This is a genomic window from Enterobacter sp. 50793107, assembly GCF_001463365.1.
Classification (GTDB): domain Bacteria; phylum Pseudomonadota; class Gammaproteobacteria; order Enterobacterales; family Enterobacteriaceae; genus Enterobacter; species Enterobacter cloacae.
The window spans coordinates 1-57,400 of sequence record NZ_LNII01000070.1 but is presented as its reverse complement, the minus strand read 5'-3'; the positions used below and the strand labels follow the sequence as shown (position 1 = coordinate 57,400).

Here is a 57,400-nt window from a genome sequence, read left to right as displayed (position 1 = left end):
GGTGTCTCCGTACCAAACGGGTTTGCCACGACCGCCGATGCGTTTAACCTGTTTTTAGACCAGAGCGGTGTAAACCAGCGCATTTACGACCTGCTGGATAAAACGGATATTGATGACGTTACCGAGCTTGCTAAAGCCGGGGCGCAGATCCGCCAGTGGATTATCGACACACCTTTCCAGCCGGAACTGGAAAAAGCCATTCACGATGCGTACAACCAGCTCTCCGCTGATGATGCGCAGGCCTCTTTCGCCGTGCGCTCCTCTGCAACCGCAGAAGACATGCCGGATGCCTCGTTCGCCGGACAACAGGAAACTTTCCTGAACGTTCAGGGATATGATGCGGTACTGGTGGCGGTGAAACACGTGTTCGCCTCCCTGTTTAACGATCGCGCTATCTCCTATCGCGTGCATCAGGGCTATGACCATCGTGGCGTCGCGCTCTCTGCGGGCGTACAGCGTATGGTGCGTTCCGACGTGGGCTCTTCCGGCGTGATGTTCTCCATTGATACCGAATCCGGCTTCGACCAGGTGGTATTCATCACCTCCGCGTGGGGTCTGGGTGAGATGGTGGTGCAGGGGGCCGTGAACCCTGACGAATTCTACGTCCACAAACCGACGCTTGCCGCCAACCGTCCGGCGGTGGTTCGTCGCACCATGGGCTCGAAAAAAATCCGCATGATCTATGCCCCGACCCAGGAGCATGGCAAGCAGGTGAAGATTGAAGATGTACCGCAGGAGCTGCGCGACCGCTTCTCCCTGACCGACGCCGAAGTGCAGGAGCTGGCGAAGCAGGCGGTGCAGATTGAAAAACACTACGGCCGTCCGATGGACATCGAATGGGCCAAAGACGGTCACACCGGCAAGCTGTTCATCGTCCAGGCGCGCCCGGAAACGGTTCGCTCCCGCGGCCAGGTGATGGAGCGTTATACCCTCCACGCGCAGGGCAAAATCGTGGCGGAAGGCCGCGCGATTGGTCACCGCATTGGTGCCGGTCCGGTGAAAGTGATCCACGATATCAGCGAGATGAACCGCATTGAACCGGGCGACGTGCTGGTAACCGACATGACCGACCCGGACTGGGAACCGATCATGAAGAAAGCCGCGGCTATCGTCACCAACCGTGGCGGGCGTACCTGTCACGCGGCGATCATCGCCCGCGAGCTGGGGATCCCGGCGGTTGTCGGGTGCGGTGACGCAACCGAACGCATGAAGGACGGACAGAACGTGACCGTCTCCTGTGCCGAAGGGGATACCGGCTACGTGTATGCCGACATCCTCGACTTCAGCGTGAAAAGCTCCAGCGTCGATACCATGCCGGACCTGCCGCTGAAGATCATGATGAACGTCGGTAACCCGGACCGCGCGTTTGACTTCGCCTGCCTGCCGAACGAAGGCGTGGGCCTGGCGCGTCTGGAATTCATCATCAACCGTATGATTGGCGTTCACCCGCGCGCGCTGCTGGAATTTGACGACCAGGACGCAAAGCTGCAGAACGAAATCCGCGAGATGATGAAAGGCTACGACTCGCCGAAAGAGTTTTATGTTGGCCGTCTGACCGAAGGGATCGCGACGCTCGGTGCGGCGTTTTATCCGAAGCGCGTGATCGTGCGTCTGTCGGACTTTAAGTCTAACGAATACGCCAACCTGGTGGGCGGCGAGCGTTACGAGCCGGAAGAAGAGAACCCGATGCTGGGCTTCCGTGGGGCCGGACGTTATGTCTCCGACAGCTTCCGCGACTGCTTCGCGCTGGAGTGTGAAGCGGTAAAACGCGTGCGCAACGACATGGGGCTGACTAACGTTGAGATCATGATCCCGTTCGTACGTACCGTGGACCAGGCGAAAGCGGTGGTGGACGAGCTGGCGCGTCAGGGGCTGAAGCGCGGCGAAAATGGGCTGAAGATCATCATGATGTGTGAGATCCCGTCCAACGCCCTGCTGGCAGAGCAGTTCCTGGAGCACTTCGACGGCTTCTCTATCGGTTCGAACGACATGACGCAGCTGACGCTGGGTCTGGACCGTGACTCCGGCGTGGTCTCTGAGCTGTTCGACGAACGCAACGAGGCGGTGAAAGCCCTGCTGTCGATGTCCATCCGTGCGGCGAAGAAACAGGGTAAATACGTCGGGATTTGTGGCCAGGGCCCTTCTGACCATGAAGACTTCGCGGCCTGGCTGATGGAAGAGGGGATCGACAGTCTTTCCCTCAACCCGGACACCGTGGTGCAAACCTGGCTGAGCCTGGCTGAACTGAACAAGTAACGTCTTCCGTATCTGAAAAGGCGAGGGAAATAATCCTCGCCTTTTTTATTTCCGCTTATATTTGCTCCCCATCACAAATAAAGTAAAAAACCAAATATCATAATTTGTCTGTTAATTTAGACAATTGTTAGCACGCAAAGGGTTGCTAATACTTGAGCCTTACCGCGCAAATCAACACGATTTTGCGCAACTGGTTGAAATACGTTTTAACCTGATAAAAAGGCAAATAACAAATGACAATCTCCTCTGTACTGCGTACCAAAGATAAAATAGGTTATGGCTTAGGTGATATGGCCAGTGCGCTGGTCTGGCAAACAGCGACGTTATTTCTTGCTTATTTCTATACAGACGTTTTCGGTTTACCTGCGGCCATTATGGGCACCATGTTTTTAGTGGTGCGCGTGGTCGATGCCTTTATTGATCCCTGTATCGGCGCGCTGGTGGATCGCACCCAAACGCGTCACGGTCGTTTCCGTCCATGGCTGCTGTGGTTTGCCATTCCGTTTGGCGTGAGCTGCCTCATTACGTTCTACGTTCCCGACGTCGGGCCCACGGCGAAAATCGTCTATGCCTGTGTGACCTACGGGATTTTAAGCCTCATCTATTCCGCCATTAACGTCCCTTACTGCGCCATGCCGGGCGCGCTGACGCTGGATCCGCGCGAGCGCCATTCGCTGCAGTCGTGGCGCTTTGGCCTGTCGTTTATCGGCGGGTTGATTGTGACGGTTATCGCTTTGCCGTTGGTTTCGCATCTTGGACAGGGCAACGTACAGAAAGGCTATTTCTATGCCATGAGCCTGATGGGATTACTGGGGATTATTTTATTCTTCTGCTGCTTCCTGATGACCCGCGAGCGCTATTCTCCGCGGAATGATACTTCTGGCTCCATGCTCACCGATTTAAAACTGCTGGCCGGGAACAGCCAGTGGCGAATTGTGTTCCTGTTTAATATTTTGCTGTTAACGGCGGTCGTGACGCGCGGCTCTGCCACGATGTATTACGTGAATTATGTGCTGTTGCGTCCGGAACTGGTGTTTGCCTTTATCGTCTCCGGGATGGTGGCCTCCTTAAGTGGCGCATTATTATCCGAACGGCTGCTGGGGAAATTTGACCGCGTACGTGCTTATCAGTGGACCATTATTTCCTTCGTGATTTTTGGGGCGCTTATCTTCTTCCTTCCGCCTTCACAGGTCTGGCTGATTTTCGGCCTCAATATTGTCTTTAGCTTCATCCAGAACCTGACCACGCCGCTGCAGTGGACCATGTTCTCCGATGTGGTCGACTATGAAGAGCACCGCAGCGGTCGCCGGCTCGATGGCCTGGTCTTCTCCACCGCGCTGTTCGCCATCAAATTTGGTCTGGCGTTGGGTGGGGCAGTGGTGGGTTGGGTGCTCGGGATGGTGGATTACGCGCCAGGCCAGGCAACCCAGACGCCGCACGTACTCACGACCATTAACGCACTGTTTACCCTCATTCCGTGCGTGCTGTTCCTCTGCATGGTCGCGCTGCTTGCCATCTACAAACTCAACAGTCGGCTGGTGGATTCCATCGCCCGCGAACTGGCCAGCAAGCGCGACGTGCGGCCAGAAGCAGGGCAACTCAGCCCGGCTGCCCCTTCCGCCCTACAGGAGTAAAACATGACTGCAATCTATAAGGACGCGGGACGTCCCGTGCACGAGCGCGTCGCCGACTTGCTGGCACGCATGACCCCGGAAGAGAAGTTCGCCCAGATGCACGCGTACTGGTTGATCCTCGATGAAAACGGCAACCACCGTGAACGCAGCGACTTGAGTGACGAATTCGCGGGGGTGAGTGAACAGGCCTCGCTCAGCGAACGGCTTAAGCTGGGCGTCGGGCAGATTACCCGTCCGCTGGGTACCCATATCGTTGATGCGCAAACCGGCGTGCGCGCCGCCAACCGTCTGCAGCGCATGATGATGGAAGAGACGCGGCTCGGCATTCCGGCGCTGTTCCATGAGGAGTGTCTGGTGGGGTTGTTGTGCAAAGCGGCCACGCTGTTCCCGTCATCGCTCAACTACGGTTCAACCTGGGATCCGGCGCTGGTGCAGCGGGCAGCCGAGCAGATAGGCAAAGAGGCGCGGTCCGTGGGCTGCCAGCAGGGGCTGGCCCCGGTGCTGGATGTCTCCCGCGATGTGCGCTGGGGGCGCACGGAAGAGACCTTTGGCGAAGATCCCTGGCTGGTGGGTGTGATGGCCACGGCCTACGTTAAAGGGCTGCAGGGCGATAAACGCGATCTGCTGGCCACGCTTAAGCACTATGTGGGCCACTCGTTCAGCGAGGGAGCGCGCAACCATGCCCCGGTTCATCTGGGCTTTAGCGAACTGAATGATACCTTCCTGCTGCCGTTTGAAATGGCGGTGAAGCTGGCCAATGCCGGGTCGGTGATGCCTGCCTACCACGATATCGACAATCAGCCGGGGCACAGTGACCACTTCCTGCTGACCACCGTCCTGCGCGAACAGTGGGGCTTTGACGGGATCGTTGTGGCGGACTATGGCGGCGTCAGCCTGCTACATCAGCATCACGGGGTCTCGCATGATGCGACCGAATCCGCCGCGCTGGCCTTTAATGCCGGGCTTGATGTTGAGCTGCCGAAAGATGACTGCGCCCGCCATCTGGCCGAGGCCGTCGAGCGTGGTCTGATCTCCATGGCGAAAGTGGACGAGATTGTAGGACGCGTGCTGACCGAAAAATTCCGTCTCGGCCTGTTTGAAAACCCGTATGCCGATGAAAGCGGCATTGATTTGCAAAATGAGACTACCCGGCAGGTTGCACGTGAGGTGGCGACCCGTTCGCTGACGCTGCTGGAGAATAACGGCATTTTGCCTCTCGGCGGCAAACCCCGCGTGGCGGTGGTGGGCCCCACGGCGGACGATCCGCTGGCGTTGCTCAGCGGCTACAGCTTCCCGGTGCATTTGATTATCAGCGATATGGTTGACGAAACGTCACAGGTGACGACTCCGCGCGCGGCGCTGGAGCACTATCTGGGCGCGTCGAACGTGCGTTATGCCAAAGGGTGTCACATCATCGAAAAACGAATGGCGGGCGCGCCGGTCTTCCCGGGTGACAGCGGGGGCAAACCGATGCAGCAGTCGCCGGTGTCGCAAAGTACCGCGCTGATCCCCGAAGCCGTGAACGCCGCGCAGGAGAGCGACGTGGTGGTGGCCTGCGTCGGCGACCTCGCCGGTTTGTTCCAGAGCGGCACGGTAGGGGAAGGATCCGATACCGATTCCCTGAACCTGCCTGGCGTTCAGCAACAGCTGCTGGAAGCCCTGGTCGCCACGGGCAAACCGGTGATTGTCGTGATGACCGGTGGGCGGCCGTACAATCTTCAGGGGCTGGAAGATAAGGTCGCGGCGCTGATGATGGCCTGGGCACCTGGGCAGGAAGGGGGCTGGGCAATTGCCGATGTGTTAACCGGCCGCGCGGAGCCGCAGGGACGTCTGGTGGTGAGCGTGCCGAAAAGTGCGGGCGCCATGCCATACTACTACAACCACAAGCTGAAAAGCGGCGGCACGCCATTCGCGTTCCACTTTGGCTCCCGCTATCCCTTTGGTTTCGGCCTTGGCTGGACGCAATTTAACTGGGGCGCAGCACGCCTCGCGCAAAACAGCTTACCGGTGGACGGCGAGGTTGTGTTGAGTATTGACGTCACCAACCGCGGTGAACGCAGCGGCAGCGAGGTGGTGCAGGTGTACGTCCGGGATAAGGTTGCCACGCAGGTGCGGCCGCTTCAGGAGCTGAAAGCGTTCCAGCGCGTGGCGCTCGCGCCGGGCGAAACGGCCACGCTCACCTTTACGCTGCCCGTGGAGATGTTCAACTTTACCCGTCGGGACGGCAAACGCATTGTCGAGCCGGGCGAGTTTGAGCTACAGGTGGGAGCATCGTCGGCGGATATTCGCGACGTGGTGACGGTCAATGTGACGGGAGAGACGCGGGTGCTGCCTGCTGAATGGCGCATGCTAAGCACCTGTCAGGTTCAGCACGCGTAGCCAGGATAAAAAAAAGCCCATCGTGGGAGATGGGCAAAGACTACACACAGCAATTCGTTGTTTCACTCAGGGGATTTCCATGCTTATAAATCAAGGTGTTGATTTATAACCGTGAGCTAATAGTAGGCATGCCAACCTTGAGCGTCGATCAGATTCGTCTCAATAGTTAAAGAGAAGTAAAGATTTCTTGAGGTGAATAGCGGACTTAGAGCAAAAAAGGCGGGTCGGACCAGTGCGCAACGAATAAATAGTTTAGCAACGTTTAAGTATTGCCGGGGAGAATGTAGGCCGGGTAAGCGTCACGCCACCCGGCAACCCCTTTTACTGCGTATTCTTCTCTTCCAGCTCTTCGAGCTCGCTCAAAATCACATCCGGGTCGGTGCCCGGCGGCGGCACTTCGTGTACCCAGGCGGAGAAGAGACGCCAGGTGACGGCAAGCAGCACCGGTCCAATAAACAGACCGATCATCCCAAAGGCGATTAACCCGCCAATGACGCCGGAGAGGATCAGGATCAGCGGCAGGTCCGCGCCCATGCGGATGAGGATGGGACGAATCACGTTATCCATGGTGCCGACCACGCAGCTCCAGACCAGCAGAACGGTTCCCCACGTGGTATCCCCCGTCCAGTAAAGCCAGATGATGCTGGGGACCAGCACCAGCAACGGCCCCAGCTGCGCAAGACAGGTCATCAGCATCACCACCGTAAAGACGGTAGCGTACGGCACGCCAGAAATGGCCAGGCCGATACCGCCCAGCACCGCCTGCACCAGCGCCGTGACGACCACCCCAAGCGCAACCGCCCGCACGGCCTGCGCCGCCAGCAGAACCGCGGCATCGCCGCGTTTACCGGCCAGTCGGGTAGCGAAATGGCGTACGCCCAACGCTACCTGCTCACCGCGCCAGTAGAGCAGGGCGCTGAAGACCAGCATCAGCGCACAGTGCATCATAAAGCGACCAATATGTGCCGCCTGACCCACAAACCAGGTGGTGGTGGTGCCAATATACGGACGCACTTTCGCCATCAACGCGCTGCCGCCCATCTCCAGCAGGCTGTGCCAGCCGCTGTAAAGTTTGGCGCCTACCACCGGAATGCTGTTCAGCCAGGCGAGATCCGGCAGCGTTAAATCACCGCTGGTGACGGCGCGAATAACCGGGCCACTGGAATCGACAAGGCTGTTCACCAGCAGCGCAATCGGAATAATAAACAGCAGGAACAGCAGCAGCGTCATGACCAGTACCGCCAGACCGCGGCGGCCAAACAGCAGTTTCTGCAAACGTAACAGCACCGGCCAGGTCGCCACGACCACCGTCGCAGCCCAGGCGAAGCCAAGTATGAAAGGTTGAACAATCCACAGACACGCAATAATCATGAGGGCCAGAAACAGCACCGACAGCAAAATTTGCGCAACATCCCTGGGCTGGCGAAGATTGACCATAAATGAAACTTTCCTTAATAAACACCAGCGAGGCTGGCGGGAACGGATAACCGCGTCACTCTAATCATTAATGATATCAGCGATTTTTGACAGGCGGATTTTGCCCGTAATTCAGCGAAGCACATAAGAAAAAAATGTGATAAAACTTTCCAGACACAACGCAAACGATTTCACACTACTCTAATTAGGGTCGACAGTCATGATCCCACAGATTTCTCAAGCACCTGGCGTCGTTCAGCTGGTGCTTAATTTTTTGCAGGCACTGGAGCAACAGGGTTTTACAGGTGATACCGCCACGAACTATGCCGACAGGCTGACGATGGCGACCGATAACAGTATTTACCAGCTTCTTCCCGATGCAGTCGTCTTTCCACGTTCAACGGCCGATGTGGCGCTGATTGCCCGGCTGGCGACGCAAGAGCGTTTTAGCGCTCTGGTGTTCACCCCGCGCGGCGGCGGCACCGGAACAAATGGCCAGGCCCTGAACCAGGGCATCATCATTGATATGTCGCGCTATATGAACCGCATCATCGAGATCAATCCTGAAGAGGGATGGGTTCGCGTTGAAGCGGGCGTGATTAAGGATCAGCTCAACCAGTATCTGAAGCCCTACGGCTACTTTTTTGCGCCCGAGCTTTCTACCAGCAACCGGGCAACCATCGGCGGTATGATCAACACCGATGCCTCCGGGCAGGGTTCGCTGGTCTACGGAAAAACCTCCGATCATGTTCTGGGCGTACGGGCGGTGCTGCTGGGCGGCGATATCCTGGATACCCAGCCTGTGCCGGTTGAGCTGGCTGAAACGCTGGGTAAAGAGAACACCGCAAGCGGGCGCATCTATCGCACCGTGCTGGAACGCTGTCGCGATAACCGCCAGCTGATCCTCGACAAATTCCCCAAACTGAACCGTTTCCTCACCGGTTACGACCTGCGTCACGTCTTTAACGACGAACTGACCCAGTTTGATTTGACCCGTGTGCTGACCGGCTCCGAAGGAACGCTGGCGTTTATTACCGAGGCGCGGCTGGATATCACCCGGCTGCCCAAAGTGCGCCGCCTGGTGAACGTCAAATATGACTCCTTTGATTCCGCGCTGCGTAATGCCCCGTTTATGGTGGAGGCGCAGGCGCTGTCGGTGGAAACCGTTGACTCGAAGGTGCTTAATCTGGCGCGGGAAGATATCGTCTGGCACTCGGTGCGGGAGCTGATTACCGATGTGCCGGACAAAGAGATGCTTGGGCTTAACATCGTTGAATTTGCCGGAGACGATGCAGAACTTATCGATAGCCAGGTGACCACGCTCTGTCAGCGGCTTGATGAACTGATCGCCCACGGCGAAGGTGGGGTCATTGGCTGGCAGCTCTGTAACGACCTGGCCGGCATTGAGCGTATCTACGCGATGCGTAAAAAAGCGGTGGGGCTGCTCGGCAATGCCAAAGGCGCCGCGAAGCCGATTCCGTTTGCGGAAGATACCTGCGTCCCTCCTGAGCATCTGGCGGATTATATCGTTGAATTTCGTGCACTGCTGGACAGCCACGGCCTGAGCTATGGCATGTTCGGCCACGTTGATGCCGGGGTGCTGCATGTGCGTCCGGCCCTGGACATGTGCGATCCGCAGCAGGAGATCCTGATGAAACAGATCTCCGATGAGGTGGTGGCCTTAACCGCGAAATATGGCGGCCTGCTGTGGGGGGAACACGGAAAAGGGTTCCGCGCCGAGTACAGCCCGGCGTTCTTCGGTGAACAACTCTTCGGCGAGCTGCGCAAGGTCAAAGCGGCGTTCGATCCCAATAACCGTCTCAACCCGGGGAAAATTTGTCCGCCGGAGGGGGTGGACGCGCCCATGCTGCAGGTGGATGCCGTCAAGCGCGGCACGTACGACAGACAAATCCCGATTGCCGTGCGCGCGTCCTGGCGCGGGGCGCTGGAGTGTAACGGCAACGGCCTGTGCTTTAACTTCGACGTGAAAAGCCCGATGTGCCCGTCGATGAAAATCACCAGCAACCGCATTCATTCGCCAAAAGGGCGTGCGACGCTGGTACGCGAATGGCTGCGTTTGCTGGCCGATCGCGGTATCGACCCGCTCAAGCTGGAGCAGGAGTTGCCGGAAAAACGGGCCAGCCTGCGTTCCCTGATAGAGCGCACCCGCAACAGCTGGCATGCGAATAAGGGCGAGTATGATTTCTCCCATGAGGTGAAAGAGGCCATGTCCGGCTGCCTGGCCTGTAAAGCCTGTTCGACCCAGTGCCCGATTAAGATCGACGTACCGGAGTTCCGCTCGCGCTTCCTGCAGCTCTACCACACGCGCTATCTGCGCCCGATGCGCGACCATCTGGTGGCAACGGTGGAGAGCTATGCCCCGCTGATGGCCCGGGCGCCAAAGACGTTCAACTTCTTTATCAATCAGCCGCTGGTGCGCAAGCTTTCCGAAAAACATATCGGAATGGTGGATCTGCCGCTGCTCTCGGTGCCGTCGCTGCAGCGTCAGCTGGTGGGGCACCGCTCGGCAAACATGACCCTGGAGCAGCTTGAGGCGTTAAGCCCTGAGCAAAAAGCGAAGGTGGTGCTGGTGGTGCAGGATCCGTTTACCAGCTATTACGACGCGCAGGTGGTGGCCGATTTTGTCCGTCTGGCGGAAAAACTGGGGTATCAGCCGGTGGTTCTGCCGTTCTCACCTAACGGTAAGGCGCAACACATTAAAGGCTTCCTCAACCGCTTCGCGAAAACGGCGCAAAAAACGTCTGATTTCCTTAACCGGGTCGCCGGGCTGGGCATGCCGATGGTGGGTGTCGATCCGGCGCTGGTGCTCTGCTATCGCGATGAATATAAGCAGACGCTGGGCGATAAACGCGGGGCGTTCCACGTTATGCTGGTGCACGAGTGGCTGCCGGCGGCCCTCGAGCAGACCAGCGCCATGGAGGTCAGCGGTGAGCCGTGGTACCTGTTTGGCCACTGTACCGAAGTCACCGCGCTGCCGGGCGCACCTGCGCAATGGGCCTCTATTTTTGCCCGCTTTGGCGCGAAGCTTGAGAGCGTCAGCGTCGGTTGCTGCGGCATGGCAGGCACTTACGGGCATGAAGTGAAGAATCACGCCAACTCGCTCGGTATTTACGAGCTGTCATGGCATCAGGCGATGCAGCGCTTGCCGCGAAACCGCTGCCTGGCAACGGGCTACTCCTGCCGCAGCCAGGTGAAACGTGTTGAAGGTAACGGGGTACGCCATCCGTTACAGGCTTTACTGGAGATTATCGGATGATCTGGAAACGTGCCGTCACGCTACAGGCGTTAAACGCCATGGGCGAGGGGAATATGGTCGGGTTGCTGGATATCCAGTTTATCCGCATTGGGGAAGACGATCTGGAGGCCACCATGCCTGTCGATCATCGTACGCACCAGCCGTTTGGTTTACTGCACGGCGGTGCGTCCGTGGTGCTGGCCGAAACCCTGGGCTCGGTGGCGGGGTATCTCTGCACCGAAGGGGAGCAGAAGGTCGTCGGGCTTGAGGTGAACGCCAACCATATTCGCTCGGTGCGCAGCGGGCGCGTGCGCGGTATTTGCCGCGCGCTGCACGCCGGTAGCCGTCATCAGGTGTGGCAGATTGATATTCTCGATGAGCAGGATCGGCTGTGCTGCTCATCCAGGCTGACCACGGCGGTGGTGTAAATTTCCTGATGTTTTTGCATTTGGTCAAAATCTCGCCAGGGTGTTGTGATATACTGGTCAGGATTTGTACACAAGTGAGGACATCATGGATACTGAAATAACCCCAACGCAACTGGCACTTGAATATTTACGTCGCGATAACAGCAACCTGTCTCCGGCGCAGTACCTGAAAAAGCTGAAACAGCTTGAACTGGAGTTTACAGATTTGCTGGCGCTCTCTTCGAATGAACTGAAAGAAGAGATCTATTTTGCCTGGCGCTTGGGCGTTCACGTCCATTGAGAGAGTGAAAAGGCCGCGAGCGCGGCCTTTTTTGTGTCTGCAATTCAGTACCGGGCGGGAAGTTTATTGATTTTAATCAGCCTGCCATCTTCCATTTCAATAAAGCCCCCTGTTTTGAGATCGGCCAGGATACGCATCACGCCGCTGCGGGAAAGCTGGGTTTTATCGCGAATGTAGCGTTCTGCGGTTATCTCCCGGCGATAAGATTCATCTTCATTCATTAATAACATCAGCTGCTGGCGGATCATCTCATAGGCCGTCGGGGCACCCTTTGGCATGACGGTGTTATAGAGCCGGTTGTACATAAACATCAGGTGGTTTGATATCAACCCCCACAGCGCCTTCTCTTGAATAATGACGTGGAGCTGCTCTGCGGTCAGCGTTCCAATCTTGCAGGGGGTCACCGTTTTCAGGTAGTCGTCAAAAAAGATGTCATTAATATTAGCCACTCCAAATAACGCCGGGCTTTTCGCGGTCGACAGCATCAGATTGTCGCTGCGTCGGTAAATGGCAACGGTCCCTTCCAGAATCAAATAACTCATTCCCCGGCCATCAACCACCAGATCCAGCTGCTCCCCGCGATCGAGATGACGGACAGTAGAGTAAGGTTGTAAGTGCGTAATCAGCGCTTGCGCATAGGGAGAACCACGATGGGGTTTTTCTGTGGAGGACATAACCTGAACCTGAAAGAATCGTCTTTCTGATTATAGCGTTACTCCTTATTACCGACATCACCTGAATCAGTATTTCCGCGGCAGATGGTGGACATCAAGCAGCACGCCGCGCTCCATCGTAATGTACTTCCCGGTGCGCAGCTCGGCCAGGATCCGCATTATCCCGCTACGCGAAAGCCAGGTGCGACTTTGTATATAGGCGGCCGCCGTGGTGTTCAGCCGTATTGCTTCGGGCTCCTGCATCAATTCAACCAGCTGAAAACGGATGATGTCATAGGCCGACATCTGCGAGATCCGCGAGCAGTGCTCATAGACCCGGGAGGCGGTATAGATCAGCAGATGCGAAAACGGCTCCCACAAATTGTGTTGCGCAATCACGCCGTTAAAACGCTCCAGCGAAACCCCGGCGAGTTCGGAGGTCTCCAGCGCCCTGACATACAGGTGCTCTGAGGAGAACTGGCTACTCACGCCAAGAATAAACGGCGCGGATTCAGAATTTAAGACGATGCCATCTCCCCGACGGTGCAACGCCACGCTGCCCTGGAGCAATAAAAAACACTGACGCACGTCGTTTGCATAATAGTGGAGCACTTCCCCCCGGGACAGTATGCGCCTCTCTGCCAGCGGAAGAAGATGATCAATTAATTTCTCGATGTGCTTATAGGGTTTAGCCGTAAGCACGGTGGCTTTTTCATTATCGAGACTGGGAGCCATTCGGGTGTTCATCAGATACCTCATTCACGGACGCGATCATTATTTGATCGATATAGAGAATTATCTTAAAAAACAGCGGGTCGTGGAATATTTAAGACGGGTCCAAAAATAGACCGCAGTAAATGACGAGCCTAATTATATGAATTCTAAGGACGTAAATTAGGGGTCTAAAAGTAGACTGAAAATAGAAAGGCTTAAGAAATTTCAAAACTGAAATGTATTTATTTTGTTAAAGAGAAGTCTACAGCTAGACCTCAAAATAGATTGTGTGCCGAAAAAGAGTTGTATAAATTTCGGTCATCGGCTGATGAAGCCCGAATTATGTAATCTGGATTTCAGTAATAAATAAAGTGATACAGGATTTGATGATGAAAAATAAAATGATGATAACCCTGCTGGCAGTGGGTTCCGCCCTGACAGCAACCCACGCTTTCGCCGCAGCAGGTACCGTTAATTTTAACGGAAATATTCTGGATTCCGCCTGTGACGTCGATGTGGCTTCGCAGAACCAGGTGGTGGTATTAGGTGATTATTATAAGACCGAGTTTCCAACCACCGGGGCCAGAACCGCAGCCACGCAATTTAATATCGTGTTGAAAAATTGCCCGGTGACGGTGACCAACGCGAAGGTTCGCTTTGATGGTACGCCAGATGCCACCAATTCCAGCCTGCTGGCGATTGATTCGTCCGCGGCGGGAGCGGCGACCGGAGTGGCAATCAACCTGATGAGTGCGGATAAGGCGGATCTGCCGCTTCACGGCAGCAACAGCTATAGCTATGTGCTGAGCAGCACCGTGGATAATACCCTGAGTTTCTACGCTCAGTATATTTCCACCGCAGCGACTGTCACCGCCGGTCCGGCGAATTCTGTCGCTAACTTCTCCGTGATTTACAACTAATCGTTTGCAGCAATGTGCAGGGGGCCAGCCCGGCCCCTTTGTGGTATGAGGTTTACAATGCGTTTTATCAACACAACCGGACTGGCCGTAGCGCTGTCAGCACTGACGCTGAGCACAGCGCAGGCCGGAGTGATTATTGGCGGCACCCGTATCATTTTCGATGGGACAAAAAAAGAGGCGTCAATAAGCATTAATAATCCTGACGCGACGCCTTATTTAATTCAGTCATGGATAGATACGCCGGAAGGTAATTCAGGTAAAGCGCCTTTTATTATTACACCACCGTTATACCGACTGGATGGCGGGCAAAAAAACGTCGAGCGAATTGTGATGGCGGGCGCACTGCCTCAGCAGCAGGAAAGTTTATTTTGGCTGAATATTAAAGCGATCCCTTCGGCATCAAAACAGACGAACGCCCTGCAAATAGCAGTGAAAACGCGCATCAAACTGATCTACCGGCCAGAAAGTTTGCGGGCGTCTACGCCAGAAGAACAGGCTAATAAATTAACCTGGCAACGAGCCGGGAATGAAATTCAGGTCAACAACCCCACGCAATATGTCGTCAATTTTAATGAAATTACGCTGGGGGGGAAAAAGCTGGACGATGTGACCTACGTGTTACCCGGCGCCTCAGCCCGGTTTGTATTACCCAATGAGGCAAGGGGAAATTTACTCACGTTTAAAATTATCAACGACTATGGCAGTCCCGGCGTATTACATCAAGCCAGTTTGTGATCCTTTCACAAACGGCAACGCCTGCATTAACCCGGTAATTCGCAATGACGGTAAATAACACAATGATACCCGCACGCCTGGCGATGTTTATCGCCTTAGCGTTTGGCGGATCCTCAACCTCGCTCTACGCCAGTGTTGCCTTTAACTCCGAATTAATTGAGCTGGATAATCCAGGCATGGATAAAGCCGATTTGTCGGCCTTTGAATCAGGCTCGCAGGCACCGGGGATCTACCATGTCGATATTATTGTCGACGACGCGTTTCTGGAGACGGGGGATATTCAGTTTACCGCGAGCAAAGCCGACAACGGCGATGCGTCATTGCAGCCTTGTCTGAGTCTTGCGCAATTAAAACGCTGGGGGGTGAAAACGGCATTATTTCCTGCGCTCAGTGCAGGACACGGTGAATGCGTCAATCTTCAGGCGATTCCCCAGGCCAGTGCCGATTTCCAGTTTGGTGCCCAGCGTCTGGTGTTGAGTATTCCGCAGGCCGCCATCGATCTGCCGGCAAGAGGCTATGTGCCGCCGGAGATGTGGGATGAGGGGATAACGGCAGCCATGCTCAATTACAGCCTCAGCGGCGCGAACAGCCGGGCGAAAGCGGGTGAGGGGGCCAGCAGCAACAGCCAGTATGCGAACCTGCGTCCGGGGATAAATATTGGCCCGTGGCGTCTACGCAACTACACCACCTGGTCACGGGATGGCGCGGGGAAAGATCGATGGGACACGGTCTACAGCTATCTGCAACGTGCCGTTATTCCCCTGAAAGCGCAGCTTACCCTTGGGGACAGTTCCGCCCCGGCGGATGTCTTTGACAGCGTGCCTTTTCGCGGGGTTCAGCTGGCCTCGGATGATGACATGTTACCGGACTCCCTGAAAGGCTATGCCCCCGTGGTCCGCGGGATCGCGCGCACCAATGCTCAGGTGGTGATTCGCCAGAATGGCTATCAGATCTACCAAAGCTACGTGGCGCCGGGCGCGTTTGAAATTAACGATATGTATCCCACCGGCGGCGCGGGCGATTTAGACGTGACCATCAAAGAGGCCGATGGCAGCGAGCAGCATTTCACGCTGCCGTATGCCTCGGTACCGGTATTGCAGCGCGAAGGGCGACTGAAATATGCCCTCACCGGTGGACAGTATCGCGCCTACAACAGCAGCGTCGAGAAAACCCCGTTCGGGCAGATCGCCGCGATTTATGGGCTTCAGAAGGGCATCACGATCTATGGCGGGGTGCAGGGGGCCAGCAAATACCAGTCGTTTGCGGTCGGAGCCGGTAAAAACATGGGGGACTTCGGCGCGCTTTCCGTCGATGTCACCCAGGCCTGGTCAACGCCGGCCAATACTGCAAAAACGCAGGGGCAGTCCTGGCGAGCGCGTTACAGCAAGAACGTTATTAATACCGGCACCAACTTTTCGATTGCGGGGTACCGTTATTCAACGCGCGGCTATTACGGACTCCAGGACGTGCTGGACTCCTGGGGGAACAGCGGCGCACTTCAGGACAGACGGCGTAACCGCCTGGAGCTCACCATGAGCCAGACGCTGGGCGGTGACCGGGGCGCGCTGACGCTCAGCGCCGCGCGGGAAGATTACTGGAACGATGACAGACCCATGGCCTCGTGGAGTGTCGGCTACAACAATGACTGGCACAACATCAGCTATGGCGTGAGCTGGACATACAGCAAAAATGGCAGCCCGTCGTCCGGCAGTGGAAAGATAAAGACCTACGCTAACGACCAGCTTCTGGCGCTGACCGTTAGCGTACCGCTGGATAAATTTCTGCCGCAGACGTGGGCTAACTATGGCCTGAACGCCAGCAAGAACAGTGGCACGACGCACAGTATCGGCATGAACGGGGTGGCCCTCGACAATAGCGCCCTGAGCTGGAATATCCAGCAGGGTTACGGTACGGATGGCGTGGGCTATACCGGTACGCTCAACGGCGACTATAAAGGCACGTACGGGGAAGTTACGGCGGGCTATGGGTACGACAAACATAGCGAGCGCCTTAGCTATGGTTTGCAGGGGGGGATCCTCGCGCATGCTGATGGCGTGACGCTGTCTCAGCCGCTGGGGGAAACCAACGCGTTAATCAAAGCCCCGGGCGCGCACGGCGTGAATATTCGTAATCAGTCCGGCGTGCGAACGGATTTCCGGGGCTATACGGTGGTGAATAACCTCTCCGTATACCGCAAAAACGATCTCACTCTCGATCCGGAAAATATGCCTGACGATGTGGAACTGGAGATCAACACCCGCACGGTCACGCCTACGCGCGGCGCGGTGGTAAAAGCCGATTATTTGTCCAAAGTCGGACGCCGGGTGCTGATGACGTTGACGACGCCTGAGCAGTTCGTGCCGTTTGGCGCGGTTGTTACCCTGGCGGATGATGACAAGAGCAGCTTTATCGTGGGCGATCGCGGCCAGGTCTATTTAACCGGCCTGCGCGACCAGGGCACGGTCCTGGCAACATGGGGACATCAACCTCACCAGCAGTGTCGGGCAGATTTTAGCTTGCCGAATAGAGCGCAATACGGCGGCATCACGGACATCAGCGTCTCGTGTCGCCGGGAGCATTAAGATGAAACGGATCAACATGTTATTACTGCTGTGCTGTCTTTGTGCATGGCATATCGCCCGGGCCGGGACCTGCACCACCATTACGCCTCAGCTTTCTACGCTGTCGGTGGGCACAATTAATGTTCAGCGCGATGCGCCTGTCGGCACGGTGATTTTTTCCGGCGCGGCGAGCAGTACCGGCACCTACCTTAGCGGGTGTACTAATCCGCTTATGCTGGGTTTTAGCATGCGATACAACAATGCCGCGCTGAGCAGCTACGGCAATCATGTTTACAACACCAACGTTAGCGGGATTGGCATTCGGCTTTCATCAAATGCCTATTTTGAGAACCCGAGCAATACGTTCTCGTATAGTGCGCAGACCTCGTATGTGGTCTGGTACGGGGGCTGGGTCGAGTTGGTGGTGACTGGCCCGGTATCGTCCGGCGCCTTAACGCCAGGCCCCATAGGGGCGGTGACGCTGCAGGGCAGCGACGGTATTTACCGTGACGGGTTAACCGTGCAGCTGACCGGCGGCACAATCAACGCGCTGGCCTGCACCATCACCACGCCGCAGCTGACGTTCCCGATTGGTGATATTTCGGCCGCAGCATTTGGCTCAGTGGTGGGCACCACGCCAGCAGTTGCGCAGAATACGCAAAACCTCGGGTTGAACTGCAGCGTTGGCACCAATATTTCGGTTTCCCTGAGCGGAATACAGAACCCGGACAGTGCGAATACCAGCGTAATGGCATTAACAGGGCAGGGAAACAGCGGCACCGCAAAAGGCGTTGGCGTGCAGCTTCTCTATAACGGCTCGCCGCTGACGTTAAACAGCCGTCTTTTATTAAAACAGTCTGCAGGCGGGCAGGAGACGCTTCCGTTAACGGCACGCTATTTCCAGACATTAACATCCGTTGAGTCCGGCTCGGCAAACGCCTCCGCCACCCTTAATTTGACCTACCAGTAACAGGTGAAATGATGAAATTACCCTTCAGGAGAGGGATGTTCCTCCTTGCATTCAGCTGGAACGTCATTGCAGCTGATAGCGTTAATCTGGGCGTGACGGGAAATATCATCGCCTCGCCCTGCGTATTTAATGGCGGGAGCGCAAACCTGGATATTAATCTTGGAAATATACAGGCGACTAATATGGCGACGCCGGGATCGACATCCGATCCGGTGCCGTTTAATTTGCAATTTACCCAGTGCCCGGCGGGGACCCGAAGCGTCACGGTCTCGTTCACCGGCACCCCCGATCCGGCGGCCGGTGCGGACTACTACATGAACAGCGGCTCGGCGACAAACGTGGCGATAGCCATGCGTGAGGCCGCAACGGGAACGCTGAAGGGGACCGGGTCCAGCATAACGCAAAATATTGCGCCGGACAGAACGGCGACCATGGCCATGCAGGCTTCGGTAAAATCTGTAACCGGTGGCGCGACGCCGGGCAGTGTCAGCGCCGTTGTTGTGATGACCATGCAATACAATTAACAATCCCGCGCGTTAATAACGCTTATTGACTGACCCACATCGGTATTTGCTATGTTGAATATTCTGATTCAAGAGACAGACCAATTTTTTCACCATGGGCTGCAGTGTTTCTTTGTGGAATTCTTTTTGCGTAATTTTAAACAGCAGATTCATTTCGAGGCGGAGCTTAGCCGTGATAACGTCAGTGCCGCCGATATTATCGTTCTCTCGTTTTGTATGGGGGAGGCGCTGGTCTGTTTTCCCGAATTACAGGCGCGCCAGAAAGGGATTGTGATCGGATTGGTGGAAGATGAATATCATTTTTCTGCCTTACCCTCCTGCTTTAACGATATTATTTTTATTTCGCGTCGTGCTTCGCTTGATCGGATAAGCCAGGTGCTGTTCATCGCCTGGTACCGCGCAGAGCTGGCGGGGAACAGCTGGAAGCAAAAAAGCTGCGCAGAGTGTCAGCATAAAATATTATCACCCCAGCAAAAACGCATTATGGCCAATTTTTACCGGGGATTATCGGTAGTGCAGATCGCGCATGCGCTGAAGATCAGCGATAAAACCGTTTTTACACAAAAGTATGTAATGATGCAGAAATTTAATCTGCGAACCGATTTTGAACTGATTGCCCTTATTCGCCGAATGGTGCAGAGGAACAGTTATCCTAACCGGCTCGGTGACTATCTCGCATTCTCTTTGATACTGTAAATTACCTGAATTTGTGCGCCGTTATGCGCCTTTAGCATAGCGCGCGCGTCATGGTACTTTTTATGCTTTATATAATGACGCCTTCGCTATGCAAATTCATAAAACCATCAAGCCGATTTTTGTCTGTAAGTTTAAGTGTGTTGGGCCAGAATGCTTAATGTCATGTTGTCGTGGCTGGACAATCGCTATCGACAAGAAAACCCATCAGAAATACGTTCTCTCCTCGCACACAGAGATTGCCGCCATTGCCAAAAAGAACCTTATCCTTCAGCGAAAGGGTAAGAATAGCTACTCAAGAGTGAAGTTAAACGAAAAAGGGGACTGTCCTTTTATCGATGAAAACAAGCTCTGCATGGTCCACCGCGATCTGGGGGAAGAGGCGCTCTCGCGTACCTGCAGCACTTACCCCCGGAGTTCAACTCGCTACCAGGATGAGACACGGCATACGATGACGCTCTCCTGCCCGGAAGTGGTGCGGCGGGTGCTGTTTGACCCGGATGCGATGCTGCTTCAGGAGCAGGATGAGCTCGTGGCGGGCTATAAAACCAATTTGATTGGGCAGCGCCAGTCTGTCTCGCAGACACAGCAGGTGATCCATCTTTTCGCCTGGAATTTAATCCAGTCGCCATCCCGTAATATAGAAGAAAATTTGATGGCGCTGGCGCAGTTTATTCTTTGTCTCCAGCACGTTAACTTTGATCTGCATAATAAATTTGCTGAAGTGGAAAATTTCTACGAAGCGCTTCTCAATGAGTTGCAAAGCGGAAAATCGCTGATGGATTCCGGACATCTGGCGAAGTCAAACGCAATGAAATATCTGGCGTTGTCCGTCATGGGAACGCATGTTGCAAAAGATTCAGCCCGGGACGGTTTTATTCTTGAAGGGCATCAGCAAATTGCCGCATACCTGGATGTTGCCGGTATTAGCGACGCGGCGGAACTGGAGACAAAATTCGACGCGATTAATCAGCAGTGGCACAAATTATGTGAGGATTCCTGTTTGTCAGAACCTTACGTGTTACGCAATTACCTGCTGTACAAACTCTACAGCAGCTATTTCCCCGGCAAAAACATGGCGACGATGATGCGTCAGTTTTATCGTATCGTGCTGGACTTTTTCTATATCAAATTCATCCTCAGCGTGAGATCGATGCAGGGCGAAATCGACCAACAGGTGGTAATGAAAACCATCCCCAGCCTCTCCGAAAAGACCATGCACAATAACACCATTGATGCCCGCATGGACGCTGCGATTGATAAAATCAATGGCGGCGATGATTTATCCTGCCTGCTGTTGATTGGATAAACGCCCGTAACGTAGGCCGGGTAAGCGCAGCGCCACCCGGCATTTTCTCAGACATTCACCGCACTGATCAGCCGAGACTTCATGGACTGGTACGCAGATGCTGCAAAGTCCTCAGCCCAGCGTTGATCCTCAATGGCGTCCAGCTGAACCGCACAATACTTCGTTTCCGGCGTTTTGGAGATCGGATCAAGATTATCCTGCGTCAGTTCGTTGCAGGCACCAATCCACCACTGATAGGTCATATATACAGCCCCGGGGTTGATGCGTTCGCTGAGGCTGGCGCGGGTAATCACTTTACCGCGGCGCGAACGCACCCAGACCAGTTGCCCGTCAGTGATACCGCGTTGTTCCGCATCCGCCGGGTTCAGTTGTACCCGACCCGGTTCGTCGGCCAGGCTTTGCAGCGCGGCGCAGTTCCCGGTCATGGAACGACAGGAGTAATGCCCCACTTCGCGCACCGTGCAGAGTACCAGAGGATAGTCTTCGTCAGGTGTTTCAGCGGGCGCTCGCCAGGGCGCGGCAAACAGTTGCCCTTTGCCGGTTGGCGTGTCGAAGTGATTATCTTTGTACAGGTACGGTGTGCCGGGGTGATCGAGCGTTGGGCATGGCCACTGGACATGGCCCATTTCGCCCATTTTTTCGTATGTTACGCCGTAGAACAGCGGACACAGCGCGCGCATCTCATCCCAGATCTGCTGGTTTGAGGTGTAGTGCATCGGATAGCCCATTTCTGTCGCCAGCAGGCTGATGATCTCCCAGTCGCGCTTTACGTTGCCGCTGGCCTCGACGGCCTTGCCGAAACGCTGGAAGCCACGATCGGCACAGGTAAAGACGCCCCCGTGTTCGCCCCAGGAGGTGGCGGGTAACAGAACATCCGCCACTTCCGCCGTTTTGGTCATGAAGATGTCCTGTACCACCACAAAGTCGAGCGCCTCAAAGCCGCTGCGCACCAGGCCCAGGTCGGCCTCGGTCTGCAGCGGGTCTTCCCCCATGATGTAATAGGCTTTGACTTTACCTTCCAGGGCGAGATGCGGCACCTCGGTAATACGCGTGCCGACGCGATCGTCCATTACCGTAACGTCAATTCCCCAGGCATCGGCGAACTTCTGCCTGATAGCCGGGTCCGTCACGTCCTGATAGCCGGGGAACATATTGGGCAAAACGCCCATGTCACACGCTCCCTGCACGTTATTTTGTCCGCGAACGGGACCGACGCCGACGGCAGGGCGACCAAGGTTACCGGTTAACAGCGCCAGACTCGAGAGCCCTTTTACCACATCTACGGCCTGACCAAACTGTGTGACGCCCATTCCCCACATCACGGTCGCGGAGGGGGCCGCTGCGAAAGTGCGCATCGCCTGGCGGACATCGTGGGCGGGTATGCCGGTCAGATGTTCGACCTTCTCTGGCGCGTACTCTTTCACCGTCTGCCGGTAGGCCTCAAGCCCCTCCGTAAAGCGTGCGACGTAGTTTTTGTCGTACAACTCCTCTTCCAGCAGCACATAGCCAAAGGCGTTAACCAGTGCCATATTGCTGCCGTTTTCCAGTTGCAGATGTTGGTCGGCAATGCGGGCTGTTTCAATCCGACGCGGATCGCAGACGATAATTTTCGCACCGTTCTCACGGGCTTTCAGCACGCGGCGGGCGACAATAAGATGGGAATCGGCGCAGTTGTATCCGAAAACCAGCAGGCATTTTGAGTGTTCAATGTCGTTAATGGAATTACTCATCGCGCCGTTGCCCAGCGTTTCCTGCAAACCCGCCACGGAAGGCCCGTGGCAGACGCGTGCGCAGCAGTCCACGTTGTTGGTATGGAGTACCGCACGGGCGAATTTCTGCATCACATAGTTGGTTTCATTGCCCGTCCCCCGGGAAGAGCCGGTGGTCATGATGGACCGCGGGCCGAACTGCGCTTTAATGTTTTTAAGCTTGTTGGCGGTATAACGAATGGCCTCGTCCCAGGTGACCGGGGTAAAGGGTTCGCCTTTGTGGTAGCGGATCATCGGTTGCGTCAGGCGAGGGGTGAGCAAGCGGGTATCGTTAAGGAAGTCCCAGCCGTAAAAGCCTTTCAGGCACAAGGTGCCCTGATTGGTTACGCCGTCTGCGGCTTCGGCACGGATAATACGGTTATTTTCAACAACGAGGTTTAATTTACAGCCTGCACCACAGTAAGGGCAGACGCTGGCGATTTTTTTCATCAATAACAGACCTGTTAAGAAATGAAGCAAGATGACCGGAGAGCCCGATCCCGTAAAGAGGAGTAAGCAGGAAGTGTGCCATCTTTACGATGCGTGTTTCACAGGGTGTTATGAGGGGGGAGGGGTGTCATCGTCAGGCTGGTCGACAGTTATGACGATGACACGTTAGCTAATTTTAAAGGTCGTCCATTGTGTAACCCACAACAATTTCCAGCGTTTTACGAATGACGTCGGCCTGAACCACGTCATCCGTCGCTTCCAGCGTCTGGATCAGCCAGAGAATGATCGCTTTATTGGTAAGGTGACCTTCCGTGGCCAGGACACAACGTACTGCAGTAGAAAAAATCGCGGATTCTTCAGCAAAACGATCGCCAGCGTGGCGGAAATACTCCGACAAAGCGCTGTCCAGAAAAGCCGAATGGTATTCGGGTTGTGGCTGAATATTCTGTCTCATTTGTTCTCACCGTAGCTGTTAAATTGCAGTCAATGTATTTTCCTGGGATTGGACGGTTTTCCATCACCAAATAACGGCACTACATTGTCTCTGTTATCCTTGAGAGAACCCTCTCTGATTGGTCGTCCTTGCGCGGTTCTGCGACGTATAAAGGCGCTGTTTTTTGAGCCGATGTCGGCTATCACCCTCGCCAGTGTCTCCCGCCGCCGGGGATCCTTTTCATGTATTTGCATTTTACGCAGACGCTGTACCAGAGAATCGGTCGTCAGTGGCCCCCGTTCTTTCAGGAGGGAAAGCACGGCTTCACCGATAAGCTGGTCTGTGAGTCTTTCAGCGTCACTGCGATTCATAACGTTACCGTTCGAAGAGCAAACCAAGCAGCATGTGGTAATGCTGTTCCTCTTCCGGCCCTTCGGCCTTTTCGAGGCGACTTAAGAGTTTGGTGCAGAGCGACTTGCGGTTGAGGTTTCGCCCGTCGCTAAGAATTTCAACCACAACTTCACCCAGCGTTTCCTGTTGCGTTGGAAGCGCGGCTTTTTCGAAGTACTGCGCAATAGCGGCGGCAGAATCTGCGACGTAACCGTTCTGTTGCATGTTTCGCTCCTGTAAAATTTAGTAATCACTAACGTTACATTTAAGGTATACACAAATCCCAAATCTGTACATTAAAAATGTACAGATTTTTAAATATTTTATGATATATTTTATAAACATTTTATATTTCAGAGGGTTATTGATGGAGTTTGTAACGGTATCGTAACAGAATATATTGTACAACTTGAAGCGTCGTGGTTAAGTTGTACAACATCGAAAATTCGGGTCATAAACGTCCTAAATCATTGAGACGTAAATTATTTGCCTGACAATTAATATGCTATAACAGAACTCTATCCACGCGTTTTCGTGGCCAAACCCCTAACCCCTCCAGGAAAAGCATGCTGACAACCATCATATACCGCAGCCATATCTGCGATGACGTTCCGGTGAAAGCGCTGGAAACCATGGTCGCTGCTGCAGATAGTAAAAACCGACAATCCGACGTCACGGGGATCCTATTGTTTAACGGCACGCACTTTTTTCAGTTGCTCGAAGGGCCAGTCGAAAACGTGACCGCCATTTATGAGCAGATCTGCCGTGATCCGCGTCACCACAATGTGGTGGAACTGATGCGCGATCACGGACCTTCCCGGCGTTTTGGCAATGTTGGGATGGAGCTCTTTGATTTGCGTCACTTCGACCGGGAAGATGTTCTTCAGCAGGTGCTTAATAAGGGCACGACCCGCTATCAGCTGACCTATAACGATCGTCCGCTGCAGTTCTTCCGCACGTTCGTTGAGGCAACGGAGAAGGCCAACTATTTTGAATTGCCGCCCGCCGATACCTGGGATTTTATCCCCGAGGAGACGCCGTTATCCGCGCAACCGCCGGTGGTAGCAAAAGGGGCGGACTGCAGCTTTGCATTTCAGCCGATTGTGGATCCCTTTATGCAGGAGGTGGTCTCCTGGGAGGCACTGCTGCGCACGCCATCCGGCGACTCGCCACGGGCCTATTTTGCGGCGCTTCCGCATGAAGAGGTCTACGCAGCAGATTTGCACAGCAAACAGGTTGCGCTCTCCATGGCCAGTGCGCTGGGGCTACAGAATCAGACGCTGTCGATTAACCTGTTGCCCATGACGCTGGTCAATGTCCCGCATGCCGTCGATTTCCTGCTCACCGCTATCGACGCGAACGGCTTTGTGCCGGAGCAAATTGTGGTGGAATTCACCGAAAGTGAAGCCATCTCGCGCTTCGATGAGTTTACCCATTCGGTCCGGCAGTTAAAAAGTGCCGGTATCAGCGTGACGATCGATCACTTCGGGGCCGGTTTTGCCGGGCTGCAGTTGCTGGCCCAGTTCCAGCCGGACAGAATTAAGATTAATCGCGATCTGGTGCTGGATGTGCATAAAAGCGGTCCGCGTCAGGCCATCATTCAGGCGATTATCAAGTGCTGTTCCTCGCTGGAAATTCAGTTCTGCGCCGTTGGCGTAGAGAAGGCTGAGGAGTGGATGTGGCTGGAATCTGCGGGAATTTCCCAGTTCCAGGGACACCTGTTTGCCAGCCCCCGACATGGCGGCATTCCGGCAATTTCGTGGCCCGAGAAAAAGTCTGGATTGTGATAAAGCTGTACAACCTTTGGCAGAGTTAACTGTACGTAAGGTGGAATTTAGACAACAATAGAGTTAACGGCGTGGATGGTGTCCTCACCATTCACCTGTTTCAAACTGAGGTCTTAGTTATACAAATAGCTTGTACAATCTGATAAGGTTGCTGTGGTTGGGTATGGAAGTATTGAGCGTGAGGGAGTTAATGGCCTATTACAGTATCGGCGAAGTCGCCGAACGATGCGGTATCAACCCCGTTACGCTGCGTGCCTGGCAGCGCCGTTATGGTTTGTTGAAGCCGCAGCGCAGCGAAGGGGGGCATCGTCAGTTCGACGACGAGGATATCCTGCGTATTGAAGAGATCAAACGTCTGATGAAATCAGGCGTTTCGGTGGGGAAAGTAAAAGCCTTGCTGGAGAACAAGGAAGTGATGACCCAGGGTAACTGGGCCGCTTTCCAGGAAGAGATGATGACCGTTTTGCGCTATGCCAGCCCGGCAAAACTGCGCGCAAAAATTGGCGAGTTTCGCCGCGATCACGCCATGGATGCGCTGATCGACAACATTATTACCCCCGTAAGGCAGCGCATGAATCAGGATCAAAATACGGTGCGCCATATGGCGAGCCTGTTTGATGGTGTGCTGATCGAATTCGCCGTGGCAAGCCTGGCAGAATCGCGTAAAAAAGCTGGTAAAGATGCGTTGCTCATCGGTTGGGAGTGCGACGACCGCACTCATCTGTGGCTTGAAGCCGCGCGCTTAGCCAATAAGGGCTGGCATATCGACGTGCTGGCAGAGCCGATTGATTCACCGCGTCCCGAACTCTTCCCCGGGCAGAAACTCTTTGTCTGGACGGGAAAATCGCCCACGCCCCGTCAGCAGGAACAGCTCGATCACTGGCGTGAACAAGGTTTTTCCGTCGCCTTTCATCATTAATCATCAGAGGCCTTGAGGGCCTTTTTCTTTTTTGTCCCTTTCCCCACAAAAATACTCAGCTTGTGTGGCGCTCATTCCATGCATCTGAAAATTGAATATTGCCGTCAATAATTCTCCAGGTGATTTTTTCATATTGAATGCTGACGCTTTCAATGTGATTCATTTTATCGTTGCCAGCCAGTTTTATATTCGGAACGCTGCAATGGACGCCAGTTAGTTTCACATTCTCCATAAGAACGGTGTAATAGCAAACCTCCTGGCCTGCATCATTGATATGGTAAAACCTGATTTCTGCGCTTTTCAGCGTCTGCCCGGTTGCTGCAGCCTTGTAAAGATATGGCGTAGAACTATCAACCTCTTTTTCAATCATCATGGATGAGTGCTGGCGGGTGCCGGTGATTTTGCCGTTTGCGCTGTCAACGGGTAAATTTATACCGTGGCTCAGGCCGATAATTTCAATACTTCCTTCACGATCTTGTACGTCAACAGATCCTTTGATATCTGCACCGCCATCGTCTTTAAGCCACATATATGGAGGTATAGGCATTTTATTTTCTCCTTATTTTTTTGATTAACTTCATTGTTAAAATATAAAAAGGGCTAATAATAATTAGCATTGTAATCCAGTCAATAAATGAATAGGCGTCATACATTGATTCTGCATTCTCATTTCCGTTGATAAACATTGCTGTTTTTCTGGCTAAATCATAATCAACATATAATTCAGGTCCTGGTAGCATATAACCAACAATAAGCAATAAAATGAGAAAATAAATAATTTTACTTGCCCTACATACAAGGTTTTTTAACGTAGCCACCCGCTACCACCTCCACCCATCCCCGCGCCATTAGTGACCGCATGCATGGAACCTGAATAAGTGATGTACTCATTAGGGCGTTACGAATCATCGCAAAATCAGACATATTGGCGATAGTTATGCATCCTTTTGAAACCGTACCGGGATGCAGTCGAAAATTTCCACGTTTTACGCTTTCTATCCATGTGTAATCATCAATGCCCCAGTCTTCACGCCACAAAGCAAACCAGTCAGATTTACCAAAAGCATTTCGGCCAACAAATCTATTAGCTATATCGTGAATCTCTTCTTTTTTTTGCGAAAACCAATTGCCTTCCCTGCGATCTACAATCCAGTATTTTCCTGGGGGGATAGAACCAGTGTTTGCGACATGCCCGCAACTGGCATTGTTTCTGCTGGCCCCCAACCCGGAATGCGCCATGAACACGCCCACTCCAAACAGATTGAAAGGTGCGTAATCTGCGCCGTTTAGAATCATCTTTCCCTGTAACGCCATGTAACACCCAAAGTCCTTGAAATGTGTGTGGTTAATTCTACAGCGATTAATTATGCGATCCAGAGTTAGGGTATGTTTTCAGAAAAAGACCCTAATTATTCGATTGTTTACTGTCGAAAAGTGCTATCTCGCTGTGTTAGTGGATGGGCTGGCCATCTTTCTATGCACTAAATCGCATCTACATGATGGTGTGTACGCCATTAAAGAAGCTATCTCAAAAATAGGCATTTCCGATGCATATTTTGTTTTTCCTTTTAATCAGACGATCGCCGCAGCGAAATGCATTATTAATCAATGCATTGAACAATTAAATCCATCCCGCCAGCATCCTCTCACAGGGGCTATGCTTAATAAAACCAGGCAAAAAGGGCGATTAAGCCTAATGCCCCTGCTGTCAGAGGGTTGAAGTGATAATCGTTATCACTAACATGGTGTTATGCCCTGATGGCTTATCAGATGAGGTGGACCTATGGAACTGCATTCAGAAACCTTTAACCCTGCCGATTTCGCCTGGCGCGGTTTAACGCTCACGCCAGCGGCGGCGGCACATATTCATGAGCTGGTGGCGAAAAAGCCAGAGATCCTCGGCGTGCGTTTAGGGGTTAAGCAGACCGGCTGCGCGGGGTTTGGTTATGTGCTCGACACCGTCACCGAACCCGAAAAAGATGATCTGGTGTTTGAAACGGATGGCGCAAAACTGTATGTCGCGCTTCAGGCGATGCCGTTTATCGACGGAACCGAAGTGGACTACGTGCGTGAAGGTTTAAACCAGTTATTCAAATTTCATAACCCGAAAGCCCAGAACGAATGTGGCTGCGGCGAAAGCTTTGGGGTATAGGCGGTACTATGTCTCGTAATACTGAAGCAACGAGTGAAGTAAATACCTGGAGCGGCGGACACCTCAACTATAAAGAGGGGTTCTTCACCCAGCTGCAAACTGATGAACTGGCGAAGGGCATCAACGAAGATGTCGTGCGCGCAATTTCAGCCAAACGTAACGAGCCGGAATGGATGCTCGAATTCCGCCTGAGCGCTTATCGGGCCTGGCTGGAGATGGAAGAGCCGCACTGGCTGAAAGCCCACTACGATAAGTTAAATTATCAGGATTACAGCTACTACTCTGCACCTTCCTGCGGCAGCTGTGACGACACCTGCGCCTCGCAGCCCGGCGCGGTACAGCAAACCGGGGCGGATAATAGCTTCCTGAGTAAAGAGGTGGAAGAGGCGTTTAACCAGCTTGGCGTGCCGGTTCGCGAAGGGAAAGAGGTGGCGGTGGACGCCATTTTTGACTCTGTCTCGGTGGCAACCACCTACCGTGAGAAGCTGGCGGAACAGGGGATCATTTTCTGCTCTTTCGGCGAAGCGATCCACGATCACCCGGAACTGGTGAAAAAGTACATTGGCACCGTGGTGCCGTCTAACGACAACTTCTTCGCGGCGCTCAACGCAGCGGTCGCCTCAGACGGCACCTTCATCTACGTGCCGAAAGGGGTACGTTGTCCAATGGAGCTGTCGACCTATTTCCGCATCAACGCGGAAAAGACCGGCCAGTTCGAGCGCACCATTCTGGTGGCGGACGAAGGAAGCTACGTCAGCTACATCGAAGGGTGTTCCGCGCCGGTGCGCGACAGCTATCAGCTCCACGCCGCGGTGGTTGAAGTCATCATCCATAAAGACGCCGAAGTGAAATACTCCACGGTGCAGAACTGGTTCCCGGGCGACGGTAATACCGGCGGTATCCTCAACTTCGTCACCAAGCGTGCGCTGTGCGAAGGCGAAAACAGCAAGATGTCCTGGACCCAGTCTGAAACCGGCTCGGCCATTACCTGGAAGTATCCGAGCTGTATTTTGCGCGGGGATAACTCCATCGGCGAGTTTTATTCCGTTGCGCTGACCAGCGGCCATCAGCAGGCGGATACCGGCACCAAGATGATCCACATTGGTAAAAACACCAAATCGACCATCATCTCAAAAGGTATTTCCGCCGGACACAGCCAGAACAGCTATCGCGGGCTGGTGAAAATCATGCCTACGGCCACCAACGCGCGAAACTTTACCCAGTGTGACTCCATGCTGATTGGCGCAGACTGCGGCGCGCATACCTTCCCGTACGTGGAGTGTCGCAACAACAGCGCCCAGCTTGAGCATGAGGCGACAACGTCGCGTATCGGGGAAGATCAGCTTTTCTACTGCCTGCAGCGCGGGATCAGTGAAGAAGATGCCATCTCGATGATTGTCAACGGCTTCTGTAAGGACGTGTTCTCTGAACTGCCGCTGGAATTTGCCGTTGAAGCCCAGAAACTCCTCGCCATTAGTCTTGAACACAGCGTCGGTTAAGGAAAGCACATGTTAAGTATTAAAGATTTACAGGTTAGCGTGGAAGACAAAGCCATCCTGCGTGGTCTCAATTTTGACGTCAAGCCGGGTGAAGTCCACGCCATTATGGGGCCGAATGGCTCCGGGAAAAGTACGCTTTCAGCGACGCTGGCGGGACGCGAAGATTACGAAGTGACCAACGGCTCGGTGGAGTTTAACGGCAAAGATTTGCTGGAGATGTCGCCGGAAGAGCGCGCGGGGGAGGGCATCTTTATGGCTTTCCAGTATCCGGTCGAAATTCCGGGCGTCAGTAATCAGTTCTTCCTGCAAACGGCGCTCAACGCGGTACGTAAATACCGTGGCCTGGAGGCGCTGGATCGTTTTGATTTTCAGGACCTGATGGAAGAGAAGATCAAGCTGCTGAAAATGCCGGAAGATCTGCTGACCCGCTCGGTGAACGTCGGTTTCTCCGGCGGCGAGAAGAAGCGCAACGACATTCTGCAGATGGCGGTGCTTGAACCTGAACTGTGCATTCTGGATGAGACCGATTCCGGTCTGGATATCGATGCCCTCAAGATTGTCGCCGACGGGGTGAATTCTCTGCGCGACGGCAAACGGTCATTCATTATCGTCACCCACTATCAGCGTATTCTTGACTACATCAAACCGGATTACGTCCACGTGCTTTACCAGGGGCGCATTGTGAAATCCGGTGATTTCACGCTGGTCAAACAACTGGAGGAGCAGGGTTATGGCTGGCTTACCGAACAGCAGTAATGCGCTCCAGCAGTGGCACCGCCTGTTTGAAGCGCAGGGCGGAAGGCGTTCTGAGCAGGCACAACAGCACCTGCAACAGATGCTGCGCCTCGGTTTACCCACGCGTAAACATGAGAACTGGAAGTACACGCCGCTTGAGGGCCTGCTGAACGCTGAATTTGTCTCGCAACGGGCGGATATCACACCGACGCAGCGCGATGCACTGGCGCTGAATGTGGGTGCCCTGCGCCTGGTGTTTGTCGACGGACAGTTCCGTCCTGATCTGAGCGACAGCACCGACGAGAGCGGTTATACGATCGCCATTAATGATGAGCGCCAGAGCCTGACGGCACCCGTGCAGCCGGAGGTCTTTCTGCACCTTACCGAGAGCCTGGCGCAGAGTGTGACGCAGATTCACGTGAAGCGAAACCAGCGCCCGGCGAAACCGCTGCTGCTGATGCACATCACCCAGGGCCTGGACGGCGATGAAATCAATACTGCGCACTATCGCCACCATCTGGAACTGGCGGAGGGGGCGGAAGCCACGATTATTGAACATTACGTCAGCCTCAACGATACCCGCCACTTTACCGGGGCGCGCCTGACGATGAATGTCGCCGCCAACGCTCAGCTGCACCATATCAAGCTGGCATTCGAGAACCCGCAGAGTCACCACTTTGCGCATAACGATATCCTGCTTGGACAAGATGCAGCGGCATACAGCCACAGCTTCCTGCTGGGGGGCGCGGTACTGCGTCACAATACCAGCACGCAGCTTAACGGCGAGAACACCACCCTGCGCATCAACAGCCTGGCGATGCCGGTCAAATCGGAAGTGTGTGATACGCGGACCTGGCTTGAGCACAACAAAGGCTACTGCAACAGCCGCCAGCTGCACAAAACCATTGTCAGCGACAAAGGCCGCGCGGTGTTTAACGGTCTGATCAATGTGGCGCAACACGCCATTAAGACCGACGGGCAGATGACCAACAACAACCTGCTGCTGGGGCGCCTGGCAGAAGTGGACACCAAGCCGCAGCTGGAGATCTATGCCGACGACGTCAAATGCAGCCACGGCGCCACGGTCGGGCGCATTGACGATGAACAGATGTTCTATCTGCGTTCGCGCGGTATTGACCAGCAGGCGGCGCAGAAAATGATTATCTACGCCTTTGCCGCAGAGCTGACGGAGGCGCTGGATGATGGCCTGTTAAAACAGCAGGTGCTGGCCCGTATTGGTCAGCGTCTGCCTGGAGGCGAAGCATGAGTTTTCCCGTAGAGAAAGTACGGGCCGATTTCCCGGTTCTGACCCGTGAAGTGAATGGACTGCCGCTGGCCTATCTCGACAGCGCTGCCAGCGCGCAAAAACCGAATCAGGTGGTGGATGCAGAAGCCGAATTCTACCGCCACGGTTACGCCGCCGTGCATCGCGGTATTCATACGCTGAGCGCAGAGGCGACCCAGCGTATGGAGAACGTCCGCACCCAGGTGGCCGATTTTCTGAATGCGCGATCGCCGGAAGAACTGGTGTTTGTGCGCGGCACGACGGAAGGGATCAACCTTGTCGCCAACAGCTGGGGCAGTGCGCAGGTCCACGCGGGCGATAACATCATCATCACCGAGATGGAACACCACGCCAATATCGTGCCGTGGCAGATGCTCTGTGAGCGTGTGGGTGCTGCGCTACGGGTGATCCCGTTGAATCAGGATGGCACGCTTCAGCTTGAGCACCTTGATGCCCTGCTGGACGACCGCACGCGGCTGGTGGCGATAACCCAGGTCTCTAACGTGCTGGGCACTGAAAACCCGGTGGCAGAGATCGTCGAAAAAGCCCACCGGGCGGGCGCGAAGGTCCTGATTGATGGCGCTCAGGCGGTGATGCATCACGCGGTGGATGTTCAGGCGCTGGACTGCGATTTTTACGTCTTCTCCGGGCATAAGCTTTATGGGCCAACCGGGATCGGCGTGTTGTATGTGAAAGAAGATATTTTGCAGGCCATGCCGCCGTGGGAAGGGGGCGGCTCGATGATCGCCACCGTCAGCCTGTCGGAAGGGACCACCTACGCGCGCGCGCCGTGGCGTTTTGAGGCTGGTACGCCCAACACCGGCGGGATTATCGGGCTTGGGGCTGCTCTCTCTTATGTCTCCTCCATTGGCCTTGAGGCCATCCAGGAGTATGAGCAGATGCTGATGCACTACGCGCTGCAGGAGCTTGCCAGTGTGCCCGAGTTGACCCTGTATGGCCCGGCCAACCGGCAGGGCGTGATTGCGTTCAATCTGGGAAAACACCATGCCTATGATGTGGGCAGTTTCCTCGATAACTATGGCGTGGCCGTGCGTACCGGGCACCACTGTGCCATGCCGCTGATGGCATTTTATCAGGTCCCGGCAATGTGCCGCGCGTCGCTGGTAATGTACAACACAACGGAAGAGGTCGACAGGCTGGTGGCGGGGCTAAAACGCATTCACCAGTTGCTGGGCTAACGGAGAAGCGAACAATGGCAGAGTTGCCGGACAAAGATAAATTACTGCGTAACTTCGGACGTTGCGCAAACTGGGAAGAAAAGTATCTCTATATTATTGAGCTGGGGCAGCGTTTGCCGCCGCTCAGTGAAGCGGCGCATAACCCGGATAATATTATTCAGGGCTGCCAGAGCCAGGTGTGGATTGTGATGGAGCAAAAGGGCGACGGTACGATTGAATTGCACGGCGACAGCGATGCCGCGATTGTGAAAGGGCTTATCGCTGTGGTCTTTATTCTCTACCACCAGATGTCCGCGCAGGATATTGTCGCCTTTGATGTGCGCCCGTGGTTTGAAAAAATGGCCCTGACCCAACACCTCACCCCGTCCCGCTCCCAGGGGCTGGAAGCGATGATTCGCGCCATCCGCGCCAAAGCTGCAATCATTAGCTAGACTTACAGGACAGCATTCATTCTGTTTCGCGAGGTGGTTCCCGCCTCGCTGGTTTTTCAGCTTTCTGGCGTTCTGTCAGTGAATAAGGAATCTCAGCATGAAGCGCGCGTCTCTAATAACACTCTTACTCCTTGGTTCGCTCGGCGCTCTTAATTCGGCCAGTGCGATGGATTATCCGTTACCGCCCGCAGGCAGCCGTCTGATTGGGCAAAATCAAACCTACACAATACAAGAAGGGGATACCAAACTTCAGACCATCGCACGTCGGTTTAATACTGCGGCACAGCTCCTCCTTGAAACCAATAATACCATTGCGCCGGTAAACCCTGCGCCGGGAACGGTGATTACCATTCCATCCCAGATGCTGCTTCCGGACACGCCACGCGAAGGTATTGTGGTGAACCTGGCCGAGTTACGGCTTTACTACTATCCGCCGGGGGGAAATATTGTTCAGGTTTTCCCGCTGGGGATTGGACAGCTGGGGCTGGAGACGCCGGTCACGACGACCCGCGTGAGTCAGAAGATCCCTAATCCAACCTGGACCCCGACGCCGGGCATCAGAGCGCGCTCTCTGGAACAGGGCATTAAATTGCCGCCGGTCGTACCCGCCGGGCCAAATAACCCGCTGGGACGCTTTGCACTGCGTTTAGGCGTGGGCAATGGTGAATATCTCATCCACGGTACCAGTGCGCCGGACAGCGTTGGTCTGCGGGTGAGTTCAGGTTGTATGCGCATGAATGCCCCGGACATTAAAGCCCTGTTCGAACAGGTGCGGGTCGGCACACGGGTGCAGATTATTAATGAGCCGGTGAAGTTCTCCGTCGAGCCGGATGGCAAACGCTATATTGAAGTACATCGTCCGCTGGCGCAGGTGGAGGGAGAAAACCCGCAGATTACACCTATTACCCATTCCGCTGACTTTGCCTCGTTTGTTTCTCAGGCGGGAAGTGATAAAGCGCTTATTGATAAAGCCTTGTCGCGCCGGGCGGGGATCCCGGTCGCCGTATCGGCGGCTAACGGCCCATCAGCCAGCAACAACGTGCAGTCCGTGCAGAACAGCCGTGTCTCTGCTGCGGTAACGGAAGAGGATGGCGAGAAGGTGACGCAGTAGGATGTTTGACGCAGGCAAAAAAAATGGCGCACAATGTGCGCCATTTTATTAACAGGTACTATTACTTACGGTATTTAGTAGCCTGGTTGTCCAGACGCTGGTTAGCGCGAGCTGCGTCGTCTTTAGCAGCCTGAACGTCGGAACGCATTGCGTTCACGTCGTTGCTCAGCTGGTCAACTTTAGCGTTCAGAGTCTGAACGTCAGAAGACAGCTGATCGATTTTAGCGTTGCTGGAGCAACCTGCCAGCAGAGTAGAACCCAGGATTACCGCGCCCAGTACCAGTTTAGTACGATTCATTATTAATACCCTCTAGATTGAGTTAATCTCCATGTAGCGTTACAAGTATTACACAAACTTTTTTGGGTTGAGAATATTTTTTTGATGGGAATACGCCTATTTTTGATCGTTCGCTCAAAGAAGCAACGAATTCGGCATTTTTGTCGAAAAAGCTATGTTAAAAAAGGCATTTTTCATCGGATTCGTCTTACATAAATCGCGATTAAATAGAAAAACCCGATTTGCTTTTTGAATAGAGTTGGCTAATACCACGAATAAAAAAAGCGCCCCGAAGGACGCTTTTTATCAAAAACTAATTCGTTTGAACATTATTACAGCACGTGAACAGATGCGGTATTGGTTGTACCACTCGGTACCAGTGCACCCGATACCATTACCACCACGTCGCCTTTCTGTGCCAGGCCGCTTTCCAGCGCCAGTTCTTTACCCTGAATGTAGAAATCGTCAGTAGAGGCGATCTCTTTCACCAGGTGCGCAACAACACCTTTGCTCAGCACCAGCTGACGCGCAGTGGTTTCATTGGTGGTCAGCGCCAGGATGGTAGCATCCGGGAAGTATTTACGTACGGCACGCGCAGATTTACCGCCCTGCGTTGCCACCACGATCAGTGGCGCTTCCAGCTTCTCAGCCGTTTCTACCGCACCGCGGCAGACTGCTTCAGTGATGCGCAGTTTGCGGCTGTCGTTGTTGAAGTCCAGACGGCTGGTCATCACGCGGTCAGTACGTTCGCAGATGGTGGCCATGATGGACACCGCTTCCAGCGGATATTTACCTTTCGCAGATTCGCCAGACAGCATGACGGCATCAGTACCGTCGAGGATGGCGTTCGCCACGTCGCCTGCTTCTGCGCGGGTTGGACGTGGGTTTTTGATCATGGAGTCCAGCATCTGGGTGGCAGTGATAACCACTTTACGTGCGCGGACACATTTCTCGATCATCATCTTCTGCGCGAAGATCACTTCTTCAACCGGGATTTCAACACCCAGGTCGCCACGCGCAACCATGATACCGTCAGACGCTTCGAGGATTTCGTCGAAGTTATTCAGGCCTTCCTGGTTTTCGATTTTGGAGATGATCTGGATCTTCTCGCCGCCGTGCGCTTTCAGGTGCTCACGGATTTCAACCACGTCGGAACGTTTACGGATGAAGGAGGCAGCAACGAAATCAACGCCTTGCTCGCAGCCGAAGATCAGGTCTTGCTTGTCTTTTTCAGCCAGTGCTGGCAGCGCGATGGAAACGCCTGGCAGGTTAACGCCTTTGTTTTCGCCCAGGTCGCCGTTGTTCAGCACTTTACAGATGACTTTGTTGCCTTCGATGGAGGTGACTTCCATTCCGATCAGACCATCGTCTACCAGCACGGTGTTACCCACAGACAGATCGCTGGTGAAGCCTTCATAGGTTACCGCAACGATTTCGCTGTTACCGACCACAGACTTGTCAGTGGTGAAGGTGAAGGTCTGGCCCGCTTTCAGGGAGACGTCGTTACCGCCTTCCAGTTTGATGGTGCGGATTTCAGGACCTTTGGTATCCAGCAGGATGGCGGCTTTTTTACCGGTCTTGCTCATGACGTTGCGCAAGTTCTGGATACGCTGACCATGTTCAGCGTAGTCACCGTGAGAGAAGTTCAGACGCATAACGTTCATGCCGGCGTCCAGCATTTTGGTCAGCATCTCTTCAGATTCGGTTTTCGGGCCGATGGTACAAACAATTTTCGTCTTTTTCATGACAGTCTTAGTCTTTAAGTTGGGAAGGATATGGAAATCTCGCTCCGGGGGCGCACCGCCGCGGAGTCAAACCTGTGTTGCAAAAGAGTATATGACACGCACTAAGGATAGGAGACATCAAATGAGCGTGCAGAAGAAAGTGTGCCTGAGTGACAGCCCAACGAAGGAGAGGAGAAGTTGTACGTTGTTTTTTGTATTCCAAGCGCTGAAACCATTCACCAGGGATTTGGCGCGCATTATACGCTGATTTTAAGATAAAAGGAAAATGGAAACGGTGTTTCAGAAATAATCTGTGCAGTTTCACATAATATTGTTATCAATGCGTTAAGGCATAATGACATCTTATGGCGGCAGGCGAGGGCCCTGCCGCCTTTTGCTTATTTTTCCAGCGCCTGACTCAGATCGGCAATCAGATCGTCTGCCTCTTCGATCCCCACGGACAGGCGGATTAGCTGCGGCACAATGCCGTTAGCCAGACGCTGCTCGCGCGGAATAGAGGCGTGGGTCATGCTGTAGGGCTGACTCACCAGGCTTTCCACACCGCCGAGACTTTCTGCGAGGGTGAACAGCTTCAGCTTGCGGATCACCTCCGTCGCACGTTGCGCATCACCTTTCACCACGACGGAAATCATCCCGCCCGGCAGCGCCATTTGCCTGCGGGCGAGCTGATAGTGCGGGTGCGAATCCAGCCCCGGATAGAACACCTTTTCGACCTGCGGCTGCTGCGCAAGCCATTGCGCAATCGCGAGCGCGTTGCTGCTGTGCTTTTCCATCCGCAGAGCCAGGGTACGCATTCCGCGCAGCGTCAGAAAACTGCTGAAGGGATCGAGCACGCCGCCGATGGCGTTTTGCAGATAACCCAACCGTTCCGCCAGCGCCGGGTTATCGCCCACCACCGCCAGCCCGGCTACCACGTCGGAATGGCCGTTCAGGTATTTAGTGGCGGAGTGCACCACGATATCAAAACCCAGCTCCAGCGGACGGTGAATGACCGGGGAGGCGAAGGTGTTATCCGCCACGCTTATCACGTTATGGCGGCGGGCAATGGCCCCGATGGCTGCCAGGTCGGCCAGTTTCAGCAGCGGGTTAGTCGGCGTCTCCACCCAGATCATGCGCGTTTGGGGGCCAATGGCGGCTTCCAGCGCGGCCAGATCGTCGGGCTTTACCCAGCTGACCCGCAGCCCGGTGCTGCGCTTGCGCACGTTTTCAATCAGACGGTAGGTGCCGCCATAGACGTCATCTATGGCGACGATATGGCTGTCTTTATCCAGCAGCTCCAGTACGGTGGAAATGGCGGCCAGACCGGAGGCAAAAGCATAGCCGCGCGTGCCGCCTTCCAGTTCGGCGATGGCGGTTTCCAGCGCATGGCGGGTAGGATTGCCGCTACGGGAATATTCGTAGCCGGTATGCTCCCCCGGCGACGGTTGCGCAAACGTCGAGGTGGCGTAAATGGGCGGCATAACCGCGCCGTGTTGATCGTTAACCTGGCCGCTGTGTACGCTGAGCGTGGCGAGATTTTTCATTTTTGTTTCCTTATTGCTGTAGACGGTTGCGCCAGGCGGTGAGGAGGTCGCTACGGGTGATCAGACCCAGAAAACGGTCATTGTCATTAATCACCGCCACCAGACCGCGGTCGAAGATGGCGTGCAGGGCACTTTCCGGCGCGTGCTTATCGAGAATCTCCACCTGTTGCGTCATGGCCGCCGTGACGGGGAGGGCAAAGCGAGCCCCGTCGCCGCCAATGTGGCGCAGCAGATCCCACTCATCAATAATGCCCACCACCTTGCCGTTCTCCAGCACCGGCAGCTGCGAGATGTCATACAGGCGCATGCGTGCCAGTACGGTGGAAAGCGTGTCGTCCGGGGCGGCGGTGACGGTGGCGCCCTCGTCGTGGCGCAGCGCAATGTAGTCGGAGAGATCGCCTGCCTGCGGGCGAGACATCAGCCCCTGCTGGCGCATCCAGTCATCGTTGAACATCTTTGAGAGGTATTTGTTGCCGCTGTCGCAGGCGAAGGTCACCACGCGTTTCGGCGTGGTCTGTGCCTGGCAATACTTCAGCGCGGCTGCCAGCAGGGTTCCGCTGGAGGAGCCAGCCAGAATGCCTTCCGTTTTCAGCAGCTCGCGCGCGGTGGCGAACGCGTCGCGGTCGGTGATGCGCCAGGCGCGATTCACCCCGTCAATGTGGGCCAGTGGCGGAATAAAGTCTTCGCCAATTCCCTCAACCAGCCAGGAGCCCGCGTCGCGGTAGCGTCCGGTTTCCACCTGGTCGGCCAGAACCGATCCTGCCGGGTCTGCGAGGACAAACTCCGTGTGCGGCGAGTGTTCGGCGAACCACGCCTGCAGGCCACCCAGCGTGCCGCCTGATCCCACGCCCACCACGATGGCGTCGATCCTGCCGTTAAGCTGTTCAAACAGCTCCGGCGCGGTGGTGGTACGGTGCGCCAGCGGATTGGCTTCGTTGTTGAACTGGTCGATGTAAAACGCGCCGGGCAGTTCACTCGCCAGACGCCGGGCGTAATCCTGGTAATAGGCGGGATGGCCCTTATTGACGTCCGAACGCGTCAGTACCACCTGGGCACCCAGCGCGCGAAGGTGGAAGATTTTCTCGCGGCTCATTTTGTCCGGTACCACCAGGATCAGCGAATAGCCTTTCTGGACGGCGATCAGGGCCAGACCCAGGCCGGTATTCCCCGCCGTGGCCTCAATAATCGTGCCGCCCGGCTGCAGCTGGCCGGTGCGCTCCGCTTCATTAATCATCGACAGCGCCACGCGGTCCTTTATAGAGCCACCCGGGTTCTGGTTCTCCAGTTTCAGAAACAGCGAGCAGAGGCCGGTGTCCAGTTTATGCAGCTGGATAACCGGTGTTTGGCCAATCAGTTCAGTGACGGAGTGGTAAATCGTCATGGGGTTTTCCTTTCAGGAGGTCATGACGGGATGATAGGGCGGTGAAAATTTCGCAAGAAAGAACGAATCTCTGCTTTTTAGAACAGAAAAGAATATAAATGGTGTTTTTGGATGTCAGGATAGCAAGACGTAAAGTGCTCCGGATGTGAGGATGGCTATATCAACAGAATATGTTGAAAAAATGCGCGTTTTTGGCGTGGGTCGTCTCTGACATATGCATCGTGCAGAAAAACATTGCTGAAATTGGTCTAAACGGGTCCCGCCCGCGACAGGCAGTGTTTATTCCCTCTGGTTATAACACATGCTTTTTTGTTCATTTAAAAGCAAGTAACGGCTGATTACTATCGTTTGGACATCCATACTTCTAAACCGCCAGGGCGAACGGATAACGAATAAGAATGATTGTTCTCAGCAATATTTCGAAGGTCTTTGACAATGGCAAGGTGGCGCTCACGGCCGTTGATAACGTCAATCTGACGATTGAGCAGGGACAGATATACGGCATTATTGGCTACAGCGGCGCGGGGAAAAGTACGCTTATCCGCCTGTTAAATGGCCTGGAAAAACCGAGCAGCGGCAGCGTGACCATTAACGGTCAGGACATTTCTGCCGCAAAGGGGGAAGCGCTGCGACAGGCGCGTCTGAAGATCAGCATGGTGTTCCAGCACTTCAACCTGCTGTGGTCGCGAACGGTAGCGGAAAACATTGCCTTTTCGATGCAGATCGCCGGGGTGCCAAAGGCCAGGATTCAGGCCCGCGTGGCCGAGCTGGTGGAACTGGTCGGGCTGAAAGGCCGCGAAAATGCGTATCCGTCGCAGCTGAGCGGCGGGCAAAAGCAGCGCGTGGGCATTGCGCGTGCGCTGGCGAACAACCCGGATGTATTGCTCTGTGACGAAGCCACCTCTGCGCTCGACCCACAGACCACCGATCAGATCCTCGATCTGCTGCTGGACATAAACCGTCGTTTCAGGCTGACCATCGTCCTCATCACCCACGAGATGCACGTGGTGCGCAAAATCTGTGACCGGGTGGCGGTGATGGAGAACGGTAAAGTGGTGGAAGAGGGCGACGTGCTGAGCGTTTTTACCCATCCGCAGCAGCCGATTACGCAGCAGTTTGTCCGCCAGGTGAGCCAGTACGCCGAGGAAGAGACCTTTAATACCGAGCTGGCAAACGATCTGGAAGGGACGGTCATCCGTCTGACCTTCACCGGGCACAGCACACATAAACCGATTGTGGGTGAATTGACGCTGCGCTACGGCCTGCCGTTTAACATTCTGCACGGAAAAATGACCCAGACGGCGCACGGCGTGTTTGGCCAACTGTGGGTACACGTGGTGGCATCCGATGAACAACTGAACAATATCCTCGCCGACCTGAAGCACAGCGATATTGAAGGCGAGGTGATTAAACATGGCTGAGAATCTCTTTCCGCACCTGAAGTGGGATCAGCTCTGGGCGGCAACGCTTGAGACGCTGTACATGACCGCGCTCTCCGGTGTGGCGACCTTTGTGCTGGGGATCGTACTGGGTCTGGCGCTGTTTTTAACCGCCCGCGGCGGATTGTTCCACAACCGCACGGTCTATAGCGTCATTTCAATTGTGGTGAACGTGTTCCGCTCTATCCCGTTCATCATTCTGATTGTTTTGCTGATCCCGTTCACCAAGACCGTTGTTGGCACCATCCTGGGAGCTAACGCGGCACTGCCTGCCCTGATTGTGGGCGCCGCACCGTTCTACGCCCGCCTGGTGGAGATCGCCCTGCGCGAAGTGGACAAAGGGGTCATAGAAGCAACGCGCTCAATGGGGGCACGACTGAGCACCTTAGTGTTTCGGGTTTTACTGCCGGAATCATCACCCGCACTGGTTTCTGGTATTACGGTGACGCTGATTGCGCTGGTGAGCTACAGCGCAATGGCCGGGGTGATTGGCGCCGGTGGGTTGGGAAATCTGGCTTATCTGGAAGGATTCCAGCGCAACCATGGTGACGTCACGCTGGTGGCAACGGTGACCATTTTGATCATCGTTTTTGTTATCCAGTTCTGCGGCGACATCATTACCTCACTGTTAGATAAACGCTAATAAATACACACAGGAACCATCATCATGAAAAAGACACTGACACTGATCGCCGCAGCAACCCTCAGCGCCCTGAGCTTTGCCTCATGGGCTGACACCCTCACCGTGGGCGCGTCGAATACGCCACATGCTGAAATTCTCGAGCAGGCAAAGCCGATTCTGGCGAAGCAGGGTATCGACCTGGAGATCAAACCGTTCCAGGACTACATTCTGCCCAACACTGCCCTGGCGGGTCATGACATTGACGCGAACTACTTCCAGCACATCCCTTACCTGAACAGCGTGCTGAAAGATCACGAAGGCGATAAGGACTATGATTTTGTCAGCGCAGGCGCGATCCACATCGAGCCCATCGGCATCTACTCCAAAAAATACAAGTCGCTGAAAGACCTGCCGGAAGGCGGCAAAATCATCATGCGTGATGCCGTTTCTGAAGAGGGACGTATTCTCTCTATCTTCGAAAAAGAAGGGGTGATCAAGCTGAAGCCTGGCATCGACAAAGTGACCGCGCGCATCAGCGACATCGTGGAGAACCCGAAAAAGCTGCAGTTCACCCCTAACGTGGAAGCGTCTCTGCTGCCGCAGATGTATAACAACGATGAAGGCGCGGCGGTTGTGATCAACGCCAACTACGCGATTGACGCCGGTCTGGATCCGGTTCACGACCCGATTGCAGTTGAGAGCGGTGAAAACAACCCGTATGCCAATATCATTACCGTGCATCGCGGTGACGAGAAGAAGAAAGATATCGTTGCGCTGGTGAACGTGCTGCACTCCAAAGAGATTCAGGACTGGATCCGCACCAAGTACAAAGGCGCGGTGATCCCGGTAAATAACTAATTAACTGATTTAGCTTAGGAAGCCCGGTGAGTTTCTCGCCGGGCTTCTTTTTTGTATCCGGGCGAGGGATCATTTAAGCTGACGGTTTAGGGCAACGGAGTGGAGCGCCATGGGCAATGTGACCAAAGACGAAGAGCTGTACCAGGAGATGTGTCGGGTGGTAGGGAAGGTCGTTCTGGAGATGCGTGACTTAGGGCAGGAACCCAAGCATATCGTGATTGCCGGGGTACTGCGTACGGCGCTGGCGAACCAGCGCGTAAAACGAAGCGAGTTAACCACTCAGGCGATGGAGACAGTGGTGAAGGCGCTGGCCGGGTAAGGCACCAGCGTTTCGCGAGTTACTCAAATCCTGCATATCAACTGTCGTTATTGTTATTTCCCCTTCCTGATGGAGGCGTGTTTTACTGAAGTCAGGTAAAGCGAGAGGGGTAAAGACGATGAAAAAGTGGATAAGCACGTTACGGCGGTTTTTTGCGGCCCGTCCCGCGAATGCGGAGAACAGCGCGCAACGTGTTCTTGAGTCGATACTACCTGTCGCCAGTCTGTATGGCGTGGACGTGGCCAACATTGACCCAGAGTGGTTCCATGATAAAACGTCACGCTGAACTGCGCCGCACGCGCGAAATGTACTGGAATGAGCTGTGCATCGACGCTGTAAAGCGTGGATGAGCGGAAAAATACGCTGGGAAATCCTCGGTTAACGCAGGCCGTTTTGTTACCAATATCTCCTTTCACAGATGGAGATGAAGATGAAACGGACTGTATTCACGCCCGCCCTTTTAGCCACCGCGTTACTGATTGCCATGCAGGCGGCCCATGCCGGGCCACAGGCGCATGTGGTCTGCAGTTACTCCCACACCCTCGGCGATGACGCCATCATGATGTTTGGTATGCCCAACCAGGCCATGTGGCACGATTTCTTTGGCAATACCCATACCGATGCCTTTTCAACCCGGGAAACCTTGCGCCAGCATGAAGAGACGACCTGTGATAACAAGGCCGACGGCTCTGCCTACTGGGCGCCTTCTCTGAGATTACCCGACGGAACGGTAGTCAAACCAGCCTACCAAAAAACCTATTATCAAGCCTCGAAGGTTGATGCCTATCCCTTGCACCCGTTCCCGGCCGGGCTGTCGCTGCTCGCCGGGGATCATCACGGCAGCACGCCCAACCCCCATATCAGCTTTTTATGCGCGAACGGAAATGGCTATAGCAGCAAAATCGGCGAGGTGTGCGGGCTACGTAAAGCTAACGATGCCGTCCAGTTTAATATTGGCATTCAATTTCCGAACTGCTGGGACGGCGTGAATCTGAAGCCCGACCACGGTCTGGCCAATGCGGCGTATGACGTTAACGGCCAGTGCCCGAGCGCGTTCCCGGTAAAAATTCCAACGGTTAATATGAATGTGGCTTACGTGCTGCATGGTATTACCCGCCTGGACACCCGTCAGGCGCAACTGTCGCTCGATCCGGTGATGCAGGGGGCTGAACGTGAAGAACGCTGGGGTAGCCTCTACACGGCGCATGCCGATTTCATGAACGGCTGGACGGACGATGCCGCCCGCTTTATGACCGAACGCTGCATGAACCGCGGTATGGATTGTGGTTCAACCGTGCCCTATGGTTATTCTATGGCGAAGGCCAATGTCTGGCTCAGCAGTCTTGAACCGAACATCACTCAGCCTTCACCGCAGGTGTTACTGGTAGAGGATAACTGGCAGAACGGTGGACGCACAAAAAACAGCGAGACGCTAAGCCTGGTAAAATTCCATATCCCGCCGCTGCCCGCCGGGCAGGATCCGTCCTTGTTTAAATACCGCATCCGTATTTTCGGTGGGAAGGTAGAAAACAATGGAGCCGATCAGATTTTCTTTTATCCGGCCAGTAATGACTGGGATCCTGCGACCGTGAAGTGGTCGTCGCGTCCGGCCTGTAATTACCGTTCCGATGCCGTGCTTTATCTGAACCATGTTCGTGAATACCGGATGGTCGACGTGGATAAAGCCGTGCGTAAGGCGCTGGCGGAAGGGAAAACCGAGATCTCGTGGTATATCGGTGGCGATCGCCAGGGGAATCATTATCAGTTTGAACCAGCCTCATCACCAGACGGGTTAATGCTCATGCTGACTGGCTTTAAACATACGCCGGAGGTCTGACCCCACGTTTTTTTGTTCTTAACAGGGTTAGCTGGTAAGGTCTCGGCATTCGCCACTGCCCCTGTTAACGCAATGACCACCAACAGCATGATGAAACGCGCTATCGTTCTTTGGGCGATAGCGTGCACGCTCAGCGGCGTACTGCTCTACGCCGAACAAATTCGCCGTCAGTTCTGGGAGCGAGACCGTGAGTTCTCGGCGTTATTCTCCGAATTAAGCGCGGTCCTGACGCAAAATGAATCGGTCTTACCGCTTCTGAATGGCGATGAAGACATTACCGCCCTGCGCAAAAAATTCCCCCATCTGCTCGCCCTGGAAAAAACGACGGGACGCCCACTGGATGCGGCGCGGGTGGAGCCTGCCCACGAGATGCAGTACTGGCTTTATAACCCCTGGCGTCAGATCCGCGTGCGGGTGGATCTCGGCCCGATTCTGAATGCGCATCATCCGTTTACCCATCTGGGGATCCGCTTTATACCGACCGGAGAAGAACGGCCCTCTGACGCATTCTGGCACTGGCAACGCTCCTTCCCGCAACATACGCAACCTTTTACGCTTGAAGCGGATTCCCGGCCGGACTGGTTTGGCGTCCGCTGGTCTGTTTACCCCTTGTTGTTTATCGGCTGGGGGATAGTGATTGCGCTGGCAAGCGTGGTGCTCTGGCAGCGTAAAGCGCGTAAAGACGCCGAGCAAAGGGCGCGCTATTACCAGCACGCCAGGCTCAACACCCTGGGGGAGATCACCGCCGGTATTGTGCATGAGATAAACCAGCCGCTGACCGCCGCCCAGACGTGGATCCAGGGCGCGCAGCGTCAGTTACAGCAGGAAAACGGTCAGGCCGTGTCGCAGGCGCTGTCGGCTGCGCTGACGCAAACGCAGCGTATTAGCGCATTATTAACCCGTTTTCGCGAACACGTTGTGAAGGAGAAAGTCACCCTGCGGGAAACCGATCTGGCAGCATGCTGGCTACAGGTGGTGAACTTACTTGAGCATGAGCGCAGGGCTGAACATATCTCGGTCAGCCATGCGTTTGCCCCCGGGGCCACCACCGTGCTGGCCGACCCGCTCTGGCTGGAGCAGGTGCTGCATAATCTGCTCAGCAATGCGATTCAGGCCCAACAGGCGAGTACTGCTGGCTGGGTAAAGATTGAAAGCCACAAAACCGAGAGCGGCATTCAGATTACCGTGACGGACGGCGGGCCCGGCTTTAGCCCGGAGGCGTTACAAAATGCCTTTATGCCGTTTTACAGCGGCCGGGAAGAGGGCATTGGACTGGGAATGACCTTAACGGAATCATTAATGACGCGTATGAATGGATCGATTACGCTGGGCAATGCGCCGCAGGGCGGGGCACAGATCCGGCTACAACTGGCAAACGGAAAGGAGGCTACGGTTGGATAACACAATCTGGCTGATTGATGATGATGAATCCATCAGAGAGTCGATGGCGTTTTTGCTTTCGGGCATGGGGTGGCCGGTCAGGACGTTTGAAAGCGTTGATGCCTTTACCGCAGCCCATGCACGGGACACAGAGCTGGTAGGCTGCATGCTGCTGGATATGAGGATGCCGGGCAAAGGCGGGCTCACCTGGCTTGAGGAGGGGAAATGGCCCTGGCCCCTGCTGCCGGTGATCATCATGACCGGGCACGGGACCGTAGATGCCTGTCGTCGGGCATTTCGCAACGGCGTGTTTGAGTTTTTCACCAAACCGCTGGATGCCGATAAGCTTATTGAAACGGTAGGATTAGCCTTTGAGGAGAGCCAGCGCCGGTTTGCCGGCTGGCAGGAAACCTCCAGGGTGAAAGCGCGCTTCGCACAATTAACCGCGCGGGAGCATGAGGTGCTGGGGGAGTTGATGAAAGGGCTCAGCAATAAAGAGGTGGCCGCCCGGCTGAATCTCTCGCCACGGACGGTGGAAGCGCACCGCGCGGCGGCGTTTACCAAGCTTGGCGTCGGCAGTCTGGTTCAGGCAATACGCGAATACGATAAATTGCAATCCGTATAACTACCAGGTTGAGTGCGTATTCAACCGAATTATGTTTCATCGCCCGGCGGGGTACGCTCTGCCACGTATCCCAACACGCGAGGAAGTGCGATGAAAAAATTAATGATGGTTGCGGCACTGGCCGCAGGTAGCGTAAGTCTGACGGCACAAGCCGATACGTTAAACCAAAAGAGTCTCTCGCTGGCGCAGGCGAATGCGCTGGCCACGTCCGCCATTCAGGCGTGTACGGCAAAGAATTATCAGGTGACGGTCACCGTGGTTGACCGTGCGGGCGTGGTGAAAGCCGTGCAGCGTACGGACAATGCCGGTCCTCATACGGTTAAAGCCAGCGAAATGAAAGCCTGGACGGCGCTCAGCGCAAAGAATGCCTCAGGCAAAGTGATGGAAGCGGCGCAGAGCAACGCTGGCGCGCAAAACATGCGTGATATTCCGGGCTTCCTGCTGCTGGCGGGCGGCCTGCCGGTGAAAGAGGGCGATGAGGTGATCGGGGCGATTGGCATCGGCGGTGCGCCGGGCGGTCATCTTGATGAAGCCTGCGCGCAGGCGGCCATTGACGGGCTGAAAAAGTAACATAAAAAAAAGCACCGGGTTAACCGGTGCTTTTTCATCAGATCTTGCAGGCATCGCCGCAGTCGTCATCCGCAACAATCGCCTGGGCTTTTTTATCTGCGTCGTCCAGACGTTCCGCATTACGCTCTTCTGCTTCATCCAGTCCGTTAAAGACCAGGTTTTCGAGATCAATTTCCATGTGGCACCTGCTTTATTCAGTTTTTGATACTGACACAGTATAGGGCAAAAAAGGCCAGCAATGTACCTCGCAGCACATATGGATAATCCCTGCCATACTCTCTGCTTTATGGCTGAGGAATGCATATGATGACACTCTGCAAAACCTGTGGTACTGCGTATGACGCCACGCCGGAAACATGCCCGATTTGCGAGGATGAACGCCAGTATGTTCCGCACAGCGGCCAGGCGTGGATTGACTTTGCTACCGTGACTTCCACCCACAGCAACAAATGGCAGCAGCTGGAGCCACAGCTGTTCAGTATCAAAACGGTGCCTGCCTTTGCGATTAACCAGCGCGCGCTGCTTTTACGTACCCCACACGGCAATATTCTCTGGGACTGTATTGCCAACCTCGACCCGGCAACCAAAACGCTCATTACCGCGCTCGGCGGCATCAGCGCGATTGCGATCTCGCACCCACACTATTACACCACCATGCAGACCTGGGCTGCGGTATTTAATGCACCGGTGTACCTGCACGCCAGCGACAGAGAGTGGATCATGCGCGGCAGTCCTGCCATTCAGTTCTGGGAAGGGGATGCGCTGGAACTATTTCCGTCGGTCACCTTGTTGCGTCTGGGGGGACATTTTGCAGGCGGTACGGTGCTGCACTGGCAGGAGGGCGAAGGCGTATTGCTGGCGGGGGATATTCTTCAGGTCACGCCCGGAAAAGACGCCGTTTCGTTTATGTGGAGCTACCCGAATATGCTGCCGCTGCCAGCTCGCACCGTTGAGCGGATTACCGGTCTTCTGGAAGGCAAAAAATTTGCCCGCCTGTACGGTGCCTTTGAGGGACAAAACATCCCGGCAAATGCGGACGAGATTGTGCAGCGGTCGGGCCAGAAATATATTGCTTGTCTCAGGTAAAGCACGATGGGTAAACTTCACGAGTGTGATCTCGATCATACCTAAACTACAACAGATAAAAGAGAAATTGCTATGCAACATATCATTGAAGGTTTCCTCAACTTTCAAAAAGAGATTTTCCCGCAACGTAAAGAGCTCTTCCGCAGTTTAGCGTCCAGCCAGAATCCCAAAGCGCTGTTCATCTCATGCTCCGACAGCCGTCTGGTACCAGAACTGGTCACTCAGCAAGAGCCAGGACAGCTCTTTGTCATTCGAAATGCTGGCAACATTGTGCCGCCGTTCGGGCCAGAGCCGGGCGGTGTCTCCGCAACCATCGAATATGCCGTTGTGGCGCTTGGCGTGACGGATATTGTGATTTGCGGTCACTCCAACTGCGGGGCGATGAAGGCGATTGCGGATAACGCGAACCTCGAACCGATGCCTGCCGTCTCCCACTGGCTGCGTTATTCTGATGCCGCTAAAGCGGTGGTGGAGAAGAAAAGCTGGGATCAGCCGATCGACAAAGTGAATGCGATGGTGCAGGAGAACGTCTTTGCGCAGCTGAGCAACATCAAGACCCATCCATCCGTTGCTGTGGGTCTGCGCAATAACGCCCTTCGCCTGCACGGCTGGGTGTATGACATTGAGAGCGGTGAAATTCGTGCGCTGGATAAAGCGACGAAAACCTTCGTTTCTCTGTCAGAGAACCCGGAAGTGTTCTTCGAATAATGACGGTCAGGGCATGGAAGCCCTGTCAGCTATCGAAATACGGCAATCTCCTGCGTAACCCAGAAGCGGGTTTTTCCGCCGCTTTCGCCATCGACCCGGCAATCTCCGCACACTCGGCCAGTCCCTGAACGAAGGGATGATCGTGCATTAGCCACGGTATCGCGCCAAACGCGATTCTCCCGCGCACCGTTTCTGGTGCTTTAAGCGTGTAATCCTCGCCAATATCAGGGATCTCGTCGCCTGTCGCCTGCAGCTGTTTGCGCAGTGTCGGGAAAGGCAGATCCTCTGTTTTCAGCGGTTTTTGCCCACGGGCATCAATAAACACGTCAAAGAGATAGGTGTTGTCTTCAGTCGCGATCGCCGTCTGGGCGCGACCGACATCCAGCGTGTAATCATCACCTAATGCGACAACGCTGATGATCCCGGCCTCGCGCAGCGCAAGCAGCCGACGGATAGACTGCGGTGGAATGGCGGCGTAGTTGTCGATAAACACCCGCGCCAGTCCCTGCTTGAAACGTTCCCGGTCCGGCTCATTAAGATGCGGCACGATCTCCTGAACCACCTCGTGCAACCGAAGCACGGTGTAGCGCCAGGGCACCGTTCGCCGCTCACGTTTGTTGCGTTCGACCTCATTAAGATTGGCTTCTGCCCAGCTAAACGGACCGTGCTGTTTGCGGTCCTCAAACCAGGCATCGCGAAGGGTGTCCGCATCCAGGGCGCGCAGCCCGATTTTCTCACACCATGCCGGGTCGGCGAGTTCCAGCTCTTTCACCATCAGGGCAAAAATACGATCCAGCAGGCCGTCAGACCCTTTGGCGATTTCATTCTCAACGACAAATTCAGTTAATACCGACAGCGGCTCGTAAGGAATAGGGCAGTAAAAATCGGCCTCAGGCAGAATGCCTGTCCGGGACATGAGAACTATTCTTAACGCCTCGCTGCCTTTATCCAGAACGAATTTGTCATCAACAAAGGCGCCATGCTGCATAACAACCGCCATGGCGGCGTCCAGTCCGCTTAATGAGGTCCCCATAATCCCCACCCGACAGGCTGGGATATCGGCGTCCATCAACCCGGACCAGGGGCTTGGGAAGAAGGTGCGCGTGGCCTCATCCTCATCAGGCCAGACGTGGCCGGTGGCGATGACGGCAAGGTTGAAGCGTTCAGGTAAGCGGCTGTTATTTACCGAAAGCGTAACGCCGTCTTTGTCGGTGGCGATATCCGTCACCTCGGCGGATTCATGGATATCGACCTGAAATCCCAGCCTGCGGGCCTCTTTGACCACTCTCAGAAAACTGTCGCGAAAATATTCCCCCAGCAGGATTCGGGGCAGAAACTGCCGGTCGTGCAGGGAAGCTTTATCGACGTGATAGCGGGCGAGATGGGCTGCACTCTGCTCTTTTAACCAGTCGAGGTAGGTCATAAAAACGGGCGGGATTTCAATGCTGGCAATATTCGCCAGCATCAGACGCGAGTTTTCATCAATTCGATAGGGCATGCCCACGCCCGCTTCCTCGGCTTTTTCGAAAATGGAAACGGCCAGTGGCGTTTTATGCTTCAGGAGCGCGTAAAAGGTGTAAATCCCTGTGGGGCCGGAGCCGATAATGGCGATTTTTTTCATCGACACTGTTCCTGCTTTTTTTTGTCATATGAAAAGCGTAGCAGGAGAAAGCGTAAAAAATCAGGTGATTGGGATTATTCAGACTACAAGAAGAGGATTTGCACCATTTCAGGACTGAAATGGTGCGTCCGAGTGGACTCGAACCACCGACCCCCACCATGTCAAGGTGGTGCTCTAACCAACTGAGCTACGGACGCAGAATGGCGGAAAACCCATGTTGAGTCTGCCTGTGTTGCCAGCATTCTCTCCGGTTAATTACGGACAGGGAGACCTTTATTACCTGTCAGCAATTTCCGGAAACAGAATAAAATGGGTTTTTAGTATGGAAATTAATGTCAGGTATTTGTGTTTTTTAAATCATTATTTTTAGATTGAGCGTTGTCGGGAGGTTTATAATCAGCAGGTGCTAAAGATTAACATTCGGCAGGAATATTCATTTTACGAATGATTATGGGGTGTTTGTCACGTTTTATGAATATTGTTTTGTTCGAAAAAGGACTTCATTCCTGGCGATTAAGCATAAAAGAATAATTCACCACTGCTATATCTGGTTTGCGTTGCGCTATATTTTTGTATCCAATCGCTGGACAGCAATGACTTTGATTTAGGTCAATAAGATATGTTGCTTTCGTTATAATCGTATCATTAGCAGGCATCTGGATTTTTGTGCTGGATTTCCTGATAAATACAGTCAGGGTTTCTTATGGTAATTGCCGCTCTGGAATTATTTGTGGTGTAAATAAGATGAAGGCTCTTAATAAAAGTCAAGTTGTGGATTTTAGATCTATATTGTTGATCTTTAGTGGTGGTTTATTCTAGTATTGGCTTTGTAAAGAAACGTCGTTATCTTCAACAAATATTCCTCACGGAAAGGGACCACTATGGCTGATACGTTCCAGAACGAGGTGCCTAAGGCACGCATTAATTTAAAGCTTGCGTTGCACACAGGTGGCGCGCAGAAGAAAGTTGAATTACCGCTTAAGCTACTCGCCGTCGGTGATTTCAGTAATGGCAAAGAAGACCGCCCATTATCTGAAAGAGAGAAAATCAACGTCAATAAAAATAACTTCAACAGCGTACTTTCGGAATTTAACCCGGAAGTGAACCTGACGGTTCCGAACACCATGGCCGGTGATGGTTCGGAAGAAAGCGTGAAACTGAATTTCTCCGATATGAAAGATTTCGAACCCGAACAGGTGGCCCGACAAATTCCCCAGCTTCGTGCCATGCTGGCGATGCGTAATTTATTACGTGACCTCAAGTCCAATCTGCTGGATAACGCCACTTTCAGAAAAGAGCTCGAGAAAATTCTTAAGGACCCGGCGCTGTCTCAGGAATTACGTAACGAAATGAGTGCCCTGGCCCCGAAATAAAAACGGGCGCGTCTTTTAATGGATTAAACGAGAGAATGCTGATGTCTGTTAATACTGAAAATGGCTCCGCGCAGGGGCAGACCACTGTGCTGGAAAAAGAGAGCGTCTACGCCTCCCTGTTCGACAAAATCAACCTGACCCCGGCCACAAGCCTGGGCGATATCAATGCGTTTCTGGACGATGCCGCACTGTCTGATGCTCCGGCAGGTGAGCGCCTGACCGCGGCAATGCAGGTATTTATGGACTGCATCCGCAAATCCGGCCAGCCAGTGGAAAAACTCGATAAAACCCTGATTGACCACCATATCGCGGAGCTGGATTTCCAAATCAGCCGCCAACTGGATGCGGTGATGCATCATGCAGAATTCCAGAAGGTGGAATCCCTGTGGCGTGGCCTGAAGCAACTGGTGGACAACACCGACTACCGCCAGAACGTGAAAACGGAAATTCTGGATGTGTCCAAAGACGACCTGCGCCAGGACTTTGAAGATGCGCCGGAACTTATCCAGAGCGGCCTGTACTGGCACACCTATACCGCTGAATACGACACCCCGGGCGGCGAGCCGATAGGCTCGGTTATTTCAGCGTACGAATTTGACGCAAGCCCGCAGGACGTGGCGCTGTTGCGCAATATCTCGAAAGTCTCTGCCGCAGCACATATGCCGTTTATCGGTGCCGTCGGGCCGAAATTCTTCCTCAAGGAATCGATGGAAGAGGTGGCCGCGATTAAGGACATCGGTAACTACTTCGACCGTGCCGAATACATCAAATGGAAATCCTTCCGCGACACCGACGATGCCCGTTATATCGGCCTGGTGATGCCGCGCGTGCTGGGGCGTCTGCCTTACGGTCCGGACACGGTGCCGGTGCGCAGTTTCAACTACGTTGAGCAGGTGAAAGGTCCGGACCACGAAAAATACCTGTGGACAAGCGCATCTTTCTCCTTCGCCTCCAACATGGTGAAGAGCTTCATCAATAACGGCTGGTGCGTGCAAATTCGTGGCCCGCAGGCAGGCGGGGCGGTGAAAGACCTGCCGATCCACCTGTACGATCTGGGTACCGGCAACCAGGTGAAGATCCCGTCAGAGGTGATGATCCCGGAAACCCGCGAGTTTGAATTCGCTAACCTGGGCTTTATACCGCTGTCGTACTACAAGAACCGTGATTACGCCTGCTTCTTCTCGGCAAACTCGGCGCAGAAACCGGCGCTGTACGATACCGCCGACGCCACGGCCAACAGCCGCATCAATGCCCGTCTGCCGTATATCTTCCTGCTGTCGCGCATTGCGCATTATCTGAAACTTATTCAGCGCGAAAATATCGGTACGACGAAAGATCGCCGTCTGCTGGAGCTGGAACTCAATACATGGGTACGCAGTCTGGTGACCGAAATGACCGATCCGGGCGACGAACTACAGGCCTCACACCCGCTGCGCGACGCGAAGGTGGTGGTGGAAGACATTGAGGACAACCCGGGCTTCTTCCGCGTGAAGCTGTTCGCGGTGCCGCACTTCCAGGTGGAAGGCATGGACGTGAACCTGTCGCTGGTGAGCCAGATGCCGAAGGCGAAAGCGTAAGTTAAGGCAGGAAGCCAATGAAAACGGAACAACCGTTATGGGGCAGGGGCCAGATGGTCTCTCCCCAGCACTTCCAGCAACAGGCCGCGTATGCGGCCTGGTCTGCGGAATGCATCGCCCGGTTAGGCCTCTCCCATCCCTGGGGAGTGATTGATGCCACTTTCGAACCGGATGCACTGAAACTGGGCCGCCTGCAGGCTCGTCATCTGCACATTCGTTTCCCTGACGGGACGCTTATCGACACTGATAATGCTGACGATCTGCCACCGGTGCTGGCGCTTGAGAGTGGATCACAGGATGCGGTGGTGGTGCTGGCCCTCCCGCTGCTGCGGGCGAATGGCGGCAACTGTCTTACACCTGATGCGGTGGCCGAACGCCCTGTTCGCTATCGCCAGCGCTGGCGGGATATCCGCAACGCTTTTGGGGACGACACCCGCCAGATTGCGGTCATGAAACCTGAGCTGACGCTGCGGTTTACCTGTCAGGACAACAGCGATTATCTGACCTGCCCGGTTGCCCGCCTGCAGCAGGATTCGCAGGGAGCATGGTTACTGGATGAGACGTTTCTTCCGCCACTGCTGGCTCTGCAGGGCAGTCGCTGGCTGATGACCCAACTGGAACAACTGATGAGCCAGCTACGTGTACGCCTGAGTCGGCTGATGGCCATGCGCCGGGAAAGTAATGAGCGGATGGCCGATTTTGCCGTGGCGGATGTGTCCCTGTTCTGGCTGCTCAATGCCCTTAACAGCGCAGAACCCGTGCTCGGACAGTTTCAGCGCCACCCGCAAAGCCCGCCGGAGCGTCTGTATCCGGAACTGGCACGCCTGGCGGGCAGTCTGCTGACTTTCTCGCTGGAGCATCAGGTGAGTGCGATCCCGGTCTGGCAGCACGAGCAACAGAATAACGTATTCCCGCCGCTGTTTGATTTACTGGGTGACCTGCTCGAAGCCAGCCTGCCGTCGCGGGTGGTAGCGATTGAGCTTGAGCATGATGCCCGGCTTCACTTCTGGCAGGCCCGTCTGCATGACCCACGTCTGCGTGAAGGGGCTGATTACTACCTCTCGGTGCGTTCAACGGTACCGGTGGCACAACTGCAGGAGCAGTTCCCGCGCCAGTGCAAGGTCGGCAGCCCCGATCATGTCAGAAGTATCGTCAATTCATCGCGGGTCGGCGTGCCTCTGACGCCGCTGCGCCATGTACCGGCAGCCATTCCGTTACGTCTGGAAAATCAGTATTTCAGTCTTGATGTCTCTCATCCTCAGGCCACTGAAATGCTTCAGGGCGGTACCTGCATATTTTACGTTCCGGGCATGCTCGGCGAGCCTGAACTTGAACTCTTTGCGGTGTTGAGAACATGAGTGAGCGTAAACGCGGTACTGCCGTGGCCATTGATATTGATGCCCTGCTGCAGGACACCTGGCTGCAGGTGATCAGCCTGCGTCACGGTCCGACGTTTCAGGCGGGCGAAGGGCGCACGCTGTGGGAGCGCTGTATTGCTGATGTCGAACGTGTGCAGCGTGAGCTGAAAGCGAGCGAACTCGATGAAGCCAGCTGTCAGCATATTCTTACTGCACAGTGCGCCTTGCTCGATGAGGCGGTGAAAGGTCGTGGTGTGGAAGATGACGCCTGTGTGCAGTGGTATGACATTCCCCTGCAGGGGCACTTCCTCGGCACTATGGACGCCGGCGACACGCTGTGCGATCGGATGCGCGATGTGCTGCGTGAACCGGCGCCTGACCACGCTGTCGTGACCTGCTTCCAGCGGGTCATGATGCTGGGTTTTCTCGGCAGTTACCGCTCACTGAATGACCCGGAGCGCCAGAAACTTGTCAACGCACTCAGTGAATATGTCACGCCGTTCAGCTATCCACAGTCCCACCCCGTACTGGCGGAAAGTCATACCGGGCGGGGAATCATGGGCGGCTGGCTGGCGTCATGGCCCGTACGTATTGGTCTGAGCGTGATAGTGGTCGCTGCACTCTGGTGGGGACTGGATCGCTGGCTGGATCAGTTGCTGCTAACCCTGTTGCCGGGGGCCGTGAAATGAGCCCTGCACAACAGCGCGGGCTGGCGTTGTGGACCGTCCTGCTAAGTGCCGTGGTCTGCCTGAGTTTTCTGCCGGTATCCAGGTGGGTTTCTGTGCTCATTCTGCTGGTGGTACTGGGGGTTATCCTGGCGTTCTGGACTGTCGCCAGTCGCCGTGAACAGCATGATGTCACCCTGCGCCTGGAGGACCTGCCTGACGCCACTTACCGTCAGCCCGTAGTGCTGGTTTGTGGCGATCTGCCTCTGGCCTGGCCGCATTCGTCACCGGTACTCACTGTCACGCAGGGATGCTGGATCCGCGTGGAGGATCATCATGATCTGGCGCAGGTCGCCCGTCAGATACTGTGGTTACGTCCTGACTGGGGACGTCAGCTGTCGGTGATGGTCAGCGTCTGCCCGCAGCAGCACCCTGACAGCGAAGCCCTGACCAGTCGACTGCTGACCCTGCGCTGGCACATCAGTCAGCTGCGTAAAGCAACCGGTCACTCTGTGCCGCTGGTGCTGAATGGTCAGGTCGGCAGCGCGATGACGAATGACATGTTCTGGCAGGCGGTTTTCCCGGGAGAAGGGGTGAGGGTCTGGCGTGAATCTTCAGCCCCGGGTTCTGTTGCTGAATGGGTTACCTCCGGCGGAACGCCTGCGGTGCAGCAACAGGTGCTGATGAATAGTCTGATGAACTGGTTTCGTCAGCATGTCCAGGCAGTTTTTATGGATGAGAACCCCGATGTGCCGGTCATTGCACCTGTTGCGGTGCTGTGGGGAATGGGGCCGATCCTGGCCGGAAGCCTGGCCACATCGGCCTGGACGACGTGGCTTTCCCGTCACACCGCGATGCAGCAGGTGTCTGGCTGGCAGCCGGTGGGAACGGACAGTACGGTCATCTCCCTGTTCCCGGATTTTATTCTGCCATTACTGCCGGAAGGGCGGGGCCTGACACCGCGTGAGCGAACCTGGCGTTGTGCGCTCGGGATTTTCACGCTGGCGGCCATTGCTGCACTGCTCAGCAGTGGCTGGAACAACCGCCAGCTGCTGCAACGCGTGAGCTTCGATATTGTCCGTTACAACAGCATCGCCATGGATGATTACGGTCCTAAAGCCAGCGCCGTACAGGTGCTGCGCGAGGATGCGGCGCTGCTGGATGAGCAGGCACGCAATGGTGTACCGGCCCGGCTGGGCCTGGGGCTTTATCGGGGGGTACGTCTGCGAATACCGGTGCTGGAAGCGATCCGCTCGTATGTGCCACCACCTCCTCCACCGAAGCCTGTGGAAAAGGTCGCGCCGAAAATCATCCGCCTCGACAGCATGTCGCTGTTCGACACCGGAAAATGGGCGCTGAAACCCGGCACCACTAAGCTGCTGGTGAATTCGCTGGTGGGAATTAAGGCGAAGCCCGGCTGGCTGATTGTGATAGCGGGTCATACCGACAGCACGGGCGATGACCCGTCCAACCAGGTGCTGTCGCTTAAGCGTGCGGAGTCCGTGCGCGACTGGATGCGCGACACCGGCGATGTGCCGGAGAGCTGCTTTGCGGTGCAGGGCTACGGCG

At 54.8% G+C, this 57,400-nt stretch carries 54 protein-coding genes, 1 tRNA gene and 1 other RNA gene (1 of these 56 cut by a window edge); 38 read left to right on the top strand and 18 right to left on the bottom strand.

The window, feature by feature from the left end; translation table 11 throughout:
* The 3 genes from ppsA to APU11_RS09785 all read left to right on the top strand — a co-directional run.
* Positions 1-2,256 carry the 3' portion of a phosphoenolpyruvate synthase gene (gene ppsA, locus APU11_RS09795; RefSeq protein ID WP_013096979.1) on the top strand. The gene continues 123 nt to the left of window position 1, outside the view, so 2,256 of the gene's 2,379 nt are visible here — the last part of the coding sequence; its start codon lies beyond the left edge, outside the window; the stop codon is at positions 2,254-2,256.
* Positions 2,257-2,489: 233 nt separating this feature from the next.
* Entirely contained in the window at positions 2,490-3,890 is a 1,401-nt protein-coding gene (locus APU11_RS09790; RefSeq protein ID WP_013096978.1) for an MFS transporter, read from the top strand.
* Between the two features lie 3 nt (positions 3,891-3,893).
* Positions 3,894-6,269 (top strand): glycoside hydrolase family 3 N-terminal domain-containing protein, encoded by a 2,376-nt coding sequence (locus APU11_RS09785; protein ID WP_045902872.1) that lies wholly within the window; start codon positions 3,894-3,896, stop codon positions 6,267-6,269.
* Between the two features lie 5 nt (positions 6,270-6,274).
* Here the strand turns inward: APU11_RS09785 and rprA are convergent.
* Positions 6,275-6,382: antisense sRNA RprA (gene rprA, locus APU11_RS09780), an RNA gene on the bottom strand.
* A gap of 208 nt (positions 6,383-6,590) precedes the next feature.
* The gene (gene ydiK, locus APU11_RS09775; protein ID WP_013096976.1) at positions 6,591-7,706 is read right to left on the bottom strand and encodes an AI-2E family transporter YdiK; all 1,116 of its coding nucleotides are present in this window, start codon (positions 7,704-7,706) and stop codon (positions 6,591-6,593) included.
* A 199-nt stretch (positions 7,707-7,905) separates the two neighbouring features.
* Here ydiK and APU11_RS27680 point away from each other — a divergent pair, with 199 nt between their 5' ends.
* The 3 genes from APU11_RS27680 to APU11_RS09760 all read left to right on the top strand — a co-directional run bounded on the left by APU11_RS27680 (position 7,906) and on the right by APU11_RS09760 (position 11,649).
* Positions 7,906-10,962 carry an FAD-binding and (Fe-S)-binding domain-containing protein gene (locus tag APU11_RS27680; protein ID WP_020688342.1) on the top strand — a complete coding sequence of 1,019 codons (3,057 nt, stop codon included), beginning with the start codon at positions 7,906-7,908 and terminating at the stop codon, positions 10,960-10,962.
* Positions 10,959-11,369 carry a 1,4-dihydroxy-2-naphthoyl-CoA hydrolase gene (gene menI / locus APU11_RS09765; RefSeq protein WP_023620692.1) on the top strand — a complete coding sequence of 137 codons (411 nt, stop codon included), beginning with the start codon at positions 10,959-10,961 and terminating at the stop codon, positions 11,367-11,369. The genes APU11_RS27680 and menI overlap by 4 nt, the downstream gene beginning before the upstream one ends.
* A gap of 85 nt (positions 11,370-11,454) precedes the next feature.
* On the top strand, positions 11,455-11,649 hold the full coding sequence (locus APU11_RS09760) for a YdiH family protein (RefSeq protein WP_040019758.1): 195 nt from the start codon (positions 11,455-11,457) through the stop codon (positions 11,647-11,649).
* Positions 11,650-11,693: 44 nt separating this feature from the next.
* Here the strand turns inward: APU11_RS09760 and APU11_RS09755 are convergent, their stop codons facing one another.
* Both APU11_RS09755 and APU11_RS09750 read right to left on the bottom strand, forming a co-directional pair.
* Entirely contained in the window at positions 11,694-12,323 is a 630-nt protein-coding gene (locus tag APU11_RS09755) for a helix-turn-helix domain-containing protein (protein ID WP_013096971.1), read from the bottom strand.
* A 66-nt stretch (positions 12,324-12,389) separates the two neighbouring features.
* Positions 12,390-13,049, bottom strand: a complete 660-nt coding sequence (locus APU11_RS09750; protein ID WP_013096970.1) for a helix-turn-helix domain-containing protein — start codon at positions 13,047-13,049, stop codon at positions 12,390-12,392.
* Positions 13,050-13,405: 356 nt separating this feature from the next.
* Between APU11_RS09750 and APU11_RS09745 the strand changes: the two genes are divergently transcribed.
* From APU11_RS09745 to fliB, 7 genes are all read left to right on the top strand, one after another.
* Positions 13,406-13,936, top strand: coding sequence for a fimbrial protein (locus APU11_RS09745; protein ID WP_058651497.1), 531 nt, complete (start codon positions 13,406-13,408; stop codon positions 13,934-13,936).
* A 57-nt stretch (positions 13,937-13,993) separates the two neighbouring features.
* Entirely contained in the window at positions 13,994-14,671 is a 678-nt protein-coding gene (locus APU11_RS09740; RefSeq protein ID WP_058651498.1) for a fimbria/pilus periplasmic chaperone, read from the top strand.
* Between the two features lie 44 nt (positions 14,672-14,715).
* A complete protein-coding gene (locus APU11_RS09735) occupies positions 14,716-17,253 on the top strand; it encodes a fimbria/pilus outer membrane usher protein (RefSeq protein WP_058651499.1) in 2,538 nt (845 codons plus the stop codon).
* A 1-nt stretch (position 17,254) separates the two neighbouring features.
* Entirely contained in the window at positions 17,255-18,202 is a 948-nt protein-coding gene (locus tag APU11_RS09730) for a fimbrial protein (RefSeq protein WP_058651500.1), read from the top strand.
* Positions 18,203-18,237: 35 nt separating this feature from the next.
* Positions 18,238-18,726, top strand: a complete 489-nt coding sequence (locus tag APU11_RS09725; RefSeq protein ID WP_072200398.1) for a fimbrial protein — start codon at positions 18,238-18,240, stop codon at positions 18,724-18,726.
* A 51-nt stretch (positions 18,727-18,777) separates the two neighbouring features.
* Positions 18,778-19,422 carry a LuxR C-terminal-related transcriptional regulator gene (locus tag APU11_RS09720; RefSeq protein WP_013096964.1) on the top strand — a complete coding sequence of 215 codons (645 nt, stop codon included), beginning with the start codon at positions 18,778-18,780 and terminating at the stop codon, positions 19,420-19,422.
* 88 nt (positions 19,423-19,510) lie between these two features.
* Positions 19,511-20,728 carry a flagellin lysine-N-methylase gene (gene fliB / locus APU11_RS09715; protein ID WP_058651501.1) on the top strand — a complete coding sequence of 406 codons (1,218 nt, stop codon included), beginning with the start codon at positions 19,511-19,513 and terminating at the stop codon, positions 20,726-20,728.
* Between the two features lie 47 nt (positions 20,729-20,775).
* On the opposite strand, the gene fdhF is transcribed toward fliB, so the two are convergent.
* From fdhF to ycgZ, 4 genes are all read right to left on the bottom strand, one after another.
* Entirely contained in the window at positions 20,776-22,926 is a 2,151-nt protein-coding gene (gene fdhF / locus APU11_RS09710) for a formate dehydrogenase subunit alpha (RefSeq protein WP_058651502.1), read from the bottom strand.
* A gap of 175 nt (positions 22,927-23,101) precedes the next feature.
* A complete protein-coding gene (locus APU11_RS09705; protein WP_013096961.1) occupies positions 23,102-23,380 on the bottom strand; it encodes a biofilm development regulator YmgB/AriR family protein in 279 nt (92 codons plus the stop codon).
* Between the two features lie 29 nt (positions 23,381-23,409).
* Positions 23,410-23,730 (bottom strand): hypothetical protein, encoded by a 321-nt coding sequence (locus APU11_RS09700; protein ID WP_029883869.1) that lies wholly within the window; start codon positions 23,728-23,730, stop codon positions 23,410-23,412.
* Positions 23,731-23,734: 4 nt separating this feature from the next.
* On the bottom strand, positions 23,735-23,974 hold the full coding sequence (gene ycgZ, locus APU11_RS09695; RefSeq protein ID WP_013096960.1) for a regulatory protein YcgZ: 240 nt from the start codon (positions 23,972-23,974) through the stop codon (positions 23,735-23,737).
* A 341-nt stretch (positions 23,975-24,315) separates the two neighbouring features.
* Between ycgZ and APU11_RS09690 the strand changes: the two genes are divergently transcribed.
* Both APU11_RS09690 and APU11_RS09685 read left to right on the top strand, forming a co-directional pair.
* Entirely contained in the window at positions 24,316-25,536 is a 1,221-nt protein-coding gene (locus tag APU11_RS09690) for a diguanylate phosphodiesterase (protein ID WP_058651503.1), read from the top strand.
* 190 nt (positions 25,537-25,726) lie between these two features.
* Positions 25,727-26,455 carry a MerR family transcriptional regulator gene (locus APU11_RS09685; protein ID WP_013096958.1) on the top strand — a complete coding sequence of 243 codons (729 nt, stop codon included), beginning with the start codon at positions 25,727-25,729 and terminating at the stop codon, positions 26,453-26,455.
* Between the two features lie 55 nt (positions 26,456-26,510).
* Here APU11_RS09685 and tssD read toward each other — a convergent pair whose 3' ends face one another.
* Genes tssD through APU11_RS09670 form a run of 3 tightly spaced genes read right to left on the bottom strand, consistent with a single transcriptional unit; the run spans position 26,511 to position 27,769 of the window.
* Positions 26,511-27,002 carry a type VI secretion system tube protein TssD gene (gene tssD, locus APU11_RS09680; RefSeq protein ID WP_058651504.1) on the bottom strand — a complete coding sequence of 164 codons (492 nt, stop codon included), beginning with the start codon at positions 27,000-27,002 and terminating at the stop codon, positions 26,511-26,513.
* A gap of 1 nt (position 27,003) precedes the next feature.
* Positions 27,004-27,273 (bottom strand): hypothetical protein, encoded by a 270-nt coding sequence (locus tag APU11_RS09675; protein ID WP_065180196.1) that lies wholly within the window; start codon positions 27,271-27,273, stop codon positions 27,004-27,006.
* Complete coding sequence (locus APU11_RS09670; RefSeq protein WP_058651506.1) at positions 27,245-27,769, bottom strand: DUF2778 domain-containing protein; 525 nt, start codon at positions 27,767-27,769, stop codon at positions 27,245-27,247. Before APU11_RS09670 ends, APU11_RS09675 begins: the two co-directional genes overlap by 29 nt.
* A 469-nt stretch (positions 27,770-28,238) precedes the next feature.
* Between APU11_RS09670 and sufA the strand changes: the two genes are divergently transcribed.
* From sufA to APU11_RS09635, 7 genes are all read left to right on the top strand, one after another.
* The gene (gene sufA / locus APU11_RS09665) at positions 28,239-28,607 is read left to right on the top strand and encodes a Fe-S cluster assembly scaffold SufA (RefSeq protein WP_008500631.1); all 369 of its coding nucleotides are present in this window, start codon (positions 28,239-28,241) and stop codon (positions 28,605-28,607) included.
* A gap of 8 nt (positions 28,608-28,615) precedes the next feature.
* Positions 28,616-30,106: a Fe-S cluster assembly protein SufB gene (sufB, locus tag APU11_RS09660; RefSeq protein ID WP_013096956.1), complete on the top strand. Its 1,491-nt coding sequence runs from the start codon at positions 28,616-28,618 to the stop codon at positions 30,104-30,106.
* A gap of 9 nt (positions 30,107-30,115) precedes the next feature.
* Positions 30,116-30,862 carry a Fe-S cluster assembly ATPase SufC gene (gene sufC, locus APU11_RS09655; protein ID WP_013096955.1) on the top strand — a complete coding sequence of 249 codons (747 nt, stop codon included), beginning with the start codon at positions 30,116-30,118 and terminating at the stop codon, positions 30,860-30,862.
* Positions 30,837-32,108 (top strand): Fe-S cluster assembly protein SufD, encoded by a 1,272-nt coding sequence (gene sufD, locus APU11_RS09650; protein WP_058651507.1) that lies wholly within the window; start codon positions 30,837-30,839, stop codon positions 32,106-32,108. The genes sufC and sufD overlap by 26 nt, the downstream gene beginning before the upstream one ends.
* Entirely contained in the window at positions 32,105-33,325 is a 1,221-nt protein-coding gene (sufS, locus tag APU11_RS09645) for a cysteine desulfurase SufS (RefSeq protein ID WP_058651508.1), read from the top strand. The genes sufD and sufS overlap by 4 nt, the downstream gene beginning before the upstream one ends.
* A 14-nt stretch (positions 33,326-33,339) precedes the next feature.
* Positions 33,340-33,756: a cysteine desulfuration protein SufE gene (sufE, locus tag APU11_RS09640; protein ID WP_013096952.1), complete on the top strand. Its 417-nt coding sequence runs from the start codon at positions 33,340-33,342 to the stop codon at positions 33,754-33,756.
* A 97-nt stretch (positions 33,757-33,853) separates the two neighbouring features.
* Positions 33,854-34,867 (top strand): L,D-transpeptidase family protein, encoded by a 1,014-nt coding sequence (locus APU11_RS09635; RefSeq protein WP_040019821.1) that lies wholly within the window; start codon positions 33,854-33,856, stop codon positions 34,865-34,867.
* A 61-nt stretch (positions 34,868-34,928) separates the two neighbouring features.
* On the opposite strand, the gene lpp is transcribed toward APU11_RS09635, so the two are convergent.
* The 4 genes from lpp to APU11_RS09615 all read right to left on the bottom strand — a co-directional run bounded on the left by lpp (position 34,929) and on the right by APU11_RS09615 (position 39,793).
* Complete coding sequence (gene lpp, locus APU11_RS09630) at positions 34,929-35,165, bottom strand: murein lipoprotein Lpp (protein WP_001082307.1); 237 nt, start codon at positions 35,163-35,165, stop codon at positions 34,929-34,931.
* Positions 35,166-35,476: 311 nt separating this feature from the next.
* Entirely contained in the window at positions 35,477-36,889 is a 1,413-nt protein-coding gene (gene pykF / locus APU11_RS09625) for a pyruvate kinase PykF (protein ID WP_058651509.1), read from the bottom strand.
* Positions 36,890-37,266: 377 nt separating this feature from the next.
* Positions 37,267-38,412, bottom strand: a complete 1,146-nt coding sequence (locus APU11_RS09620; protein WP_029883873.1) for a PLP-dependent aspartate aminotransferase family protein — start codon at positions 38,410-38,412, stop codon at positions 37,267-37,269.
* 10 nt (positions 38,413-38,422) lie between these two features.
* Complete coding sequence (locus APU11_RS09615) at positions 38,423-39,793, bottom strand: pyridoxal-phosphate dependent enzyme (RefSeq protein ID WP_058651510.1); 1,371 nt, start codon at positions 39,791-39,793, stop codon at positions 38,423-38,425.
* Positions 39,794-40,191: 398 nt separating this feature from the next.
* Here APU11_RS09615 and APU11_RS09610 point away from each other — a divergent pair, with 398 nt between their 5' ends.
* The 9 genes from APU11_RS09610 to APU11_RS09570 all read left to right on the top strand — a co-directional run bounded on the left by APU11_RS09610 (position 40,192) and on the right by APU11_RS09570 (position 47,443).
* The gene (locus APU11_RS09610) at positions 40,192-41,214 is read left to right on the top strand and encodes an ATP-binding cassette domain-containing protein (protein WP_020688322.1); all 1,023 of its coding nucleotides are present in this window, start codon (positions 40,192-40,194) and stop codon (positions 41,212-41,214) included.
* Positions 41,207-41,875, top strand: coding sequence for a methionine ABC transporter permease (locus APU11_RS09605; RefSeq protein WP_013096946.1), 669 nt, complete (start codon positions 41,207-41,209; stop codon positions 41,873-41,875). The genes APU11_RS09610 and APU11_RS09605 overlap by 8 nt, the downstream gene beginning before the upstream one ends.
* A 24-nt stretch (positions 41,876-41,899) precedes the next feature.
* On the top strand, positions 41,900-42,712 hold the full coding sequence (locus APU11_RS09600; RefSeq protein WP_013096945.1) for a MetQ/NlpA family ABC transporter substrate-binding protein: 813 nt from the start codon (positions 41,900-41,902) through the stop codon (positions 42,710-42,712).
* 109 nt (positions 42,713-42,821) lie between these two features.
* Positions 42,822-43,031, top strand: a complete 210-nt coding sequence (gene fumD, locus APU11_RS09595; RefSeq protein ID WP_013096944.1) for a fumarate hydratase FumD — start codon at positions 42,822-42,824, stop codon at positions 43,029-43,031.
* A gap of 118 nt (positions 43,032-43,149) precedes the next feature.
* Complete coding sequence (locus tag APU11_RS28585; protein ID WP_038419198.1) at positions 43,150-43,317, top strand: hypothetical protein; 168 nt, start codon at positions 43,150-43,152, stop codon at positions 43,315-43,317.
* Between the two features lie 144 nt (positions 43,318-43,461).
* Entirely contained in the window at positions 43,462-44,868 is a 1,407-nt protein-coding gene (locus APU11_RS09585) for a DUF1996 domain-containing protein (protein WP_045295861.1), read from the top strand.
* 72 nt (positions 44,869-44,940) lie between these two features.
* On the top strand, positions 44,941-46,269 hold the full coding sequence (locus APU11_RS09580) for an ATP-binding protein (RefSeq protein WP_058651511.1): 1,329 nt from the start codon (positions 44,941-44,943) through the stop codon (positions 46,267-46,269).
* Positions 46,262-46,873, top strand: a complete 612-nt coding sequence (locus tag APU11_RS09575; RefSeq protein WP_013096940.1) for a LuxR C-terminal-related transcriptional regulator — start codon at positions 46,262-46,264, stop codon at positions 46,871-46,873. Before APU11_RS09580 ends, APU11_RS09575 begins: the two co-directional genes overlap by 8 nt.
* Positions 46,874-46,963: 90 nt before the next feature.
* The gene (locus APU11_RS09570) at positions 46,964-47,443 is read left to right on the top strand and encodes a heme-binding protein (RefSeq protein ID WP_029883877.1); all 480 of its coding nucleotides are present in this window, start codon (positions 46,964-46,966) and stop codon (positions 47,441-47,443) included.
* A 37-nt stretch (positions 47,444-47,480) separates the two neighbouring features.
* Here the strand turns inward: APU11_RS09570 and APU11_RS27940 are convergent, their stop codons facing one another.
* Complete coding sequence (locus APU11_RS27940; protein ID WP_013096938.1) at positions 47,481-47,621, bottom strand: hypothetical protein; 141 nt, start codon at positions 47,619-47,621, stop codon at positions 47,481-47,483.
* 125 nt (positions 47,622-47,746) lie between these two features.
* Between APU11_RS27940 and APU11_RS09560 the strand changes: the two genes are divergently transcribed.
* Positions 47,747-48,529, top strand: a complete 783-nt coding sequence (locus APU11_RS09560; protein WP_038980356.1) for an MBL fold metallo-hydrolase — start codon at positions 47,747-47,749, stop codon at positions 48,527-48,529.
* A 72-nt stretch (positions 48,530-48,601) separates the two neighbouring features.
* Positions 48,602-49,237 carry a carbonic anhydrase gene (locus tag APU11_RS09555; RefSeq protein WP_013096936.1) on the top strand — a complete coding sequence of 212 codons (636 nt, stop codon included), beginning with the start codon at positions 48,602-48,604 and terminating at the stop codon, positions 49,235-49,237.
* Positions 49,238-49,262: 25 nt separating this feature from the next.
* On the opposite strand, the gene APU11_RS09550 is transcribed toward APU11_RS09555, so the two are convergent.
* Positions 49,263-50,858 carry an FAD-NAD(P)-binding protein gene (locus APU11_RS09550; RefSeq protein WP_040019836.1) on the bottom strand — a complete coding sequence of 532 codons (1,596 nt, stop codon included), beginning with the start codon at positions 50,856-50,858 and terminating at the stop codon, positions 49,263-49,265.
* A 120-nt stretch (positions 50,859-50,978) separates the two neighbouring features.
* Positions 50,979-51,055, bottom strand: a tRNA-Val gene (locus APU11_RS09545).
* Positions 51,056-51,739: 684 nt separating this feature from the next.
* Here APU11_RS09545 and tssB point away from each other — a divergent pair.
* From tssB to APU11_RS09520, 5 genes are all read left to right on the top strand, one after another.
* Positions 51,740-52,231, top strand: a complete 492-nt coding sequence (tssB, locus tag APU11_RS09540) for a type VI secretion system contractile sheath small subunit (protein ID WP_058651512.1) — start codon at positions 51,740-51,742, stop codon at positions 52,229-52,231.
* 41 nt (positions 52,232-52,272) lie between these two features.
* Positions 52,273-53,808, top strand: a complete 1,536-nt coding sequence (gene tssC, locus APU11_RS09535; protein WP_045294366.1) for a type VI secretion system contractile sheath large subunit — start codon at positions 52,273-52,275, stop codon at positions 53,806-53,808.
* Between the two features lie 17 nt (positions 53,809-53,825).
* Complete coding sequence (gene tssK, locus APU11_RS09530) at positions 53,826-55,166, top strand: type VI secretion system baseplate subunit TssK (RefSeq protein ID WP_058651275.1); 1,341 nt, start codon at positions 53,826-53,828, stop codon at positions 55,164-55,166.
* Positions 55,163-55,855 (top strand): type VI secretion system protein TssL, short form, encoded by a 693-nt coding sequence (gene tssL / locus APU11_RS09525; protein ID WP_058651276.1) that lies wholly within the window; start codon positions 55,163-55,165, stop codon positions 55,853-55,855. The genes tssK and tssL overlap by 4 nt, the downstream gene beginning before the upstream one ends.
* A partial coding sequence (locus APU11_RS09520; protein ID WP_060578449.1) for an OmpA family protein occupies positions 55,852-57,400 on the top strand: 1,549 nt, incomplete at its 3' end. The genes tssL and APU11_RS09520, both read left to right, overlap by 4 nt.

What these genes read in the sequence shown, in the direction of transcription:
- APU11_RS09790 (WP_013096978.1), top strand. Translation starts at nt 2,490, where the DNA reads ATGACAATCTCCTCTGTACTGCGTACCAAAGATAAAATAGGTTATGGC.
- APU11_RS09785 (WP_045902872.1), top strand. Translation starts at nt 3,894, where the DNA reads ATGACTGCAATCTATAAGGACGCGGGACGTCCCGTGCACGAGCGCGTC.
- ydiK (WP_013096976.1), bottom strand. Translation starts at nt 7,706, where the DNA reads ATGGTCAATCTTCGCCAGCCCAGGGATGTTGCGCAAATTTTGCTGTCG.
- APU11_RS27680 (WP_020688342.1), top strand. Translation starts at nt 7,906, where the DNA reads ATGATCCCACAGATTTCTCAAGCACCTGGCGTCGTTCAGCTGGTGCTT.
- menI (WP_023620692.1), top strand. Translation starts at nt 10,959, where the DNA reads ATGATCTGGAAACGTGCCGTCACGCTACAGGCGTTAAACGCCATGGGC.
- APU11_RS09760 (WP_040019758.1), top strand. Translation starts at nt 11,455, where the DNA reads ATGGATACTGAAATAACCCCAACGCAACTGGCACTTGAATATTTACGT.
- APU11_RS09755 (WP_013096971.1), bottom strand. Translation starts at nt 12,323, where the DNA reads ATGTCCTCCACAGAAAAACCCCATCGTGGTTCTCCCTATGCGCAAGCG.
- APU11_RS09750 (WP_013096970.1), bottom strand. Translation starts at nt 13,049, where the DNA reads ATGAACACCCGAATGGCTCCCAGTCTCGATAATGAAAAAGCCACCGTG.
- APU11_RS09745 (WP_058651497.1), top strand. Translation starts at nt 13,406, where the DNA reads ATGAAAAATAAAATGATGATAACCCTGCTGGCAGTGGGTTCCGCCCTG.
- APU11_RS09740 (WP_058651498.1), top strand. Translation starts at nt 13,994, where the DNA reads ATGCGTTTTATCAACACAACCGGACTGGCCGTAGCGCTGTCAGCACTG.
- APU11_RS09735 (WP_058651499.1), top strand. Translation starts at nt 14,716, where the DNA reads ATGACGGTAAATAACACAATGATACCCGCACGCCTGGCGATGTTTATC.
- APU11_RS09730 (WP_058651500.1), top strand. Translation starts at nt 17,255, where the DNA reads ATGAAACGGATCAACATGTTATTACTGCTGTGCTGTCTTTGTGCATGG.
- APU11_RS09725 (WP_072200398.1), top strand. Translation starts at nt 18,238, where the DNA reads ATGTTCCTCCTTGCATTCAGCTGGAACGTCATTGCAGCTGATAGCGTT.
- APU11_RS09720 (WP_013096964.1), top strand. Translation starts at nt 18,778, where the DNA reads ATGTTGAATATTCTGATTCAAGAGACAGACCAATTTTTTCACCATGGG.
- fliB (WP_058651501.1), top strand. Translation starts at nt 19,511, where the DNA reads ATGCAAATTCATAAAACCATCAAGCCGATTTTTGTCTGTAAGTTTAAG.
- fdhF (WP_058651502.1), bottom strand. Translation starts at nt 22,926, where the DNA reads ATGAAAAAAATCGCCAGCGTCTGCCCTTACTGTGGTGCAGGCTGTAAA.
- APU11_RS09705 (WP_013096961.1), bottom strand. Translation starts at nt 23,380, where the DNA reads ATGAGACAGAATATTCAGCCACAACCCGAATACCATTCGGCTTTTCTG.
- APU11_RS09700 (WP_029883869.1), bottom strand. Translation starts at nt 23,730, where the DNA reads ATGAATCGCAGTGACGCTGAAAGACTCACAGACCAGCTTATCGGTGAA.
- ycgZ (WP_013096960.1), bottom strand. Translation starts at nt 23,974, where the DNA reads ATGCAACAGAACGGTTACGTCGCAGATTCTGCCGCCGCTATTGCGCAG.
- APU11_RS09690 (WP_058651503.1), top strand. Translation starts at nt 24,316, where the DNA reads ATGCTGACAACCATCATATACCGCAGCCATATCTGCGATGACGTTCCG.
- APU11_RS09685 (WP_013096958.1), top strand. Translation starts at nt 25,727, where the DNA reads ATGGCCTATTACAGTATCGGCGAAGTCGCCGAACGATGCGGTATCAAC.
- tssD (WP_058651504.1), bottom strand. Translation starts at nt 27,002, where the DNA reads ATGCCTATACCTCCATATATGTGGCTTAAAGACGATGGCGGTGCAGAT.
- APU11_RS09670 (WP_058651506.1), bottom strand. Translation starts at nt 27,769, where the DNA reads ATGGCGTTACAGGGAAAGATGATTCTAAACGGCGCAGATTACGCACCT.
- sufA (WP_008500631.1), top strand. Translation starts at nt 28,239, where the DNA reads ATGGAACTGCATTCAGAAACCTTTAACCCTGCCGATTTCGCCTGGCGC.
- sufB (WP_013096956.1), top strand. Translation starts at nt 28,616, where the DNA reads ATGTCTCGTAATACTGAAGCAACGAGTGAAGTAAATACCTGGAGCGGC.
- sufC (WP_013096955.1), top strand. Translation starts at nt 30,116, where the DNA reads ATGTTAAGTATTAAAGATTTACAGGTTAGCGTGGAAGACAAAGCCATC.
- sufD (WP_058651507.1), top strand. Translation starts at nt 30,837, where the DNA reads ATGGCTGGCTTACCGAACAGCAGTAATGCGCTCCAGCAGTGGCACCGC.
- sufS (WP_058651508.1), top strand. Translation starts at nt 32,105, where the DNA reads ATGAGTTTTCCCGTAGAGAAAGTACGGGCCGATTTCCCGGTTCTGACC.
- sufE (WP_013096952.1), top strand. Translation starts at nt 33,340, where the DNA reads ATGGCAGAGTTGCCGGACAAAGATAAATTACTGCGTAACTTCGGACGT.
- APU11_RS09635 (WP_040019821.1), top strand. Translation starts at nt 33,854, where the DNA reads ATGAAGCGCGCGTCTCTAATAACACTCTTACTCCTTGGTTCGCTCGGC.
- lpp (WP_001082307.1), bottom strand. Translation starts at nt 35,165, where the DNA reads ATGAATCGTACTAAACTGGTACTGGGCGCGGTAATCCTGGGTTCTACT.
- pykF (WP_058651509.1), bottom strand. Translation starts at nt 36,889, where the DNA reads ATGAAAAAGACGAAAATTGTTTGTACCATCGGCCCGAAAACCGAATCT.
- APU11_RS09620 (WP_029883873.1), bottom strand. Translation starts at nt 38,412, where the DNA reads ATGAAAAATCTCGCCACGCTCAGCGTACACAGCGGCCAGGTTAACGAT.
- APU11_RS09615 (WP_058651510.1), bottom strand. Translation starts at nt 39,793, where the DNA reads ATGACGATTTACCACTCCGTCACTGAACTGATTGGCCAAACACCGGTT.
- APU11_RS09610 (WP_020688322.1), top strand. Translation starts at nt 40,192, where the DNA reads ATGATTGTTCTCAGCAATATTTCGAAGGTCTTTGACAATGGCAAGGTG.
- APU11_RS09605 (WP_013096946.1), top strand. Translation starts at nt 41,207, where the DNA reads ATGGCTGAGAATCTCTTTCCGCACCTGAAGTGGGATCAGCTCTGGGCG.
- APU11_RS09600 (WP_013096945.1), top strand. Translation starts at nt 41,900, where the DNA reads ATGAAAAAGACACTGACACTGATCGCCGCAGCAACCCTCAGCGCCCTG.
- fumD (WP_013096944.1), top strand. Translation starts at nt 42,822, where the DNA reads ATGGGCAATGTGACCAAAGACGAAGAGCTGTACCAGGAGATGTGTCGG.
- APU11_RS28585 (WP_038419198.1), top strand. Translation starts at nt 43,150, where the DNA reads ATGAAAAAGTGGATAAGCACGTTACGGCGGTTTTTTGCGGCCCGTCCC.
- APU11_RS09585 (WP_045295861.1), top strand. Translation starts at nt 43,462, where the DNA reads ATGAAACGGACTGTATTCACGCCCGCCCTTTTAGCCACCGCGTTACTG.
- APU11_RS09580 (WP_058651511.1), top strand. Translation starts at nt 44,941, where the DNA reads ATGACCACCAACAGCATGATGAAACGCGCTATCGTTCTTTGGGCGATA.
- APU11_RS09570 (WP_029883877.1), top strand. Translation starts at nt 46,964, where the DNA reads ATGAAAAAATTAATGATGGTTGCGGCACTGGCCGCAGGTAGCGTAAGT.
- APU11_RS27940 (WP_013096938.1), bottom strand. Translation starts at nt 47,621, where the DNA reads ATGGAAATTGATCTCGAAAACCTGGTCTTTAACGGACTGGATGAAGCA.
- APU11_RS09560 (WP_038980356.1), top strand. Translation starts at nt 47,747, where the DNA reads ATGATGACACTCTGCAAAACCTGTGGTACTGCGTATGACGCCACGCCG.
- APU11_RS09555 (WP_013096936.1), top strand. Translation starts at nt 48,602, where the DNA reads ATGCAACATATCATTGAAGGTTTCCTCAACTTTCAAAAAGAGATTTTC.
- APU11_RS09550 (WP_040019836.1), bottom strand. Translation starts at nt 50,858, where the DNA reads ATGAAAAAAATCGCCATTATCGGCTCCGGCCCCACAGGGATTTACACC.
- tssB (WP_058651512.1), top strand. Translation starts at nt 51,740, where the DNA reads ATGGCTGATACGTTCCAGAACGAGGTGCCTAAGGCACGCATTAATTTA.
- tssC (WP_045294366.1), top strand. Translation starts at nt 52,273, where the DNA reads ATGTCTGTTAATACTGAAAATGGCTCCGCGCAGGGGCAGACCACTGTG.
- tssK (WP_058651275.1), top strand. Translation starts at nt 53,826, where the DNA reads ATGAAAACGGAACAACCGTTATGGGGCAGGGGCCAGATGGTCTCTCCC.
- tssL (WP_058651276.1), top strand. Translation starts at nt 55,163, where the DNA reads ATGAGTGAGCGTAAACGCGGTACTGCCGTGGCCATTGATATTGATGCC.